Origin of the sequence: Comamonas sp. lk, assembly GCF_900564145.1 — a bacterium.
GTDB lineage: Bacteria > Pseudomonadota > Gammaproteobacteria > Burkholderiales > Burkholderiaceae_C > Comamonas.
The window spans coordinates 226,606-282,223 of the sequence record NZ_UOOB01000001.1 but is presented as its reverse complement, the minus strand read 5'-3'; the positions used below and the strand labels follow the sequence as shown (position 1 = coordinate 282,223).

Genomic DNA, 55,618 nt, shown 5'->3' with positions numbered 1-55,618 from the left:
CGGGTCGGCCGCCATCAATCATGGCAAACACAATGTCCAGCCCCGTCTGCTCAATCATGCTGCCAATGCACTGCTGCGCCCAGTCCGGCTGGTGCTGGTGGCCGCAGAACTGGGTGAGCAGCCGGCCCTTGAATCCCGCGCTTCTGACGCCATCCGCATAGGCGGCCCGGCCGCGCAGTCCGGGCGGTACTTTTTCGCCGGAAAAATGCCCTACAGCGCCCGTCTTGCTCCATTGGCTGGCCAGCACACCGGCCAGAAATGCCGACTGCTCCTGCAAGACCTCGTAACGCGCCACATTGGCTGCGCTCCAGCTGCCCTGGGTGACCACAAACGCCTGTGACGGCCAGCGCTGGGCCAGGATCTTCACCGGACCGTCGCCCTGGCCGCCGTGGGCCAGTATCAGCGCATAGCGGCCGCCGCACAGCACGGCCATTTCCTGGGCCCGCTGCTCGGCCGATTGTCCGGCTACCCAAAGCACATCCACATCAAAGCCAGCGGCTTGCGCCTTGCGCGCGCCCTGCAGGCCGGACTCATTGAAACTGCCCTGGCCTTCAGGGCCGAACAGCACCACCGCGTAGCGGTTTTTGCGAGGAGAGATTGAGCTTGTCGTCATGCTTGTCTGCTTAAAGTTTGGCACCGGTTTTCTTCGCCACATCGGCCCATGCCAGATGCTGGTCGGCAATCAGCCGGGTGAAGGCCGCCGCCTCCATGTCGCGGGTCACAAAGCCCTGGGCTTGCAGCGCCTGGACAAAGGCCGGACGGGCCGCGATCTGGCGCACGGCTTCGGTGATTTTTTCGCCCAGCTCTCTGGGCAGGCCTGCCGGCGCCGAGATACCGACAAAGTTTTCGGACACCAGCTGCGCCAGCCCCAACTCTGTCACGCTGGGAACGCCGGGCGCCTGGGCCACGCGGCGTGGCGAGGTCAGCGCCAGCAGCTTGAGCCGCCCCTGCTGGTGCAGCGCTATGTTCTGCGGCAGCGCATCCACGGCCAACTTGATATGTCCGCTCAGCAGATCGGCACGCATAGGGCCTGCGCCGCGATAAGGCACATGCTCCATGGAGAGCTTGAGCGTCTGCGCAAACTGCTCGCCTATCAAATGCCCTACCGAAGCTGCTCCGCCGCTGCCGAAAGCCACGGGCGCCGGCTGCTCCTTGATCCAGGCCGACAGTTCGGCCAGGGTCTTGACCGGCACCGAAGGATGAACTGCAAACACCGTGGGAACTGCGCCGATATAGGCCAGATGTTCGAAGCTGCGCAAAGCGTCATAGCCGGGCTTTTGCAGCAGCGAAGGCGCAATGGACAGGGCCGCCGAATTGGAGACCAGCAAGGTGTAGCCATCGCCGGGACTGTGGGCCACGATCTGCGCACCAATCGACGAGCCAGCGCCTGGCTTGTTGTCTATGACCACCGCCTGACCCAGCTTCTCGGCCAACAAAGGCGCCAGTATCCGCGCCACGATATCGCTGGAGCCTCCGGGTGGGAAGGTCACCACCAGTCTGATGGGTCTGGACGGCCAGGCCGATACCGGCGTGGCATGGGCTGACAGGGCCGTGCCGCACAGTGCGGCGGCAGAGGCACCGGCCAGTCCCCGTATGAATGATCTGCGATCTGCATCGCGCATGGCATCGCCCTCCGAGCTGCTTGTGGTCTGAAGCGAGCTCTGCAGCGCACGCCGTAATGCTTTGCAATGTAGACAGGCGGCCGTGAAAAACAAACCAGTTATTTCTCATTAGCTAGAACCGAACTTATCTATGCAGCGCCAGACCGCCTGCGCAGACTGGCCGGCGCTTTACATGCCGCTGGTAAATGTAGACAGGCGCAACAAGCGGCAATAGTGCTGGCTTTGCGCAAGCAAGCGCGTTGCAATCGGCCCTCTGCAGTCCGCAGCACGGATGCACAGCGAAAGGACATCTGTAGAACCCCCAACCGGAGAATTCGATATGAAAAAACATCTTTTTCGCCACTACCAGGACACACCGTTTGAGGTGCTGAGCGTGGTTCTGTTTTCGGTACTGACGTTTGGCGTTGGCGGCGCGGCCCTGGCCCAGAGCACGTATCGACATGGCGCGCCAACGCACCAGGCCAGCCGCAAGATCAGCAGCGCTCCGGCCGACATGCTCAAGGCCTTTACCGCCGCCGATGGCAAGCATGAGCAACAGTTGGCCAAGCCTGTTGCTTGAAGCATTGAACGCTTGAGCCGCAAGCCGCAGCCTGGCAAATTCGCAGCCGGTTTGATCCAAGGACATGCCAAGAAATTGACGCTTCTAGCGTTCGCAAAACAAGGCGGCGAGAGGTACGCAGCAGCCTGCTCAGGTAGTTTTGCGGTGGTATTCTTTTGACGATGAACGCCACCACCGACTTGCTGCCCGAATGGGCACAGCGCCCTGTTTCCGATGAATTCCTGCAAGCGCTGACAGCGCGTTTTGGCAGCCAGTGCTCTACGTCGCTGGCCGTGCGCGAACAGCACGGCCGCGATGAAGGCTCGATTGCCGCACCGCCGCCTGCGGCCGTGGTGTTTGCCCAGAGCACGCTGGACGTGCAGGATGCCGTCAAGCTTTGCGAGCAATTCAACGTGCCGGTGATTGCCTATGGCGCCGGCTCTTCGCTGGAAGGCCATTTGCTGGCGGTAGAAGGCGGCATCACCATCGATGTGAGCCGCATGAACCAGATTCTCTCGGTCAACACCGAGGATCTGACCGTGACCGTGCAGCCGGGCATCACCCGCAAGGCTCTCAACGATGCCATCAAGGACACAGGCTTTTTCTTTCCCATCGATCCCGGTGCCGACGCCTCCGTGGGCGGCATGACTGCCACCCGCGCCAGCGGCACCAATGCCGTGCGCTACGGCACCATGCGCGAGAACGTGCTGGCACTGGAAGTGGTGACGGCCAGCGGTGAAATCATCCGCACCGGCAACCGCGCCAAAAAAAGCGCGGCCGGCTACGACCTGACGCGCTTGCTGATCGGCAGCGAAGGCACGCTGGGCATCTTCACCGAGATCACGCTGCGCCTGTACCCGCTGCCCGAGGCCGTCTCTGCCGCCATTTGCTCCTTCCCCAGCATTGAAGCGGCGGTGCACACGGTGATACAGACGATTCAAATGGGCATTCCCATCGCCCGCGTGGAGCTGGTGGACGTGAACTCGGTGCGCATGGTCAACGCCTATAGCAAACTCACGCTGCGCGAAGAACCCATGCTGCTGATGGAGTTCCACGGCTCGCCCACGGGCGTGAAAGAGCAGGCAGAGATGGTGCAAGACATTGCGGGCGAATTCGGCGGCAATGCTTTTGAATGGGCCGAGCGCCCCGAAGACCGCACCCGCCTTTTCACGGCGCGCCACAATGCCTACTTTGCCGCCGTGGCCAGCGTGCCTGGCTGCCGCTGCATCACCACCGATGCCTGCGTGCCCATCAGCCGCCTGGCCGACGCCCTGCTGCAATGCGTGACCGAGGCCGATGCCAGCGGCATCCCCTACTTCCTCGTGGGCCACGTGGGAGATGGCAACTTCCACTTCGGCTATCTGATCGACCCCGCCAATGACGCCCAGCGCCAGCAGGCCGAAGCCCTGAACCAGCAACTGGTGCAGCGGGCCATCGCCCTGGGCGGCACCTGCACGGGCGAGCACGGCATAGGCATACACAAGCAGGGCTTTCTGCTTGAAGAAGCCGGTGACGGCGCGGTGCAGATGATGCGTGCCATCAAGCAGGCGCTGGACCCCAAGAACATCCTGAATCCCGGCAAGATCTTCCAGCTTCAGTAAACATAGCTTCAACCGCATTACACATGCGCTGCACAATGCAAAAAGGGCCTGAAATTCAGGCCCTTTTTTGTTGCGGATACGCCGGCGAAATTACTTGCCGACCTTGAGCTGGCCGCCACGGCCCAGACCGCCCTTGACCTCTTGCGCCTTGTAGTTGCGCAGCGAGATCACCATGTTGTTGTAGGAGTCCATAAAGGCTGCCACGGTGGCCTTGCCTTCGGGCGAGCGCGAGAAGCCGCCCAGACCGGCCACGGCACCGCCGCCGAATGCACCCATGGCAGCACCGAAGTTGGTGGCCGTGGCATTGCCTTCGGAAATCGAGATCTGCACGCCCGAGCGGATGTCGAACATGCTCAGCGTCACCACCGAGGCCTTGCTCTGCATGGCTCCGCCAATCAGCGAACCCACATTGCCGAACAGGCCGCCCACACCAGCAGCCAGTTGGCCGGTGGCGTCGTTGTCGATGACGATGGAAGGCTCCATGTAGTAATCAGCCGCGACGCGCTGGCCTTTTTGCTGCTTGGAGCCGGCGCGGAACTCGCCCGAATTGCGTTGCTTGTCCGTGATGGCGGACATCTTGCTTTCGGTGCGGTTGTTGCCGATGGAAGTGATCACAAAGCAGTTGGACTGCTGCACGGCCAGGCGGATCAGCGGCTCGATGGTGGTGATCTTGGTGGCTGCACCAAAGCTGGCATACCAGTCCTTGCCGCGCCCGTCATCTACGGCCAGCGTGCCCAGAGGCGCATCGCAGCGCTCCAGTGCTTGGTTGGCATTCACGCTGCTGGCACCGCCGGCAGCGCCTGTGGCGGCCGTGGGAGCCGTTCCGGTGCTGATGGTGCCGCCGCCAGGCGTCACGCAGCCACCCAGAGCCAGGGCACCGGCCAGAGCGGCCAGACGCAGAGTTGTCTTCTTGGACATAAATTGCTTTCTATTGCTTCACAAAAATAAAGAGCCTAGCCGCCAGGGCATCAGCGCAGATACCAGCCCGAAGGCCCCCAGACCCAGTAGTAAGGTGCGCCGGCATACCAGCTGCTCCAGGACTTGCGGTCGTCTTCCATGATCTGGTAGCGCTGCTGGGCATTGCGCTTGGCGGCCTGGGCTTGCGGCAGCAGGCGTTTGGCATCCTTGTAGCCCTTGGCAGCCGCACGCGACAGCCAGGCTTCGGCCTCGGCGGGATCCGGGCCCATTTCCTCAAACCCCAGGAAGTACAAACGTCCCAGGGCAAATTGCGCCGGGCCATGGCCGGCATCGCCAGCCTTGCGCATCCACTCAATGGCCTGGTAGCTGTTGCGCTCCACGCCATCGCCACGCAGATAGCGCAGGCCCAGGTCATAGGCGGCACGCGGATCGGCTTCGGCACGGGCCGTCAGCGCGGCCAGGCGGCGCTCGGCTTCGACATTCACGGGCTCGCCTTTGAAGGTCTGCACATTGCGCGGCAGCTCGGAGCAGTTATTGCCCTCGCACAGGCGCACGGTGGGAGATGCCGGAGCCAGTTGCTCATGCGGCGCCTGGGCGGCGCAGGCTGTCAGCAGCACGGCAGTCAGGGAAACGCTGGTCAATGCAAAACGCATGAATCGCCTCTCAGATGTCTATGTTTTCAAAAAGTATACAGGGGTAGTTTGCGTAAATTTTACGCAAACAATGTATGTAACAAGTAATTTACTTACAAGGATGTGCGCGCTGCAGCTACAAAAACCGCGTCCGCCCGCAGCGCCGCTATGCGCATGTGGCGGCATGATTTTTTTGGCTGAATGGCTTTTATCCAGGCTTTAGCGCCCGTGACTTGATGCACCATCGGCCACTATGGCTGCTCTCCTTATTCAACGTCTGCGCGCTCTTCCCTGGCCTTTGCCGGCCTTGCTTACCTGGGCCCTGGCCTGGGCCTTGTTGCTGCTGGGTGTGCAGCTGTTTGCCTGGTGGGCGGCCTTGCTGCTGGCCTGTGCGGTCAGCACGGCTGCCAGCCTATGGGGCAGCAGCTGGTGGCGACGCCTGATGATTGCAGCGGGTTTTCCGCTGTCGTTTCTGGTGCACTCTGCCGACGCCATTCCGGCCTGGGGCTGGTTGCTGCCCCTGACGCTGCTGCTGCTGGTCTATCCGCTCAATGCCTGGCGCGATGCACCGGTGTTTCCCACGCCACGCGATGCACTGCAGGGCTTGCCCGCACATATCGAACTGGCTGAAGGCGCGCTGGTGCTGGATGCCGGTTGCGGCATGGGCGACGGCCTCATTGCGCTGCACAGCGCCTTTCCCGGGGCGCGTCTGCAGGGGCTGGAATGGAGTTGGCCGCTGGCGGCTTTGTGCGCGCTGCGCTGCCGTTTTGCCCGCGTGCGGCGCGGCGATATCTGGCTGGCCGACTGGAGCCCTTATCAGCTGGTCTATCTGTTTCAACGGCCCGAGAGCATGGGCCGCGCAGCCATGAAGGCCGCCACGGAAATGCGGCCCGGCAGCTGGCTGGTGAGTCTGGATTTTGCGCTACCCGGCGTGGAGCCCACGGTGCAGCTGCAGGGGCCGGGAAGGCATTGCGTGCGTGTGTATGCCATACCGCTGGATGGCGAAGATCAGGCCTTGCAAACCACACGCAAAGCCTGACCGTAGGCCGCCTGACCACAAGCTCGCGTTTACTTGGCGCGGCTGGCCTGGCTCACGTAAAGAGCCACGGCGGCAATGTCGGCCTCGCTCATCGTGGCCTTGAAGGAAGGCATGGCGCCAATGCCATCCTTGAGCGCACGCGCCACGCGGGCGGCATCGGGTTGCAGCTCATCGAGCACCGGACCGATGGCGCCTTCGGTGCCCGCATCCTTGAGCGTATGGCATAGGGCGCAAGCCGGCGTGGCCGTGGTGAACAGCGTTTTGCCGCGGGCCAGCTGGGCCGCTTCATCGGCCTGGGCCGCGCCGCTCATGGCGGTCAACAACAGGGCGGCGAGAGTGTAGGTGTGCTTCATCATTTTTATGGGGCGCAATCAGTCAAATACGGAACGCCCCGGCACCAGGCCCGGGGCGCATTCTTCTCAAGTCAAGTCTCAGGCGACGTTCACCGTCACGGCGTGATCGGCCCAGCTGGTGTTGTTGTAGCCGCTCTGGTTTTCGCCACGGGTTTCGGGCTGCACATTGCCCTTGTCGTCGGTGGCGCGGCTGGCCAGCACATGGTTGCCCTTGGGCAAGGCGGCCTGCAGCACGAACTGGCGCCAGGCGTAGCGACCCATATCAGGACCCACCAGGCGCGCAGCCTTCCAGGTCTTGCCGCCGTCCGTGGAGACTTCCACACCCTTGATGCCGTTCATGCCGCCAAAGGCCACGCCATGAATCTGCACCAGGCCGGGAGCCTGGGCACCGTCTTCGGGCAGAGGGCTGTTGATCCACGACTTGACGCTCATCTCCTGCACCGAAGGCTGGCTGGGGTCGCCCTTGCTGCCCGGCGGGGAGATGCGATAGCCGTGCGACATGATGTGGGCCTCGCTCTCCTTGGCGGTGAAGGCCAGCTGCTTGATGTACTTGATGTTGTTCACACCGGTATAGCCAGGCACGATGAGGCGCAGCGGGCCGCCGTGGGCCAGGGAAATCGGCTCGCCATTCATCTCCCAAGCCAGCAGCGCATCCTGCATGGCCGCCACGGGAACCGAGCGCTCCACGATCACGCTCTTGGGGTCCAGACCTGCAGGCAGCACTTCGCCGCCGGTACCGGTCATATACGCCAGACCATCGGCCACACCGCCCAGGGCCTTGACCACTTCACGCACGGGCACGCCGCTCCAGACCACGCAGCCGGCAGCACCGACCGTCCACTGCGTGCCGCTGGGCTTGCTGGGGAAAAAACCACGGCCGTTGCCCGAGCATTGCAGCACCATGGTGACCGTCTCCAGGCCCATGGATTTGAGCTCGCGCACCGTCAGCTGGCGGGGCTGCTTGACGCCGGCAATCTGCACCTGCCAGGCATCGCGGTCGGCCACAATCGATTCGGGCGGTGTGGGCAGGTTGTTGCGCACATACAGCTGGTTGCTGGGTGTGATCACGCTGGTGCCGAAAGCGGAGCGCTTGGTCTCTATCGTCGTGCTGCTGTGCACGATGACGGCATCCGCATTCTTGAAGCTGGCAAAGCCGGGCAGCGGCTTGGCGGCCGGAGTTGCCGCAGGGGCGGCCTGGGCCAGTGCCTGGCTTTGAAAGCTGGCCAGACCCACGGCGGCCAGCGCGCTGGCGCTGCCTGTCAGCAGGCGGCGGCGCGGCAAGGAAGTGGAAGTTTGTGGCATGGAATGTCTCCTCTTTATCGTGGTGAAGGAACGGGGCAAAAACCGGGATTCAGCTGCTGGTCTGGCCCAGCACCCGTGAGGCCACAGCCAGGGCTTGCTTCTTCTGGGCAATCAGTACCAGGGGACGGCCTTCGCGTGAGCGCACCACCTGCCAATAGGTATTGGCCCACCAGCCCTGTCCGTCAGGGAGGTGCAGGGGTTGGTCAAAGGCCAAGACGGTGACGATGCCGCCTTTTTCAAAAAAAGTGGTCAGGTGGTAGGCCCGCGCACCGTCGATATCGCAGGGTCGCATCAGCTGGGTGAAGCCCGGCAGCTTTTGCTGTGTGGGCCAATCCAGGTGGCGGGCAATCTCGGCCTCGGCCATGAAGTTGCCGCGCAGCGTGCGCTCGTAGTACTCATGCTCTATGGCCGAGCGCACCATCTCGGGCGGGCGCAGCGTCAGCACGCTGCCCAGGGCGGTGCTGGACACGATGACCGCAGCCAGCAGGATTTGCAGACCACGACGCGCATACCAGGGCGTGTGGCGCAGCAGATGGGCAGGCGGCTCGTCGGGCGCAAAAGCCAGCGCCAGCTCGGCCCGCGCACGCAGGTCAAAAGCCGTGTCGTCAGGGCGATCGTTGAAGTTCATGGAGTGCGCTTTCGCAGCGGTATCACGCTGGCGGCAGAAGTCGGGGTGGTGACGGTACGTGCAGGCTCTTGCAAAGCGGTCTTGAGCGCTTCCCGCGCCCGCGCCAGGCGCGAGAGCACGGTACCGGGAGCAATATCCAGCGCCTCGGCCATCTGGGCCGTGGCCATGTCGTCAAAGTAGTAAAGCACCAGCACTTCGCGGTGAATCGGAGCGATGCGGGCCAGGGCCTTGACCACATCCAGCTGCACGTCCAGCGCTTCGTGGTGGTTGACGGCTTCCTCGCTCAAGGCCTCCTGGCCCTGGGCCTGATGCTGCGCTGGATCAAAGTGGCGAAACGCATGGCGGCGCATGATCTGGAACAGCCAGGCCCGCGCCATGGAGGGGTCGCGCAGCTGGCTGCGAAAGCGCCAGGCGCTGGTAAAGCAGTCCTGCACCACATCCTCGGCAATGGCGCGCGAGCCCGTCAGCGCCCAGGCACTGCGCAGCAGAAAGCGATAGTGATCACGCACCCATTGGTTGTAGCGTGACTCGGCGGAGGAGATCATGAAGCTAAAGAGCGCATGGCAGCCGATTTCATTCCATGCTTGCGCAAAGATTTTTTTCGCTTGGCATTTTTGCTATTAATTGCAAAGCGGCATACGCATACAAATCAAGCTATTCAGCAATGAACAGACCTGAAATCGAATCCAATAAAGCGCCAGCAGCTACAGACTTTGCGCGTGCATGCCAAAAAAGCGCGCCGGCGGCATGCCCACGGTGCGGCGCACCATGGCGCTGAAGGCACTGGGGCTGTAATCGAGTTCTGCGGCAATGCGCTGAATCGGCCAGTTGCGCGCCGCCAGGCTCACCGCATGGGCCAGCACCACCTGCTGGCGCCAGTGGGTGAAAGTGCATTCCAGCTCCTGCTTGAACAAGCGCGCCACGGTGCGCGGGCTGGCCCCGGTATCGCGGGCCCAGTCCTCCAGCGTCACATAGCGCGTAGGATCGGCTAGCACGGCCTCGCACAGCAGGCGCAGGCGCTTGTCCTTGGGCAGGTTCACGCCCAGCTGCACGGCGCTGGCACGGCGCAGCTCGTCCAGCAGCAAGGCGCTCAGATGGTGTTCACGCGCCCTGTCCTGCTCGGACAGGTTCAGGCTGTCATCGGGCAGCGTGGGCAATTCGCGCGCCACGGCACGCAACAGGGCCGAGGCATTGAGCACCCGGCACTGGCGCCAGGCCGCTTCTTCCTGCGGCCCTACGTCGGGGCCGCAGCGCCCATCGGTCTGGTAGAAGTACATGGTGCGCAGATCGGCGCTGTCCACCATGGTCACCGCATGTTCTATGCCGGGCGGCACCCACAGCGCCCGCGAAGGCGGCACGATGAACGTGCCTTGCGCCACCGTGAGCCGGATGGTGCCTGTGCTGGAAATCGCCAGCTGCCCCCAGGGATGGCTATGGGGCTTGACCTGGGTATCCATCTCCAGCCAACGGCACTTGGCACGCACCGGCCTTTGCGCCGTGGGCACATAGAGGTGGGGCGTGATGGTATCGACATAGGCCGTGGCCTTGCCGGCCCGCAGCGGCTCAGTGGAGATGCTTGGCATGTTCACGATAGTAATTGGCAGACTATCGCATACAAGACGACACCTGTCTGCCTAAGATGCGTCATATGAACCGCCCCGCCTCCACAACACTTCAAAACCAGGCGCCAGACACGGTGCGCAGCGATGTGCGCACCATCAGCCTCATCGGTCTGGCCCATGGCTCCTCGCACTTTTTTCACCTGCTGCTGCCGCCGCTGTTTCCCTGGCTGATCAAGGATTTCGGCTACAGCTATGCCGAGCTGAGCGTGCTGGTTTCGCTGTTCTTCATCGTCTCGGGCACGGGTCAGGCCCTGGCCGGTTTTGCGGTGGACCGCTTTGGTGCCCGCCCCATTCTGTTTGCCGCGCTCACCAGCTTTGCCGTGGCCGGGCTGATTGCCAGCACCGCCACCGGCTACTCCATGCTGCTGGCGGCGTCCTTTTTTGCGGGCCTGGGCAATGCGCCCTTCCACCCGGTGGACTTCACCATTCTCAACAAGCGCGTGTCGCAGCAGCGCATAGGCCATGCGTTCTCGGTGCACGGCCTGTCGGGCAACATAGGCTGGGCCCTCGCGCCGCTGTTCATGGCCGGTATCACCACCGCCACCGGCTCCTGGCGCACGGCCTGCTTTTGCGGCGCCCTGTGGGCCGTGGCGGTGCTGGTCATCATGGTGCTCAACCGCGATGCGCTCGATGACCGTGCCGCCCCTGCGGACGCAGCTGCCGCACCCAAGACGGCTGCCAGCGCTGCCGCCGTGGCCCAGGAGCACCCCATGGCCTTCATGAAGCTGCCATCGGTGTGGCTGTGCTTCTCCTTCTTCTTCTGGAGCACCTGCGCCCTGAGCGCCATCCAAAGCTTTGCCAGCCCCGCCATGCAGGCCATGTACGGCCTGCCGCTGAGCGTGACGGCGCTGATCGTGACCGGCTACATGTTGTGCGGCGCCGCAGGCATGGTGGTGGGCGGCTTTCTGGTGGGCCGCGTGCAAAGGCTGGAGAAGGTGATCTCCATCTGCATGCTGGGCTCGGCCCTGCTGCTGCTCATCGTGGGCACCGGCTGGCTGCCCGGCATGGTAGCCGTGGTCGTGGCCTCCCTCGCCGGTCTGGGCACCGGCCTGGCCGGCCCCTCGCGCGACATGCTGATCAAGCGCGCTGCGCCTCCCGGCGCCACGGGCCGCGTGTACGGCACGGTGTACTCGGGTCTGGATCTGGGCTTTTGCCTGGCCGCCCCCGTGTTCGGCTACATGCTGGACCACCAGATGAACAACACCGTGTTCTACGGCTCGGCGATTGCGCTGGCTCTGTCCGTGGTGTCTGCCGTCATCGTGGGCGACGGCGTGAGCAAGAAAAGCAAGATCGCCATGGCCGCGGCCTGACGGCCTTGGCGGATTTCCGAAAGCCCTGCGTGCCCAGCCCGCAGGGCTTTTTTCATGGCGTCGCAATTTCCAGTGTTTACCCTGATTCATCCAGCCGCCGACGCATGAGCGCGGCTGCTAAGCTGCAACAGGTCAAGGCAACACACAGCCCTTGCAAAGACTGGCTTGTGCACTATCAAAAGCAAAGCACATCAAGCCACCCCCTCTACCCTGACAGGAGACATATTCCTTATGCGTTGGAATTCGAATCGCGCTGCCTCGGCAGCTGGCACCCTCTTTCGCGCCACCCCTCTGGCACTGGCTCTGGCCTTTGGTGCAGCCCATGCCGCGCCCCAGGGCGAGATGCTCAAGCTGGCGCAAAAAGAGCAGCAACCGCTGCTCGATACGCTGCGCGATCTGGTGCATATCGAATCCGGTAGCAAGGATGTGGAAGGCGTCAAGAAGATTGCCGAATACATTGCCGGCAAGCTGCGCGCCCAGGGCGGCAAGGTGGAAGTCATCACGCCCACGGACGTGTACCGCCTGGACGACACACCCGAGAAGATCGGCCCCATGGTGCACGCCGAATTCAAGGGCAAGGGCAGCAGCCGCATCATGCTGATCGCCCACATGGACACGGTGTATCTACCCGGCATGATCAAGGATCAGCCCTTCCGCATCGACGGCGACAAGGCCTACGGCCTGGGCATTGCCGACGACAAGCAAGGCGTGGCGCTGATTCTGCACACCATGCCCTTGCTCAAGGCCCTGGGCATCGATGACTTCGGCACGCTGACCGTGCTGATCAACGGCGACGAGGAAATCAGCTCGCCCGGCGCACGCAGCACCATCACCCGCCTGGGTGCTGAGCAGGACGCCGTGTTCTCGTTCGAAGGCGGCGGCACCGACGGCAGCCTGCGCCTGGCAACCAGCGGCATTGGATCGGCCTATCTGAAAGTGCTGGGCAAATCGTCGCACGCCGGCGCCAAACCCGAGGACGGCGTGAATTCGCTGTACGAGCTGTCGCACCAGATCCTGCAGATGAAGGATTTGTCCAAGCCCGAACAAGGCCTCAAGCTCAACTGGACAGTGTCCAAGGCCGGTACCAACCGCAATGTGATTCCCGCAGAATCGACCGCTCAGGCCGATGCCCGCGCCCTGCGCGTGGAAGACTTCACGGCGCTGGAAAAAGCCATGCGCGACAAGATAGGCAACAAGCTGCTGCCCGCCAGCAAGGTAGAGCTGAAGTTCGAAGTGCGCCGCCCACCGCTGGAAGCCAATGACACGGCCCGCAAGCTGGCCAAGCATGCCCAGGGCATTTACGACAAGGAGCTGCAGCTGCCCATGAAGGTCATGGACAGGGCCACCGGCGGCGGCACGGATGCCGCGTTTGCAGCGCTCAAGACCAAGGGCGGCGTAATCGAAGGCTTTGGCCTCTCGGGCTATGGCGCCCACTCCAACGATGCCGAGTACGTGCAGATCAACACCATTGCACCGCGCCTGTACCTGGCCGCACGCATGATTCAGGACTTCTCGCGCGGGCAAGTGAAGTAATACAGATTTGATAGCGGCTTGCGCCAGTCTTTTCTGAACTGCAGACCGATTTCAATCTGAGATCCATAAGGAGCTGGTGCTGCCAGCTCCTTTTTTTATGGGCCTCTCTGTCACCTAATCAACAGACCCAGGCGCGCCGAGTCCCTACATTGATGAGCACCACAATGAAGGAGACAAGCCGTGACTTCCACTTGCCTGAACATACCCAGCGTGCAGCATCTGGTCAGCCCCGAAGAATGGCAGCTGCGCGTGGACCTGGCCGCCTGCTACCGGCTGGTGGCGCAATACGGCTGGAGCGATCTGGTCTTCACCCACATCAGCGCCCGCCTGCCCGGCCCCGAACACCACTTTCTGATCAACCCCTATGGGCTGATGTTTGACGAAATCACCGCCTCGTCCCTGATCAAGGTGGACATGGATTGCACCAAGCTGATGGAGTCCGCGTTTCCCGTGAACCCGGCCGGCTTCGTCATCCACAGCGCCGTGCATGCCGTACGCCCCGATGTGCAATGCGTGCTGCACACCCACACGCGGGCCGGCGTGGGCGTGGCGGCGCAGAAAAACGGTGTGCTGCCCATCAGCCAGCAAAGCACTTTTGTCCTGGCCTCTCTGGCCTATCACGACTACGAGGGCGTGGCTTTTCGCGAAGCCGAGGCACCGCGCCTGCAGGCCGATATGGGCACGGCCAACTTTCTCATGCTGCGCAACCACGGTCTGCTGACTTGCGGTGCCACGATTGCCGATGCTTTTCTGTCCATGTATGTGTTCGAGTCCGCCTGCCAGATCCAGCTGGCCGCCCAGTCCGGCGGCAGCGAGCTGACGCAGGTGAATCCGCAAATCATTGAAGGCGTGGCCCATGCCATGCAGGTGCAGACCGGCGGCCTGGGCGGGCAGTTTGCCTGGCCGGCGCTGCTGCGCAAACTCGATCGCATCGACCCCGGTTATAGGAGCTGAAGCGGCCCGCGCAGATGCAAAAAAGGCATCCAGTGGGATGCCTTTTTTGCGACCTCAGCGGCGGCGTATACGGTAGAGACAGTGTTCGGCCAGTGCATGGTCCGCTGGCAAGGCCGGGTGCATAAAGGTCTGGGCATCGGCCTGCATTCCCAGGCGCTGCATCACGGCCTGAGACCGCAGGTTCTGCACCGCCGTGAACGAAACCACCTCGTCGAGCTGCAGCACATTCCAGGCAAAATCCAGCGCGGCTTTCGCCCCTTCGGTCGCCAGACCTCGGCCCCAGAACGGCCTGGCCAGCCGCCAGCCGATTTCCACGCAAGGCGAAAAAGGCAGATCCGCCGTCGGAATATGCAGGCCTATCATTCCCGCCATGCGGCCCGTAGCGATGTCTTGGGCAGCCCAAAAGCCCCAGCCACGCTCGGCAATCAAGGCCTGACAGCGGGTGGCCAAGGCATCGCTGGACTGTCTGTCCAACGTGGCGGGAAAGTAGCGCATGACCTCGGGGTCGGCATTGAGCTGCGCGAATGCCTGGAAGTCCTGCGGCTCCCACTGCCGCAGCACCAGCCGTGGCGTGGTCAAACGTTCAGGCTTGGCCACGCAGCTTTTCGATGAGACCGTTGAGCTCGTCCAGCGAGCCGAACTGGATGGCGATTTCGCCCAGCTCCTGCGTCTTGCCGTGGCGACGCACCGTCTTCTTGATGCGCACTTCCACCTCGGCCGTCAGCAGATCGGACAGCTCTTCCTCGACGCGTTTGACGTCACGGGATTTGCCGTCTTTCTTGACGTTCTGGCGCGTCAGGCTGAACTCGGCACCGATCTTCTTGACCAGCGATTCGGCCTCGCGCACCGACATTTTCTTGGCCGCAATCTGGTTGCCGGCCGTGATCTGCGTAGCGCGGTCCAGCGTCAGCAGGGCACGCGCATGGCCCATGTCGATATCGCCGGCCATCAGCATGGTCTGCACGGGCTCGGCCAGATTCAGCAGGCGCAGCAGATTGGTGGCGGCGCTGCGCGAACGGCCCACGGCCTGAGCCGCCTGCTCGTGCGTGAGGCCAAATTCCTTGACCAGACGCGACAGGCCTTGCGCTTCTTCCAGCGGGTTGAGGTCTTCGCGCTGAATGTTCTCGATCAGCGCCATGGCGGCAGCGGCTTCGTCCGGCACTTCGCGCACCAGCACCGGCACCTCGGCCAGACCGGCCAGACGGGCAGCACGGAAACGGCGTTCGCCGGCAATGATTTCGTACTTGCCCGCGTTGCTGCCCTTGACCAGCTGGCGCACCAGAATCGGCTGCATGATGCCCTGGGCCTTGATGCTCTCGGCCAGCTCGTACAGCGCGCCTTCATCCATGCGCGTGCGCGGCTGGTATTGGCCGGCCACCATCACCTCCAGCGACAAAACGCTGGGCAGGCTGGCCTGCGCCTTGGCACCGGTATCGTCCTTTTCACTGACCTTGGGGCCTAGCAAGGCCTCCAGGCCGCGTCCCAAGCCCTTGGGCTTCTTTGTCACCATTGCTTGATCTTTCCTTAAAGGGTGTGCAGCAGCGCATGGCCGCTGTCCCAGAGTCCTAATCCGCTGGCCGTGTTGAGATGACCTGCTGCGCCCGCATTCACCATGCGGCTGCCCCAGCCCTGGGCCATGGTCTGGGCACGCTCCAGAGAGCAATGCGGGTCGTTCTCGCTGGCCACCAGTATCGACGGGAAGGGCAGTGTTTGCAGCAGCACAGGCGACCAGCCCGGCACGGCCGCACGCAGGCTGTCCTGCTCGGTGTCGCCGGGGGCCACCAGCAACACGCCACGCACCCGGGTCTTGGCGGCGTGGGAATGCGCGGCCCACCAGGCCACCAGAACGCAGCCCAGGCTATGGGCCACCAAGGTCACGGGGCGAGGTGCGTCCAGCACGGTTTCCTGCAGGCGAATGCTCCAGTCACCGCGCAGCGGATGCTGCCAGTTGTGCTGCTCCAGGCGCTGGTAGCCGTAGCGCTGCTGCCACAGGCTTTGCCAGTGGCCGTCATCGGAGTTCTGCCAGCCGGGCAGCAGCCAGACATCCTGAGGATTCAATGCATCAGATGTCATAGCTGACTGCGCTTGATGGATAAGAGAGTGAGGCCAGTTTCACGTGAAACATTCACATCTTCTTGATGCGGCGCACCATTTCCTCGGCAAACTCGATGAAGGCCTTGCTGCCCTTGGCCGAAGCATCGAACACCACACCGGGCAGACCATAGCTGGGCGCTTCGGCCAGACGCACGTTGCGGGGAATGACGGTATCGAACACCTTGTCGCCAAAGTGCTCCTTGAGCTGATCGCTGACCTGCTGCTGCAGCGTGGTGCGCGGATCGAACATCACGCGCAGCAGACCGATGATCTGCAGATCGGGGTTCATGTTGGCATGCACCTGCTTGATGGTGTTGACCAAGTCGGTCAGGCCTTCCAGCGCAAAGTATTCGCACTGCATGGGCACGATCACGCCATGGGCCGAGCACAGGCCGTTGAGCGTCAGCATGGACAGCGAGGGCGGGCAGTCGATGAGCACAAAGTCATAGTCGGCCTCGGCCGCCTGGAGTGCGCTCTTGAGCCGCTCGTTGCGTCGCTCCAGCGAGACCAGCTCGATCTCGGCACCCGAGAGTTCGCGGTTGGCACCCAGCACGTCATAGCCTACCTGCTCGGACTTGAGCGCCACTTCTTGAATAGAGGCATTCTCCAGCAGCACGTCGTACACCGTCAGCTCCAGCGCGCGCTTGTCCACGCCCGAGCCCATGGTGGCATTGCCTTGCGGGTCCAGGTCGATCAGCAGCACGCGCTGGCCCACCTTGGCCAGACCGGCTGCAAGATTCACCGTGGTCGTGGTCTTGCCTACTCCACCCTTTTGATTGGCAACGCAGAAAATTTTGGCCATGGATTTCACTTTTTAGTTGGAGGCCAGCTTGAGGCCAAAACCGATCAAAAACACACCGGCTGTTTTTTCCAGCCACTTCACCACCACAGGATTGGCACGCAGGCGATCTGCCAGCAGCCGGGTCAGCGTCACGACGATGGCGCTGTAAATGAAAGTGATGACGGCTACGGTGGCAGCCATCACGCCAAAGGTCAGCAGGCCTTGATGACGGGCGGGGTCCACAAACATGGGGAAGAAAGCCATATAAAAAACAATGGCCTTGGGGTTCATCAAGGTGATCAAGGCGCCTTGACGAAAATATTGGCGCGGCTGGATCTGTATCGGGGGGGCGTCACCGGGCTTGGCGGTGAGCAATCGGTAGCCCAGCCAGGCCAGGTATGCGGCGCCAATCCACTGCACGGCATGAAAAGCGGCGGGATAGGCGGCCAGCACGGCGGCGACTCCGGCCACCGCCAGCCACATCAGCACCTGGTCTGCGGCAATGACTCCGAAGCAGGCCGCCATGCCGGCGCGCACCCCGCCTTTGCCTGTGGAGGTGATCAGAGCCAGATTTCCCGGCCCAGGAATCAGCAAAAAAACGGTGACTGCCGCAACAAACGCACCGTAATCAGAGATGCCAAACATTCAAACCCTGCGCGATGGAAAACATGGAGTTTATGCGAGGGCCGTTACCTGCGCACCCCCTGCACGGAGATGCGGCCGATAAACGTTTGTAAAAAGTCAGGCCGCAGCGCGCAGCCAGACCACGCAGCGCTCCACATCCAGACCCGGTACCTGCAAAGGTTCCACGTGGAACACGTTCACGTCGGCAGGCAGGGCCGCCATCTCTTCTTCGGGGTGCTTGCCCTTCATGGCAAACCAGATGCCATCGGCCGCCAGTGCCTTGCGCGACCAGGTGGTGAAGTCCAGCAGCGAGGCAAAGGCCCGGCAGCTGATCACGGGGTACAGCGTCTTGAGGTTCTCGACCCGGTCATGAATGCCGTGCAGATTGGGCAAGCGCAGCGATGCCGCCACCTGTTGAATGAAGGCGGCTTTCTTGCCCACGGTGTCCACGCAGCTCACATCGATCTGCGGGCAGCAGATGGCGAACACCACACCGGGCAGGCCGCCGCCAGAGCCCACATCCAGCAAGGGCAGACGCTGGCCCTCTTCCACCGGCAGCGTCTTCACATGGCGCAGCAGCGCAGGCACGGCGGCCAGACTGTCGAGCAGATGGTGGGTCAGCATCTCCTGCGGATCGCGTACCGACGTCAGGTTGTAGACCTTGTTCCACTTTTGCAGCAGATCGAGAAAGTTCATCAGTAGATCGATCTGCGTCTGTGTCAGCTCCAGTTGCAGGCTGGCAACGCCGGCTTCCAGTTGGGTGCGCAATGCCTGGCTCATGCAGCGGCCTCTTCATTCTTTGCAGCAAAGCCCTTGAAACCGCCTTTTTTGAGGTGGACCATGAGCAGGGAGATGGCAGCAGGCGTCACGCCCGAAATACGCGAAGCCTGACCCAGGGTCTCGGGCCTGTGCTTTTGCAGCGTCTGGCGCACTTCAAAGGACAGGGCTGCAACCTGCATGTAATCAAAGTCCAGCGGCAGGCGCAGCTTCTCGAAATGCGAAGCCCGTTCGACTTCGTCTTTCTGGCGGTCGATATAGCCGGAGTACTTGGCCGTAATTTCCACCTGCTCGATCACAGAGGCACTGAGGCAGCCCAGCACTTCCGGCTGCACATCGGCCGACACATACTTGCCTTCATTCAGGCTCATGAGCTTGTCATAGTCCACACCGGGGCGGCGCAGCAGATCGAACAGGTTGTATTCCCGCTCCATGGCTTTGCCCAGCACGCGCTCGGACTCTTGGGCCGAAACAATGCGTGGGTTCACCCAAGTAGATTTGAGGCGCTCTGTTTCACGTGAAACAGCATCGCGCTTGCGGCTGAAAGCTTCCCAGCGATCGTCGCCGACCAGACCCATCTTGCGCCCCTCTTCCGTCAGGCGCATATCGGCATTGTCTTCACGCAGCTGCAGACGGAACTCGGCACGGCTGGTGAACATGCGGTAGGGCTCGGTCACGCCCTTGGTGATCAGATCGTCCACCAGCACCCCCAGATAGGCTTCGTCACGCCCGGGCGTCCATGGACCTTCGCCTCGGCACTGCAGCGCCGCATTCAGACCGGCAAACAGACCTTGGGCTGCGGCTTCTTCATAGCCCGTCGTGCCATTGATCTGACCGGCAAAGAACAGGCCCTGGATCTGCTTGGTCTCGAAACTGCTCTTGAGCGAGCGTGGATCAAAGTAGTCGTACTCGATGGCGTAGCCGGGGCGCAGGATGTGGGCATTCTCCAGCCCCTTCATGGAGCGCACCAGATCGTACTGAATATCGAATGGCAGGCTGGTCGAGATCCCGTTGGGATAGAACTCGTTAGTGGTCAGGCCTTCGGGCTCCAGAAAAATCTGATGGCTTTCCTTGTCGGCAAAACGGTTGATCTTGTCTTCGACGCTGGGGCAGTAACGCGGGCCCACGCCTTCGATCTTGCCGGTGAACATGGGGCTGCGGTCAAAGCCGCTGCGGATGATCTCATGCGTGCGCGCATTGGTATGCGTGATCCAGCAAGGCATTTGCTTGGGGTGCATGGCCGCATTTCCCATGAAGCTGAACACGGGCACTTCGCCCTCGTTCACGCCACCTGGCATGCCGTCGCCCGGCTGCTCGTCACACTGGCTGAAGTCGATGGAACGGCCGTCAATGCGCGGAGGCGTACCGGTCTTCAAGCGCCCTTGGGGCAGCTTCAACTCCTTCAAACGAGCCGACAGGGACACGGCAGGAGGATCGCCGGCACGGCCTGCAGCGTAGTTGTTCAGTCCGACGTGGATCTTGCCATCCAGAAAAGTGCCGGCCGTCAGCACCACGGTACGGCTGCGGAACTGTATGCCCACCTGGGTGACGGCACCGACCACGCGGTCGCCCTCCACCATCAAATCATCTACCGCCTGCTGGAACAGCCAGAGATTGGGCTGGTTCTCCAGCATCTCGCGAATGGCTGCCTTGTACAGAATGCGGTCGGCCTGGGCCCGGGTGGCGCGCACCGCCGGGCCTTTGGAGCTGTTGAGAATGCGGAACTGAATGCCGCCCTTGTCCGTGGCCAGCGCCATGGCGCCGCCCAAGGCATCGAGTTCCTTGACCAGATGGCCTTTGCCAATACCGCCGATGCTGGGGTTGCAGCTCATCTGCCCCAGGGTTTCGATATTGTGGGTAAGCAGCAGCGTTTTGCTGCCCATGCGCGCAGCCGCCAACGCGGCCTCGGTGCCGGCATGGCCGCCACCGACCACGATCACATCAAATTCCTGTGGGTACAACATGTTCTTGCTCCGGGCCACGCCCGGCCCTTGGACCCCGCAACGAAGCGCCCATGCTTCGGCTCTCATGGCGGACGAACATCCTTCGTACAGATGCCCAGCCCAGCGGGGAGCCCGCAATTTTCCCACCAATGGACCAACAATGCCCTGCCAGGGGTCTGCAGCCCTGTTTCACGTGAAACAGCCGCTGAAACCCTTGACCTAGCACTTGCCCTGATACGGCATTTGAAGCAGGAAAAATGCGTACTGCCTGTGCTGCAATGGCTGGCATGCAAATACTGATTTTTGCGGGCAGTACCCGCCAGGACTCGTACAACCGCAAACTGGCCAAGGCCGCAGCGGAGATGGCAACGCAACTGGGCGCGCAAGTGAGCCTGCTGGAATTGTCGGACTTCGATATTCCCATGTACAACGCCGACCTGGAGGCACAGGGCACTCCCGCCGACGTGATCCGCCTCAAGCAGATCCTACACCGCCATGCGGCCTGGATCATTTGCTGCCCCGAGTACAACGGCAGCTATCCCGCCCTGCTCAAGAACGCCATCGACTGGGCCTCCAGCCCGATCAAAGGCGATGCGCAATGGTCGGATGGCGTGCTGCCTTTTCGCGATACCGTGGTCGGCATGGCCAGTGCCTCGCCCGGAGGCCTGGGCGGCCTGCGCGCCCAATCGCACCTGGCCCCTCTGCTACTCAATCTGCAGTGCTGGCTGGCCCCGCGCAGCCATGCGGTAGCACATGCGGCCGATGCATTTGACGCACAAGCACAGCTGACCCGAAGCCAGGATATCTCCGGCATGCAAGCCCTGATTGAACAAGTGCTGTGGGCCGCAGACCGGCTGCAGACTACGGCCTCCTGAACCAGGCATGCAGACGACATGCTTACGGTTTAGCATGGAGGCTTGTCTTTTCAACTGAAAGAAAGCCACTCGACATGAAGCTTTACTACAGCCCTGGCGCCTGTTCCCTGTCTCCGCATATCGTGTTGCACGAAACAGGTCTGCCGCATGAAGCCATTCTCGCCAGCACCAAGAGCCACCAGTTGCAGGATGGTACGGACTACTACAGCATCAATCCGCTGGGCTATGTGCCCTTTCTGGTGCTCGACAACGGAGACACGCTGCACGAAGGTCCGGCCATCGTCCAGTACCTGGCCGATCAGGCTCCAGAGAAGAATCTGGCACCCGCCAACGGCACCATGGCCCGCTACCACCTGCAAGAGTGGCTCAACTTCATCGGCACCGAGCTGCACAAGGGCTTCGCCCCCCTGTTCAATCCAGCTACGCCCGATGACTTCAAGCCTGTGGTGCGCGCCAACGTGCTCAAACGCCTGACCTGGGTGGATGAGCAACTGGGCAACAAGGAATTCCTGATGGGCGACCAGTTCAGCGTGGCCGATGCCTATCTATTCACCGTCACCGGTTGGGCCCAGTTTGTGGGTCTGGACATCTCAGGCCTGCAACACCTCCTCGCTTACCGCGAACGCGTGCTGGCCCGCCCTGCGGTGCAGGCCGCGATGAGGGCAGAAGGCCTGCTCAAGTAAGCTTTTTCAAGCGCGCGCAAACTGAAAAGCCCGGCGAACAACACCGGGCTTTTTGTCTTCTGGAGCTCTGCATGACCTCGTTGTTCGACCCCATTACCGCCGGAACCATGACCTTGCCCAACCGCATAGCCATGGCACCGCTGACACGCAACCGCGCCCCCAATGCCGTGCCTACGGCGATGATGAGCACCTATTACGCCCAGCGTGCCACGGCGGGTCTGTTGATCAGCGAAGGCACGGCCGTCAGCGCCCAGGGCCAGGGCTATGCCGATGTACCCGGCCTGTATGCCGAGCAGCAGCTCAAGGCATGGAAGCAGGTCACCGATGCCGTGCACCAGCAGAACGGGCGCATCGTCACCCAGCTGTGGCATGTGGGCCGCGTCTCGCACACCCTGGTACAGCCCGACAACCAGGCGCCTGTAGGCCCCACGGATGTGGCTGCAAAATCCAAAACCTATGTGATCAACCGCGAAACCGGTGAAGCCGGTTTTGTGCCCACCTCAGTGCCGCGTGCGCTGCAACAGCAAGAGCTGCCAGGCATTGTTCGCAGCTTTGCCCAGGCCGCCGTCGCGGCCGTGGAAAGCGCAGGTTTTGACGGCGTGGAACTGCACGGAGCCAACGGCTATCTGCTGGACCAGTTTCTGCGCGGCAGCATGGAAAACCGCGCTCGCCTGATGCTGGAATGCACACGTGCCGTCGCCGATGCCATAGGCAGCGGCAAGGTCGGTATCCGCATTTCTCCGGTCACACCCGCCAACGATATTGATGATGTCCATCCGCAAGCCCTGTTCGAGTACCTGGTGCGCCAGCTGGCACCCTTGGGCCTGGCCTATATCCATGTGATCGAAGGCGCTACCGGCGGCCCGCGCGTGATTGACGAGCGCCCCTTCGACTACGCGGCCCTCAAGGCCGCCTACCGTGATGCCGGCGGCCAGGGTGCATGGATGGTGAACAACGGCTATGACCGCCAGCTGGCCATGCAGGCCGTGGAGAGCGGCTACGCCGACATGGTGGCCTTTGGCAAAGCCTTTATTTCCAACCCCGATCTGGTACACCGCCTGCGCGAGAACCTACCTCTCAACGCCTGGAACAGCAGCCGCTTTTACGGCGGCGGAGCAGACGGCTATACCGACTATCCCGCAGCAGCCTGAGGCAAAATTTTTTAGCTAAAAAAGGCTGGTAAGGCCTGAAAACAAAGCGCTATCAGCTTCTATTCGTATAGCTATACGTTCATTAAAAAATGCCCGGTGCATCACTGCATCCGGGCATTTTTCATGGTGCTTGGTTCAGCTCAGAACTGCTCGAGCCAAGGCTGCTCCTTCTGGGCTGTCAGGCTGCGATCGGCCAGCGAAGCAGGTGCCAGCCCCGGACGCGGTGCGGGCATGGAGCCACGCGCCGAACGCAGGGGTGCAAGCTCGGAACCTGCGGCCACACGGAACTGGCTGACCAGTTGCGCCAATCGCGAAGCCTGCTCGCGCAGCGACTGGGCAGCGGCAGCAGACTCCTCCACCAGCGCGGCATTTTGCTGCGTCATGCGTTCGATATCGCCCACGGCCTGATGGACCTGACCGATGCCCATGGACTGCTCGCTGGCAGCCGCGGAAATCTCGCCAATGATGTCGCCCACGCGCTGCACGCTCTCCACCATTTCCTTCATGGTCTTGCCGGCGTCTTCCACCTCGCGCACGCCGCCGTCCACGGCCTGTCCGCTGGTGTGGATCAGGCCCTTGATCTCATTGGCCGCCTGTGCCGAACGCTGGGCCAGGCTGCGCACTTCGGCGGCCACCACGGCAAAGCCTCGGCCTTGCTCACCGGCGCGGGCCGCTTCCACGGCAGCATTCAAGGCCAGGATATTGGTCTGAAAGGCGATGGAATCAATCAGCCCGATGATGTCGCCGATCTTGCGGCTGGAGCTGGAAATCTGCTGCATGCTCACCACGGCCCGGCCCACGATCTGACCGCCCTGCTGTGCCGTACCCGATGCCGACGAGGCCAGCTGATTGGCCAGCTGGGAAGACGCTGCCGTCTGCTGCACCGTGGCCGTCAACTGGGACAGCGAAGCCACGGTTTCCTGCACATTGCTGGCCGTCTGCTCGGTGCGGGCCGACAGGTCCTGATTGCCGGTGGCAATCTCCTGGCTGGCGGTTGCGATATTGCTGCTGGCATCGCGCACCTGAATCACCATGGTGCTCAAGCCCTGCTGCATCTGATCGAGGGCACGCAGCAGATCGGACAGCTCGTCCTTGCCCGTCACCGCCACTTTTTGCGACAGATCGCCATTGGCAATCGTCAAAGCCATCTGGCGCGCACTCACCAGCGGCGCGCAGATCGACTGCATGTTCAGCAGCGTCAGCGGAATCACCACCAACAGAGTCAGCAACACGGCTCCGATGAACAGCCAGCGCGTCTGCCTAGCAACCTCCTGCTCGCCGGCAGCCTGCACGTCCGACAGCTGATGCAGCATCTGATCGAGCTGGGCCAGCAGCTTTTCAGCTTCCATCACTTCGGCCAGCGCCTTGGCACTGGTACGGTTGGCGATGGTGGCCGAGTCATAGCCTCCGGCCTCCAGCTGACGGGCCACCGGCTCGAACGCTTTGCGGTAGTTGTCGATGCGGGTAATGATGCTTTCGGCAAGCACATCGTCCTGAGCATCCCGGTCGCTCGTAAAGCGGCCCAGCGTGGTCTTGGTCTGCTCGATCAAGCCCGCCCAGCGCTCATACGCCTTGCGCACTTCCTCGGGGCGCTCGTACTGGATGATCATGTCCTTCTCGGAGGCGCGCACGCTACCCAGCTCGCTGCGCAACTGGGCCATGTGTCCCATCTTCACATAGGGGCCACTCATGAAATCCTGGCTCAGGCTCTGGATGCGGAACATGCCCAGCATGCCGGCGCCGCCCAGCAGACCCAGTAAAACCATCACCACGCCAATGGCGCCCAGCATGCGCGTGCGTATGGTGAAGCCGCGCATCATTCCCAACATATTCATCAAAGCTCCCTCTTGTCTTGGCTCGTATCGGCCGCGACCTGTCTTTTACACTAGAAACACAAATTGTTTCAGCTTGTCAGAAACTAGGGAAATGTTCATATCGGGAACTGCGTACTCTGAGCGGCAGGCCACTGCCACACGGGCAATGTCTGAGTGCGAGAAAGCTTTGTTGCGTCAGATCAACCTCGCTGGCAACAGCGTCTTGTACCCGGCTTGACCTTGCCATGATGTCAAAGTTGATGATTCAGGCCATGGAGTCCACCAGCCCGGTGGCTTACCGTTCAAAGGAGCTATGTATGCAACAAGTTTTTGAAGTTCAAGGCATGACCTGCGGCCACTGCGAGCGCTCTGTGACCAACGCCATCCAGGGCGTGGACGCACAGGCCCAGATCAAGATCGACCGCAGCGCCAACCGCGTGGAAGTGGACAGCAGCGCCAGCCGCGAAGCCCTGTCGGCCGCCATTGCCGAAGAAGGCTACAAAGTCGCCTAAGCACCTGACAGCCCCCCAGCGCCAGCGGCACAGCAAGCCCTGAAAAAGGCCGCTGGCGCGCTTTTTGAGGACAACCCATGCCAAGCCCCCACCCTACTGCTAAAAGCGCTCAGAACTGGCCTGTGGTGATAGGCGAGGCTGCACGCCGCGCCGGAGTATCAGCCCGCATGGTGCGCCATTACGAAGCCCAAGGGCTGCTGCGCCCCGTGTATCGCACGGACAGCGGCTACCGCCAGTACAGCGAGGCCGATGTACATACCCTGCGCTTTATTCGCCGCGGCCGCGATCTGGGCTTTTCCATGGAAGAGATCGGCACCCTGCTCGGCCTGTGGCACAACCAGGGCCGCGCCAGCAGCCAGGTCAAGACCATTGCGCAGAAACATATTGCGGCACTGACCGAGCGCATTGCCGCCATGCAATCCATGCAGCGCACGCTGCAAACCCTGGTGCACTGCTGCCATGGGGATGACAGGCCCGACTGCCCCATCCTCGACGATCTGGCCAGCGCAGACACCGCATCCTCCCCGACTCCAAGGCGGTCGGCGCCTCGAAACAACGCTGCCGCATAGACCAGGGCTTCAACAGCCCTGGTGGCGCTGGCTGGCACGCAGGTGATTGTGCTGAACAACACAAGTACTGCAGAATGTTCTGTTTGACGGGCTCACCTTCGCAGCCCGCACTGCCATTGCCCTGCAATGGAGGAGACACAGAGCATGAGCACCAGAGATATCTTCGTCGTCAGCACCGCCCGTACCGCCATAGGCACGTTTGGTGGCGGACTCAAGGACGTACCCAACACCCAACTGGCCACCACCGTGGTCAAGGCGGCCATAGAGCGCGCCGGCATTGCGGCCGACACCGTAGGCCATGTGGTCATGGGCAATGTGATTCCCACCGACACCAAGGACGCTTACCTGTCGCGCGTGGCGGCCGTCGATGCGGGCTGCCCCATCGAAACGCCGGCCTTCAACGTCAACCGCCTGTGCGGCTCCGGCCTGCAGGCCATTGTCTCGGCCGCCCAGGCGATTGCCCTGGGTGACTGCGAAGTGGCGATCGGTGCCGGCTCCGAATCCATGAGCCGCGGCCCTTACTTCGACATGGCTTCGCGCTGGGGCGCACGCATGGGCGATACCAAGAGCATCGACTACATGCTGGGCATCCTGCACGACCCCTGGCAAAAACTGCATATGGGCATCACGGCCGAGAACGTGGCTGAGCGCTACCAGATCAGCCGCACCATGCAGGACGAGCTGGCCGTGCTGAGCCAGCAACGTGCAGCAGCCGCCATTGAAGCCGGCCGCTTCAAGGAGCAGATCGTGGCCGTGGAAATCGCCACCCGCAAGGGCGTGGTGCGGTTCGACACCGACGAGCATGTGCGTGCCAGCACCACGCTGGAGACCCTGGCCGGCATGAAGCCCGCCTTCAAGAAAGAAGGCGGTACCGTCACCGCCGGCAATGCCTCCGGCATCAACGACGGCGCCGCTGCCGTGCTGATGATGAGCGAGCAGGCCCTGAAGTCCGCCGGTGCCAAGCCCCTGGCCCGCCTGGTGGGTTATGCCCACGCCGGTGTGGAGCCTGCCTACATGGGTATTGGCCCTGTGCCCGCCACCCAGAAGGTGCTGGCCCGTACCGGCCTGAAGATCCAGGACATGGACGTGATCGAAGCCAACGAAGCCTTTGCGGCCCAGGCCTGCGCTGTGATCCAGGAGCTGGGCATGGATCCGGCCAAGGTCAACCCCAATGGCTCGGGCATCTCCCTGGGCCACCCCGTGGGTGCGACCGGCGCCATCATCACCACCAAGGCGATTGCCGAGCTGCACCGCACGGGCGGCCGCTACGCGCTGGTGACCATGTGCATTGGCGGCGGCCAGGGCATTGCCGCGATTTTCGAGCGCGTGTAAGTCTCTAGTCGACTCAGCAAAAAGGCCTGCCGAAGTGATCCGGCAGGCCTTTGTTGTTTATTGATTTGATAGCTGCCAGCGCTTTATAAACAAACGATTCAAGACAAGAATCATTTGAAATCGAGAAAAATCAAACGCATAAAGCTATTGAATCAATAGCATCTAGATCGCCATCAAAACGGTGCTTCTTCGGGAGCCGAATCCACCGGTGCCGTGGCAGGACCAGTCACCGTGCCCTTGCCAGCTGGGCGACCCTGGGCCAGACGCACAGGCAAGGTTTCAGCGGCGGGTAAAGCCGTTTGCAGGGAAGCCGGTAACCCATCGCCCAGCCCCGTGCGGCCTTCGCCGCCCAGAGCCTCGATCAGATCGGGAATCAGGCGCGACAACTCGCCCGTGGCAATGGTCACATCGGTATCAAAGCCGCCATCGTCTTGCGACTGGCCATCCATCACGGCATCGAGCAGCGCAATCTTCTTGATCTGCAGACCTTCGGACAGCACAAAGCTCACGCGGTCGTCCCAGGTCATGGCCAGCTTGGTCGGCAGCTTGCCGTGCTCTATGTGCTGGCGCACCTCGTCGATATCCAGCGGGTGGCGTGCATAGCGCACCACGGCCTTGGATTCGTCTGCCGCCTTGAGCTCGCATTCACGATCCACGGTAAAGCCTGCAGGTGGCTCCTGCGTCATCAGCCAGTGCGCCATGGCAGCCTGCGGACTGGTCTGTGTATCCACCAGCGCCAGAGAAAATCCGCTGAGGCCTTCAACCAGCAAGGTCACGACTTCATCGGCACGGCCCTGGGCGCTGGTATCGAGCACCAGCGTGCGGGCCTGCGGATCAATCCACACCCACATGCTGCCCTGCTTGGTAAACGCCATGGGCAGCAGATCCAGCTTGGCTTCGTCCTTGAGCTCTTTTTTCTCTTTCTTGCCGGGCTTACGGCCCTCGGTGGCCTCGATGTGCGCGGCCTTTTCATTGACCTTGCGGTTGAGCACGCTGGCCGGCAGCATTTTGGATTCGCTCATGAAGCGCATCACCCATTGGCCGGCCACCGATTCGGCCAGCGGCCCATGCTGCTCGCCACGCGGCGGCGCCCAGCCTACCGAGCGCTCCTGGGTTGCGCCGCATTCGGCAAACACCGTCTTTTGCAGCGCATCTTCCAGCGCCTGCAGATCGCCCTGCCAGCTTTCGGCAATGCGATAAACAATCATGTTTTTGAACATCAAAAACCTTCAATCAAACTTGTGCAGAAATTCCGGCTGCATCCGGTCACAACCCGGGCAGCCCACCTATGCATTGTGCCCAAGCAAGCGCTTGTTGCAGCAGGGCAAACTTCTTATTACTTTACAGAGCGGCTGCAAAACCTCACGCAGCAGAAACATGAGCAGCTCACACTTGCCCCATCCGCTGCCGAACGCCAATTGATGCGCAAGAACTAGCGGCCAGTGCTTGCACTTCTTCTGAAAGGAAATTGATATGACCCGCTTTCGCCAGACTCTCACCGGTGCCGCCGTTGCCACGGCCCTGCTCGCATCTCTGAGCCTGCCCAGCTTTGCCCAGACGGCAGCACCCGCAGCCGACAAAGCTGCCGCCACCCAGACCGCACATGAACAAGGCAAGCATCGCAGCGACAAGCGTGGCGATCGCCAGGAGCAGATGCAAAAGCGCATGGCCCAATTCAAGGCGGATCTGAAGCTCACTGCCGCTCAGGAAGCAGCCTGGACAACGTATGCCAGCACCATGAAACCCGCTGGCGAGCGCCCTGCCCGCATGGACCGCGAAGCCTTTGCCAAGCTGACCACGCCCCAACGTATCGACAAGATGCGTGAACTGCGTGCCCAGCGCAATGCCGAAATGGACCGCCGCGCAGAAGCCACCAAGGCGTTTTACGCCCAGCTCAACGCAGACCAGCAAAAGACCTTTGATGCAGCCAGCCTGCGCATGCACAAGGACCACGGCCCGCGTCACCATGGCCATCATGGTGGCAAGCCCGGACAGGAACGCCCGGCACCCGCACCAGCTGCAGCTAAATAAGCAAGCCGGCAGCGCCCAGGCGCTCGCCCTGCTCTCAAAAGCCTCTGGCCTCCAAGGCCGGGGGCTTTTTTCATGGCCCGTGCGACAGCTCACCGCACCTTGGCTGACTTCAGAGCCCCCTGCTTGCTGACAGCCAAACTGGGCACAGCTTCCTAAATTCATATCCACAGCAGTTGCAATAGCCAGCACCAGGCAAGCTATCTGCACTCCATCCCGATTGATGCAACGTTGGAGGGAGTTCATATGAATAAGCCAAAAAAGACAGCAGGCCACCACATCATCCTGATGCTTGGCGCCTTCGGCTGCACAGCTTTTGCACAAACAGCCCCGGCGCAGCAAACCAGCGTTTACCTGCAGTATGGTCAGGCCGAGCAGGCCGCCAAAAGCTGGACTCTGGGGCTCACCCTGCCCTGGCGCAGCTGGAGCTGGCAACTGGGCTCAGGACTGGTCACAGGCCACTGGGATCTATGGGTCAGCCGCTGGTCTGCTCCCTATCAGGGCGAGGACAAAGCCACCTGGATTCTGGGAGCCCAACCCGTGCTGCGCTGGCGTCCATCCATGGGCCAATCTCCCTGGTTTGCCGAAGCCGGGCTGGGCGTCAGCCTGGCAAGCAACCGCCGCTATATCAGCGATCACACCACGTTCTCCACACGCTACAACTTTGCGACCCACATCGGCGTGGGCTATCTGTTTGGTGAACAGCTGAAAAACGAAATCAGCTTGCGGCTGGCGCACTACTCCAACGCCGGTATCCGACAGCCCAATCCAGGAGAAAACTTTTTGCAACTGCGCTACGCACGCAGCTTTTGAAACCGGCATCGCCACCGTCCTGCTCCAGCCACCTTCGGGTGGCTTTTTTGTGTCCCCAGAAGATCAAGCAGCCTGTGTATAAACATGGTGATAAAAATTGGCTTATTTCAATGTTTTCCACAGAAAGAAAAGGCATCTCAAAGTTGTACCCAAAACAGCGACAGCAGCAGCAGGGGTTCGGTCACAGACTTTCACTCATTCTAATGGATTGATTTATAAGTGTTTTTTAATCTTATTCACACTTAAGTAGAGTACTTACTATTACTACTAATTAAAAAAATTAGGAATAGAAATAACAACCACAGGCATTTTTTCACAGGGCAGCCATGGCTTAGGAAAAAAAAACGCCTTCCGGTTTGACGGAAAACGCTTGATCGGTGATCACATCCGATCCATGCCATGTGTCCAATCGCAGTGGTCTGAGTCATTAACTATCAAAACAATAGCTAAAAATCTATATATATCAACGTTTAAAGGCGTTTAACAAACAAAAACTCAATTCGTATAAAACTGTGGATATCTGCGTATGAAAATTCATGTTTTCCACAGACAAGCCGGTTTCAGCAAAACTATTCATGGATGTAAGACAGCAGGAACAGCCCTCTGTACACATGCTTATTCTTGGAAAACGGGTTTGATTTTTATAGGTTTTCAAGAGTTATCAACAGAAAAACCTGTGCTCTATTACTACGACTATTTTTTTATAAGACTTTTAAAGAACAACTAGAGTCCAACGCCGTTCAGCATGAAAACAGCCGCTCTTCAGCAATCGATATCGCGCTTCAAACACGCTGCCGCGAGAGCAATTGCGGAAATCAAGGGCTTTATCGAAATACACGCGCCGCATCTGAAAAATTTGACGTAAGATGCGCTCCCTGCACTAAAGCAGCTGGGGATAAATCTCTTTGGCAAAGCCTTTGAATAGGAAGTTATCCACAGAATGTTCTGCACAGCGGTGGGTAAGTCCCCTGGGCTTGAAAAACGCTTGTTTTGGCGATCCAAGTGATCTCCAGCATGGGCTACTTGTGTTCAAAAAAATTCAATGATCTTTGTAGATGATTGTTTTTATTGAATTTTTATGTGAAGACTCAGTGGGTCGGTACAAGATTGCAGTCTTTACCCAGGCTAAAAAAGTCGCCCATGTCATTGATGAATGACTGAATTTCGTCCATGTCCGATTCAGTTCTTCATCACCGGTGGAAAGCCCGATGGCGATTTCAGCTGGAGATTTTTGAAGCGCAAGACATCAGGCGCTGTGTAGCGAGACCAGCACCAAGCATTGGAAGCGCTCGATGTCTGGGGCAGTTTTGTTAGAAAACTTACACCCTGCAGAGGCAACAGGGCTCGTTGTTCATGAACCGACAACATCTTCTGATTTGGGCAAAGCCCTGGACCTGGAGCCCCCATCACGATCTCGCGATCGGCTTCGAAATAGTGAGCAAAAGCGCTTGGTGCATCTGCATGCACGCAAGGCATGCGGGAAAAGGCGAGCAGGAGCTGACTAAAGCCCGCCTCAGGCTTGCTGCTGCCGTTTTGTCCCCTGCACGAAACACGGCATGAAAACGCAGGCTGAGGCCGGCAAGCCTCTTGTCTCATGCCCGCAAGCCGATCTTCCCTGAACCGGCCTGCTGTGCAAGTGCTTATCGCACGGGCTGACGCTGCAAGGTAAAAGGCGGCAAGCCGTTGATCAGCTGCTGGCCATAGCTGGTGCCGGTCAGCCGCTTGTCGTAGCAGTAGACATGGGCACGATCTTCCTCGGTACGGATGGCGCGGCCCACCCATTGGGCCAGGCGAATGGCGGTGGCAGGCACCACCAGTTCGTTGAAGGGATTGCGGCCGCTGCTGCGCAGCCACTCGGCTCGCGCTTCACCCACCGGGTCGTCGGGCGGGGCAAAAGGCAGCTTGGTGATGAACAGGGATTCGCACAAAGCACCGGGCAGATCCAGGCCCTCACCAAACGACTGCATGCCAAAGATGATGGAAGGCTCGCCCAGTTCCACGGCATCGCGGTGGCGAGCCAGCAACGTGGGGCGGGGCAGGGCGGTCTGTACCAGCACCTGGTTGCGCATATGGGTCGATAGTGCCTCCACCGCCTGGCGCATTTGCTCACGTGAGGTGAACAGGACCAGCGCGCCGGCCTGTACGCGGCTCAGATCGGTCAGCAGGGCCTCCACCATCTCCTCGGTAAAGCGGGCCGCTTCACGCGGGTCTGAGACCGTTTCCCGGGCCACGAGCGTGCCTTGGCGGGCATAGTCAAAGGGGCTGGGCACTTCCAGCGTGGTGACGGCCGCGTCGTTCGCAAGGCCGGCCTCGCGCAAAAAGAAATCGAAATGCCCGCAACTGGTCAGCGTGGCCGATGTGAGCACCGCACCGCGCACCTGGGACCAGAGATGCTGGCGCAGGGTGGAGCCGGGCTGTATCGGGCTGGCATGGGCCTTGACGACGATGTATTCGCCATCCGTCTCCAGCGTGAACCACTTGGCATTGGGCACAGGCTTGCTGTCTGCCTCGTCCTGCGATTGCTGCAGCAGCAACTGGGTGGTGTTGAAGATGGCTTCCAGGCGAGGCGCCAGGGCGCCGACCTGGGCGTAAATGGTGGATAGTCGACGTGCTTCCTCGGGCTTGTCCTTGATCTCTGCCCGCAAGGCCTTGGAGACGGCGCGCAGCGCATCCAGAAAGCCGTCGGCATGGTGGGCAATCTGGCTCAAAGGCTCCAGCAGCGGCTCTGGCAGCAGGCCGCGGTTGGCTCGTACCCTGGCAGGGCCATAGCTGTCCTTTTGCGATTTGAGGGCCTCTCCGTACTGCTCCATCACCAGCCTGGCCATCTCCTGCATCTGCTGGCGCAGCCCGCTGGCATGCTTGGGCACATCGGCCAGCTCTTCCACCTCGGCCACGGCATTGACCCGCAGGGCGCGGCTGGCCAGCTTGTCTATCCAGCCCAGGCGCGACAAGTCCATCTCGCCGGCAAACTGGTCCAGAGCCGTGGCAGGCAGATGGTGGGCTTCATCGAGCACCAGCAGGCAGTTGTCCAGCTCCGGCAGCAGCTTGGAGCCTAGCGATGAAAGCAGCAAATCATGGTTGGCCACAATGACTTGAGCGGCCACCAGATCCTTGCGTCGCTCGTAATAGACGCAATTGCTGAAGGCCGGGCAATGCTTGCCGGTGCAAGAGGCTGATTCGGCTGCAACAGGGCTCCAGGCCTCGGCTTCGGGCGGCGTTTCCAGCGCGTCCCTGTCTCCATTCCAGGCTTCGGTTGCCAGCGCATCGGCCATGGATTTGTAGAACTGCATGCGCGCCTGCAACTCGTGCTGCGGACGACTGGCGCGGGCCTGAGCCTCCTCTTCGCCAAACAGGTCGTCGGCTTCGTCATGGGTTTCGCCGGTACTGGCCAGGCGCTCCAGCTTGAGCTTGCAGACAAAGCGGCCGCGCCCCTTGGCCAGGGCGAATTTGAAAGGCTGTTCCAGCTTCTCGGCCAAGGCTGGCAAATCCTTGTTCACCAGCTGTTCCTGCAATGCCACCGTGGCTGTGGAAATCAACACCCGCGTACCGCGTGACAAAGCCATGCTGATGGCCGGAATGCTGTAGGCCAGCGATTTGCCCACACCGGTGCCGGCTTGGACGACGGCAATGGCTTTTTTGGGCTCGGGCCCATCTTCATCCACTTTTCCCAGCTGGGCCTGGCTCAGGGTCTGTGCGATCTGGGCGGCCATTTTTCGCTGCCCCTCACGATTTCGGAAACCTGGCATGGCTCCGACCACGGCATCAAAGGAATTCAAGGCCTCTTGAGCCCACTTTTTTTCATGCATTTCAGCGTTATCTGGAACGCAAAGACACTTGTCTTGGCGTTTTATAAGTATTCGTACAGTGATATGTATTAAATAATATTGTTTTTCTTATGCAATACAGCATACAAAACAGCGATCCTGTATGCCTTACTGAGGGCGATACATCTGATGCCTGCTTCGCTTCGGACTCTGCATCGCCGATGTTTGTCCACCTCTTGTTTCTTGGTTATCCATTCTAGTTGTGGATTCCAGATGCGGTAGTTGTCAAGAAAATTATCCACAGGATGGAGTGCTTGTATGTCTGTTCTTATCTTGTAGATATCTCTGTTGATTTCTTTGTTGAAAGTATTGTTAAATTTTTATGAACAAAAAGATTTTTATAAAACAGAGTTGGCTGTGAATTGTCTGTGTTGACTTCAGTTTTCCAGTGCTGTGGGTAAGCTTGTTCCAGAGAAATCACTCTGCTGCACTGCACTATCACATGTCATTTATCCACAGATTTTTTATCTTTGTTTGCTGCGCGGTTGCAGCTGAAAGTTGTGCACGCTTTCCTCGTTGAGGGTCGTTTGTATGAGCCTAGCGGTAAGAAAGTGCCTAACTGCGTTCTACGAAGCCCACTCTATCGAGATGTCCACCGAATGGATAACTTTGAAAAATCAAAATTGATAGCTTTATTCAAATGTATTTATTGAACAAAAGTCATTTTTTATGGTTTTTCTATAGGCATGAGCTTTTGGAGCGTAGTGGACTCTGAATGCTGCAAAAAATACTCTTGTACGAAAAAATACAGAGAATTCTCTGAGCCCCGAAGATTGATGCACTAAAGTGCACCCACTTTTCTGTGACTTGCTTAAAAACAAGGCATTCCACCGGATTTGATGGAAAAGCAGCCTAGCTGTACGAATGCACAGTGGCTGCGGCATGCGAGAGGCTTGATGGGCAAAGCGCTTACCAAACGGTAATCAAGGCGTCACCCACACATGAGTGCCGGTTTTTTAGGATTTCTGCCATCACGGAGTGGTGAGCGCCTAGCCATGCAGCGCTTCACTTTCAAGTCAGAACAAAGGGTCAAGAGATGAAGAAAAGCCTTGCAGCATTTGCACGAGCTGCGCATATGCCGGAGCGCGCTCAGTTCAGATTGGCAATCGGTGTGGCGGCCATGGCGGTTGCCGCTCTGCTTGCAGCTTGTGATTCATCGAATGCCAAGGAAGACTCGCCCAAGCCTGCAGCCGCCCTGCCCAAGGGCGTGCTGCAAGTCAGGCCCGAGTCCATGAAGATGCTGGAGATTGCCGTGGTGGCCGATCCCACCGGAGCGCAAACGGCCTGGGCTCCGGCACATGTGGCTTTTGCGGAAGATCGCGTGGCCTCGGTTTCCGTTCCCGTGACGGCACGTGTGGTCAGCGTCAATGCGCACGTGGGAGATATGGTCAAGGCCGGCGATGTGCTGGCCACCCTGGTCAGCCCTGATGCGCTGCGCACACGCTATGAAGTGGCCGCAGCCAAGACCGCGCACGATGTGGCGGTGGTCGAATCCCAGCGCCAGCAAAACATGGTCGACAAAGGGGTGGGTGTGGAAGTGGATCTGCGTGCTGCGCAGGCCAAGCTGCGCGAGACATCACAAGAGCTTTCTCGCGCGCAGGGTACAGCTGCATTGCTGGGCTCCGGTGGTGCTGATCGCATTGATCTGCGTGCTCCTCGTGCTGGCATTGTCGCGGAGCGAAAAGCCATCGTAGGCTCCTCGGTAGAGCCCGGTTCCGCGCTGTTCATGGTGGGCGATCCTCAGTCCATGAACGTGGTGGCCGAAGTGTTTGAAACAGACCTGCCCGGCATTCGCCTGGGCAGTTCGGTGACGGTGGAAATACCACAGTTGCCCAAGCCGATCAAAGGAACCGTGCGCCACCTGGGGGCCACGCTGGACAAGGAATCCCGCCGTGCCGCCGTGGTGGTGGAGCTGAGCGAGCAGAACTCCGCATTGCGCCCCGGCATGCAGGCCCGTGTGGGCGTGCAACTGTCCAATCAGCATGAGATGCTGATTCCCGTCTCGGCGGTGCTGATCAAGGACGAAAGCCGCAGCGTGGTGTTTGTGCAGCTCGACGGCAACCGATTCGAGGCCCGAACGGTCAACCTGGGTCGTCCATTTCGGGGCATGGTGCCTGTGATCTCCGGCCTCAAGGTGGGCGAGAAAATTGTGGTGCGTGGCGGTCTGCTGCTGGATGGCGCTGCGGCGCAGTTGCTGTAATCGCGGCAGGAGTTTTCACACATGCTGCGTTCATTCATTTCGTTTGTCGTTCATCGACGCCTGCTGGCTGTTTGTGCCACCCTGGCCATTGCCATTTATGGCGTGTACTCCTATCTGCAAACCGCCATCGAGGCCTACCCCGATGTGACCAATGTGCAGGTCGGCGTGATTGCCCAGGCGCCGGGTCTGGCCCCGGAGGAAGTCGAGCGCCAGATCACCCAGCCGCTGGAGCGCGAACTCAACGGCACGCCGGGACTGGTTTCGCTGCGTTCGGAGAGTTACTTTGGTCTGGCCATGGTCAACTTGGTCTTCAACGACGAGGCCAATAGCTTCAACGCCCGTGCCGAAGTTTCTCAGCGGCTGCCGCAAGCCAATCTGCCGGACGGTGTGACGCCTGAAATGGCGCCCGATTACACGCCGCTGGGCAAGATCTTCTACTACCGTTTGCAAAGCGACAAGCACACGCTGGCGCAGTTGCGTACCGAGCAGGAATGGCATGTGGTGCGGGTCTTGAAGCAGGTGCAGGGCGTGGCCGATGTGGTGAGCATTGGCGGCTTCGTCAAGGAATTCCATGTGGAAGTGGACCCCGACAAGCTCTACAGCCTGGGCCTGTCTCTGGATGATGTGAGCAATGCCTTGTCCAAGTCCAACCGCAACGTCGGTGGCGGACTCATGCGCCGCGGCGAGCAGTCGCTGATCATTCGCGGCATTGGCTTGCTGCGCACGCCGCAGGAAATTCAGGAAGTCGTGGTGGCCATGCGTGGCAGCGCGCCCGTCACGATTGGCGACGTGGCCCGTGTCTCGCAGTCGCATACACCGCGCCAGGGCTCGGTGGGCATGGATGACCAGAACGATGTGGTGCAAGGCATTGTGCTGCTCAAGCGCGGTGCCAATCCCTCGCTGGTGCTGGACGATATCCACGCCAAGGTGGAAGAGCTCAACCAGGGTGGCTTGCCCGACGGCATGCAGATGGTGACCAACTATGACCGTTCGGATCTGGTGGGCCATACCCTCAAGACGGTGCAGCACAATCTGCTGTTTGGTGCCACGCTGATCGTGGCGCTGCTGTGGCTGTTTCTGCGCAGTCTGCGCGGCTCGCTGATTGTGGCCACCGTCATTCCGCTGTCCTTGCTGGTGGCCTTCATCGGCCTGCACTGGCTGGGCATGCCGGCGAACCTGATCTCTATGGGCGCGATTGACTTCGGCATCATGGTCGATGGCGCTGTGGTGCTGGCCGAGAACATCATCCGCAATGCTCGCCATCGCAGGCCGCAGACTGCCAACGACATGCGCCACATCATCGTGGATTCGGCAGTCGCCGTGGCCAAGCCCACGCTGTTTGCCATGGCGATCGTGATTGCCGCGCTGATTCCGGTTTTCTCGCTGCAAAGCATCGAAGGCCGCATCTTCCGTCCCTTGGCCATGACCTATAGCTTCGCGCTGTTGGGCGCGCTGGTATTTGCTATGGGTCTGGTGCCCGCTTTGTGCGCGCTGTTTCTCAAGCCGCAGCATGTGATCGTGGATGAGCCCAAGGTGTTCGACCGCATGCAGCATGGCTACCAGCATTGGATAGGCAAGGTGCTGTCTGCGGCCAGCCGCCGCTCCATGGTGTTGATCACCTTTGTCAGCGTGCTGGTGGTGGCCGGTGTTTCGGCCAAATGGCTGGGTACCGAATTCCTGCCGGAGCTCGATGAAGGCGATGCCTATGTGCTGGTGCAGATGCCGGCCTCCATCTCTCTGGAAAAAGGCCAGGAAGTGCTGCGCGAAGTGCGCATGCGGCTCAAAGTCTTTCCCGAAGTGATCACGGTCACCACGGAGCAGGGGCGACCCGAATCGGGCACCGATAACGAAACCCTGAATCTTGCCAAGGCCCTGGTGCGACTCAAGCCCCATGGCGAATGGCGCAAAGGGCTGAACAAGCCGGCTTTGATCGAGGAAATGCGGGCGACTCTGGGTGAAATTCCCGGTGTGGCATTCAACTTCGCCCAGCCGATTCGCGATAGCGTGGAAGAGTCCACTTCCGGTGCGCGTGGTCAGGTGGTTTTGAAGCTGTTCGGCCCCGACATTCCTACGCTGCGCTCCATACTCAAGCAGACGGTATCTCTGGTCAAACCCATTGAAGGTGTGGTGGACCTGGATCTGTACCGTGATGCGCCCGCGCCTCAGGTGCATGTGGAGTTTGATCGCCAGGCTCTGGCACGCCAGGGCATTGCCATGGAGACGGCGCAAAAGACGCTGGAAGTGGCCCTGGCCGGCAATGTAGCCACCACGCTGTGGGAGGGCGAGTTCCCCGTGCCGGTGCGTGTGCGTCTGCCTTATGTGGACCGCATGGATGAAGAGCGCATTCGCAACATCGCCATTCCTTTGCCCGATGGCGGCTCCGTGCCCCTGCATTCGGTAGGTGCGGTCAGCATCAAGATCGGCAACTCCTCCATTTTCCGTGAAGGCAATGCGCGCTACATGGCGCTCAAATTCAACGTGGAAGGGCGCGATATAGGCTCGGTGGTCAAGGACACGCTGGCCACCTTCAAGGAGCATGTAAAGCTGCCTGACGGCTACCAGGCCATCTGGGGTGGCGAGTGGGAAAACCAGCAACGGGCGGCTTCGCGCCTGAAGATCGTGGTGCCCCTGTCTCTGCTCATTGTTTATGCCCTACTGTTCGGTGCGCTGGGGCAGGCGCGTAGCGCCGGCATCATCTTGCTGTGCGCGCCTTTCACCATGGTGGGCGGTATTGCGGCCTTGCATCTGGCGCATATCGAGCTGTCCATCAGCGCGGCGATTGGCTTTATTGCGCTGCTGGGCCAGGTGGCTCTGGCGGGGCTGCTGGTGATTTCTTCCGTGGAGGAATTTCGCCGCCAGGGCATGCCCATGATGCAGGCCTTGGTCGAGGGCACGGCAGAGCGCATGCGCTCCATCATCTTGGTGGCTTTGCTGGCGCTGCTGGGCCTGCTGCCCATGGCCTTGTCCACGGGCGTTGGCAGCGAGACACAGCGCCCATTTGCCTCGGTGATTGTCGGCGGCATGGTGATTTTGCCTCTGGTGGCGCTGGTGCTGCTGCCGGTGCTGTATGCCCTGCTGGGTCCCAAGAACATGATGACGCAGGAAGAACGCGATGAAAGCGCACAAAATGAATAAATGGCTGACCATGGGACTGGTGGCTGCGTCATTCTCCGGCGCGGTCTGGAGCCAGGCTCAGCCCTCTGCATTGTCGGCATTGCCTGCAGCAAGCGGTGTGGCGGCTCCGGCACAGGCCGTCAGTCTGGAAGAATATCTGCGCCTGGTGGTGCAAAACCAGCGTGGCCTGGCTGCAGACCGCCTGCAGCTTGATCTGGCCAAGGCCGACAGTCGCACGGCATCGGCTTTCCCCAACCCCTCCGTGCACTACAGCAACAAGCGTGGCGAGCGTGAATGGGGTGTGGAGCAGCCCTTGCCCATTTTTGGCCAGCGCGGCATGCGCATCGAAAACGCGCGCAAGGGCGAGGTGACGGCCGCCGCCAATGTCGATCTGGCTGCTGCCGGCAGCATGAACGATGCCGCCCATGTGTTCAACGAGCTGCTGGTGGCCCAGCAGCGGTTGGCGGTATGGCAGCATGCGCAGGAAGAGCTGAACAAAGCGGCCTTCATCGTCACAGGGCAGATTGAAGCCGGAACGCGCAGCCGCTATGACGGGGCGCGTCTGAGCCTGCAGCAAGCCCAGATGTCCATGCAGGTAAGCAAGGCACAGGCGGCGCTGCGAGACTCTGCATCGCGCGTGGCTGCGCTGGCCGATCTGCCCCAGTGGCAGGCCCGCGTGGTGGGCAGTCTGAAGGCCGATGCCACCCATGCGCCAGCCGCGTATGGCAGCTTGTGGGATCAGGCGCAGACGCGTTTGCCCATGGTGCGCGCGGCGCAGGCGGCGCTGGATCAGGCCAGACAGAAAATCCGGCTGGAAGAGCGCGAGGCCTTGCCCACGCCCACAGTCGGTGTGGCCCGCATACGCAACAGCCTCGATGGCAGCTTCAATCAAGTCGGCATCCAGGTGGAAATTCCGCTGTTTGATCGCAAAAAAGGCGTCATAGACCGCGCCAAGGTGGAGGCGGATCAGGCGGAGCTGCGGCGCGATGCCGCCTTGCTGGCTGCGCAGTCCGAGCTGCAGCGTGCGCTGGAGCAGCTGCGTATCCGTCGCAGCGCGGTGCTGGACTATGAAAAAGTGGGACTGGCCCAGATTTCGCCCCTGCACCAGATGGCGCAGGACGGCTACAAGCTGGGCAAGGGCACCATTCTGGAGCTGGTGGATGCCCTGGCATCGATTACCGAGCACCGCCTGGAGCACCTGGAGTTGGTCAAGGACATGCTGGACGCTGAGTGGGAAGTGCGTGTGGCCAGCGGCGATCTGCCGCAAGTGCGGCCTTGATTGGCCAGAGGGGAGGTTTGCGTGGAACTGCCAGAACCTGCCGATCCACCCGCATCCTCCATCACATTTACTTGCGCTGCGGATGCGGCTGCATCCCCGTATAGTGTCTGTTTGCAACCGGCAACCGACAGACATCGCATGTACCGCTACCTCATCATCGAAGACGATGCGCTCAATGCGCGGTACATCGCTGAAGGCTTGCGCCAGCAAGGCGCTTACGTGAACGTTTGCGGCGACGGGGTGCAAGGCATTGCCCAGGCCGTGGGCGAGAGTTGGGACGTGATCATTCTCGATCGCATGCTGCCCAATGGCTTTGACGGCCTGCAGATTCTGCAGACGCTGCGCTCCATGGGAAAACAGACGCCTGTCCTGGTGCTCAGTGCACTGTCTGCTACCGATGAGAGAGTGCGAGGGCTGAAGGCCGGCTGTGATGACTACCTGACCAAGCCGTTTGCGTTTTCCGAGCTTTCGGCACGGCTGGAAGCTCTGGTGCGCCGCGCGCAAATTCCGGCACCTACGCGCGAGATGCGGGTGGCCGACCTGCGCATCAATTTGCTCAGCCGAAGTGCGGAGCGCGCAGGCCAGCCCCTGATGCTGCAGCCACGCGAATTCAGGCTGCTGGCATTTCTCATGCAGCATGCCCACCAGATCGTCACGCGAACCATGTTGCTGGAATCGGTGTGGGACTATCGCTTTGATCCGCAAACCAATGTGATCGACGTGCACATCAGCCGTCTGCGCAGCAAGGTGGACAAAGGTTTTGAACCGGCACTCATTCACACCATTCGTGGCGTGGGTTACAGCCTTTCGGACAAGCCCCACGAACTGCCCGAGGTGGTTTGATGCGCCTCGTCAAACCGTGGAGCTCCCTGGCCTTCAGGTTGGCGCTCAGCTATGGCGCGCTCATGGTGCTGACCATGGCGATTGTGCTGTCGGTTTTTTATGTGCAGACGGTGGGCGTGGTGCGCATCAAGTTCGACAAACAGGCCGAGAACCATCTGCGTCGCCTGACCGAGCATCTGGCCAAATATGGCCAGGATGCGCTGGAGACTGAAGTTCGCCAGACCCTGCTCGATGGCGTGAACACCGACACGGAAATCTTGATTCTGATGGACCCTGAGGGCACGCCCATCATGGCCAATGCGCAGGTGTTTCCGCCACGTCGCCTGACCGCCATGGGGGTGCGCGAGCTGACCGTCAAGCGCAACGGGCGCCTGATCGTCGGCCGGGTGGCTGTCTCCGAACTTTCCAATGGCAATCTGCTGGCCGTGGGCAGTGATATGCAGGTGCAGCGCAATCTGGAGGAGCTGTTCGGCCAGGCCAGCCTGATGGCCGCGATTGCGGCCTGCATCATGGCCGTCATCGGTGCGCTGATCTTCAGGCGCGTGGTGGAAGAGCGAGCCGCCGACATTCGCAGCACCATGTCGCGTGTCGCTGCCGGTGATTTGAGGCAGCGCATTCCGGTGACGGGCAACGATGACGAGTTCACCTTGCTCAACCGCGACATCAACACCATGCTGGATCGGCTGGAGCAGCTGATGGAGGGCATACGTCACGTCTCCAACACGATTGCGCACAACCTCAGAACGCCGCTGACCCGCATTCTGTTGCGTTTGAGAAATGCGCAGCAGGCGGGCCAGGTCGATCAGTCTGCGGTGCTGGAAAAAGTGGCCGAAGAAGTGGCGGAACTGGGCATTGTGTTTGAGAAACTGCTGCAGATCGCCGAGGTGGAAAGTGGTGCCAGTCGTCAGAACTTTGCGCCCATGGATATCAAGGCCCTGCTGGTGGATGTGGTGGATTTCTACGAGCCTCTGGTCGAGGATGCGGGAGGGGTGTTGCATCTCGATGTGCATGGCGAACCCATGGCCTTGGGCGATGCCGATCTGATCGCCAGTGCCGTGGCCAACTTGGTGGATAACGCCATCAAATACGGCTCGGCTCCGGGCAGCGAGCATGGTGCCGATTTGCGCTTGCACGCCGGTGTGGCGGCCGAGCATGGCAGCGAAGGCGGTGCGCCGGGCGTGGAGATCACCGTGCAGGACCAGGGCCCTGGTGTGGACGAAAAAACACTGGAGAAAATGACTACCCGCTTCTTCCGTGCCGACTCCGAAAGAGAGGGCTATGGGCTGGGTCTGGCCAGCGTGCTGGCCATCGTGCAGCTGCACGGGGGCAAGCTCAGTTTTCACAACCGTCAACCCGGATTGCAGGCGCGCATCTGGTTGCCCGCCATGGCGCGGACCTGAAAGCCTCTGAGGCTTTTACTGCTCAGGAAAGCGCCCTGTTCCCGTAGGCGCAGAAGCCGGGCTTGGGGCCTTTCTTGGGGTGCAGGCGGCAGGTTTCCGGCCGCTTGTCATACACCGTGCATCGGCGGGTCTTCTTGTCGAGAAAATTGCAATCTCCGCCGGCGCGGCGCGCCATGGTGAAGATATTGTGCTTGGGGTTGTAGTGGTCTATCAGCTTGGCTTTTAGCAGGCGCTTGGCGATCAGCTTGGGCTCCACGTTTTCCACTTCAAACGGGTCCACCAGCTCGAGGCGCACCAGATCCGGCAGCTGAACTTCCAGCGGCATGGTGCAGCAATTGGCGGCGCAGCTGTCGCACATGCCGGCTTTGTATTTGCTCCAGGTTTCGAGCCGATCCACGTCGACGATACGGATGGAGGATTTCATGGTGTTTGCGCTGCAAGGGGCGAAGAAAGAGGGCGCACTATACGGCCCGCACCGCGCTTGGATGGTAGAGCCCGCAAACGCCCCTGATGTCTTGTCAGGTCTATCGGCGGGCCTCAGTCCGGGCCGCTCAGCAACTCCTCATGCCAGTCAAAATATCCAGTCAAATAACGGTTTTGCGCTTATTCTCAAAGCGCAAGCAGCTATTGATTCAAGAGTATCCCGCCATGAATTCCTCCTCTTCAAGTGTCCAGACCCGGGCCACAGCCATAGGCTTGCTGGCGGTGCTGTGCTGGAGTTGTACCGTGGGGCTGATGCGTGCCATTGCCGAACCCCTGGGGGCCGTAGGCGGCGCAGCCTGTCTTTATTCGATGGCCGCCGTGTGTATCGCGCTGACGCGTGGTATTCAAGGGCCTAGGCAATGGCGTTCCATGCATCCCGTGTATTTCTGGGGCTGCGGCGCTTTGTTCGTGGTGTACGAAATCTGTCTGTCGGTGGCCGTGGGCCTGGCAGACGACCGATCCCAGGCCATGGAGATAGGACTGATCAACTATCTTTGGCCCAGTCTGACCATTGTGCTGGCCGTGTTGTGCAAGCAGCAAAGCGCGCGCTGGTGGCTATGGCCCGGCGTGGCCCTATGCCTGTGGGGCTTGGCGCGCGTGCTGGCTGGAGACGCCTTCAGTGCGCGCTCCATGTGGTCTCATGTGCAGGGCAATCCCGTGGCTTATGGCATGGCGTTTGCGGCGGCGTTGCTATGGCCTGCCTACAGCCTGCTGGCGCGACGTTTTGGCGGCGGCTTCAACGCGGTGGGCTTGTTTGTTTTGTGGACGGCACTGGCGCTCTGGATCAAGTGGCTGATGCTCGATGTCGACAAGACCATGGACTGGTCTGTGATCACGGGCGTGCAGGTCTTTCTGGTCGGGGCTCTGACGGCGCTGGGCTATAGCTGCTGGGAGCATGGAATCCAGCACGGCAAGCTGGCCATCATGGCCGCCGCCTCGTATTTCACGCCCGTGCTCTCGGCCCTCATGGCTAGTGCGCTGCTGCAGGTGCTGCCGGGCTGGAGTTTCTGGCAGGGCGTGGCCCTGGTGACGCTGGGCTCGCTGATCTGCTGGATGGCAACCCGACGCATGGGCTAGCCCGCCCGGCTTCACTCTTCTTCAAAACCTTTGCCGCGCAGCACCTTGCTGGCAATTTCGGCGCTAAAGCCGCGAGAGGCCAGAAAGCGCATCTGCTTCATATGCTCTTGCGGCGTTTGCGGCTGGCTGCCAAAGCGCTGCAGCCAGAGCGCATGGGCGCGCTGCAGCTCGGTATCGCGCAGCTGCTCGGCGGCGCTGCGCAGGGTGTCGTCATCGAGCCCCTTGGTTCTGAGCTCCTGCACCAGGCGCGCCGAGCCATAGCGGCGCGCCTTGCTGTGGATCACAGACTCCACCACCCGCTGCACGCTGATGAAGCCGCGCTTTTCCAGCTCATCCAGAATGGCGTTCAGGTCATCGCCTTCCTCCACATACCCGATCAGCTTGCGCTGCAATTCCAGCCGTGAGTGTTCGCGTTGCGACAGCAACTTGAGTGCGCGACCCTTGAGCGAGAGCTTGGCAAAGCCCATGTCAGCAGTTCTCCAGAAACAAAAAGGCGCAGGACGAACCTGCGCAAAGATGGCAACCTGTAGGGCGGCAAGACCCAGATTTCAAAACTGGCGCGCTCCGTTTCAGAGGCGCCATTGCCGTGCGCAGCGCGTTTTATTCCGCGATCACGCCGTCTTTGTCGACCTTGCCCTTGCCGTTCTTGGCGGGCTTGGCTTCGGGCACATCGCTGTTGCCTGCGCCGGGCAGCAGAGCAATGCCCAGGCTGTCGCGCACCTTGTTTTCGATTTCGAAAGCCAGGGCGGGGTTTTCACGCAGGAATTCACGTGAGTTGTCGCGGCCCTGGCCGATTTTTTCGCCGTTGTAGGCATACCAGGCACCGGATTTTTCGAGGATCTTGGCGGTCACGCCCATGTCCAGAATTTCACCTTCGCGGCTGATGCCTTCGCCAAACAGGATGTCGAACTCGGCGGTCTTGAATGGAGGCGAAACCTTGTTCTTGACAACCTTGACCTTGGTTTCGTTGCCGATGGCTTCGTCGCCTTTTTTGATGGTGCCGGTGCGGCGGATATCCAGGCGCACCGAGGCGTAGAACTTCAGCGCATTGCCGCCGGTGGTGGTTTCGGGCGAACCGAACATCACGCCGATCTTCATGCGGATCTGGTTGATGAAGATGACCATGCAGTTGGTCTTCTTGATGGTGGCGGTCAGCTTGCGCAGGGCCTGGCTCATCAGACGCGCTTGCAGGCCGGGCAGGGCATCGCCCATTTCGCCTTCGATTTCGGCCTTGGGGGTCAGGGCGGCCACCGAGTCGATGACGATCAGATCCACGGCGCCGGAGCGCACCAGGCTGTCCACCACTTCCAGTGCCTGCTCGCCGGTGTCGGGCTGGCTGATCAGCAGCTCATTGAGGTTCACCCCCAGCTTCTGAGCATAGCCGGTGTCCAGTGCGTGTTCGGCGTCGATGAAGGCGCAGGTGCCGGCCAGCTTTTGCATCTCGGCAATCACCTGCAGCGTCAGCGTGGTCTTGCCCGAGGACTCGGGGCCGTAGATTTCGATCACGCGGCCGCGGGGCAGGCCGCCTACGCCCAGAGCAATGTCCAGACCCAGAGAGCCGGTGGAAACCACCTGGATGTCCTGGATGGCTTCGCCTTCGCCCAGCTTCATGATGGTGCCCTTGCCGAACTGCTTTTCGATCTGGGCGAGTGCGGCTGCCAGTGCTTTGGCTTTTTCGCTGTTGGCGTCTGCGGACTTGGCTGTGGCGTTCATATCTAGCTCCTGGGTCGGTGGTGCGGCGGTCTGGGGTCAGCTCTGTATTGGCTTCAGAACTGGATGCTTGAACAGTAGTTTATGGGCTTGTACTTGCCATGTGTTGAAATATTTAGTCAGTTTGCCTTACTATTAATCAATGACCGAAATCGCCCCCGTGACCCCTGCCGACGATGCCTGGCGGCAAACCCATCTGGGTCGCTTGCTGGGCCATGCCATGCGCCGGTTCGATGCGCGCGTGCTGCAGCTCATGGCGCGCGATCTGGAGGTGCCGCTGGCGCTGTCCAATCTGGCGGCGCGCGACAAGGTGGGCGCTGCCCATATCCACATCACAAGGCATTTGTCGCTGGCCGGAGACCGGCTTACCGATCTGGCCGAGAAGGCCGGCATGAGCAAACAGGCCATGGCCGACCTGGTGGCCCAGTGCGAGGCCTGGGGTCTGGTGACGCGCGAAATCGACGCGCGCGATGCGCGCGCAAAGCGGGTGCGCTTCACGCAAAGCGGGCTGGCATGGCTCAAAGCCTTTCACGATGCCGTCGCGCAGGCACAGGCCGAATTTAGGGAGGCCGTGGGCGAGGATGTGGCCACGGTGGTGGCTCTGGGTCTGGAAGCCTATGCCGAAGGCTATTGAAGCGCTGCCGTTGAGTCTGCAGACGGCGGGCCGCTCTCTACAATGGCAGCAAAGGCGCCGCAGATTTGCAGACTGCCTGCCCTGCGGCAGCCATACATAACCAGGAGACAACCCCATGCGCATACTGATTGCTGAAGACGACCAGGTGCTGGCCGATGGCTTGCTGCGCACGCTGCGCAGCTCGGGTGCCGTGGTCAGCCATGTGGCCAGCGGCAGCGAGGCCGATGCCGCCTTGCTCACCAACAGCGAGTTTGATTTGCTGATTCTGGATCTGGGTCTGCCCAAGATGCATGGGCTGGAGGTGCTCAAGCGCCTGCGCGGCCGCGGCGATGCGCTGCCGGTGCTGATTCTCACGGCGGCCGATTCGATCGAAGAGCGCGTGCAAGGCCTGGACTACGGCGCCGACGACTACATGGCCAAGCCGTTTGCTCTGTCCGAGCTGGAAGCGCGCGTGCGGGCGCTGACGCGTCGCGGCATGGGCGGCGCCAGCTCCACCATCAAGCATGGGCCGCTGGTATACGACCAGGCCGGCCGTGTGGCCACGATTGACGGCAAGATGATTGAGCTGTCGGCCCGCGAACTCGGTCTGCTGGAAGTGCTGCTGCAGCGCGCCGGTCGCCTGGTCAGCAAGGACCAGCTGGTGGACCGCCTGTGCGAGTGGGGCGAGGAGGTGAGCAACAACGCCATCGAGGTCTATATCCACCGCTTGCGCAAGAAGATCGAGAAGGGGCCGATTCGCATCGCCACCGTGCGCGGCCTGGGCTATTGCCTTGAAAAAATATCTTCCCCCTGAGCGGCTGCGCCGCTTCCCCCAGGGGACGGCAGCCTTTGCTGCGGGGCGGCCCTTGCTGGCTGCCTCTGACCTTACGTAGCGCTTGTCCATGAAGATCTTTCAGCGTGAGCAGCGATCCCTGTTTGGCGAAATCCTGGACTGGATGCTCACGCCATTGCTGCTGCTGTGGCCCATCAGCCTGGCGCTGACCTGGCTGGTGGCCCAGGGCCTGGCCAACAAGCCTTTCGATCGGGCGCTGGAGTACAACGCCCAGGCCCTGGCTCAGCTGGTCATCGTGCAGCGCGGCAAGGTGCAGTTCAATCTGCCGCAGTCGGCCACCGAGATTCTGCGTGCCGATGATTCCGATACGGTGTTTTTCCAGGTGCTGGGTGCCAAGGGCGAGCATCTGGCCGGTGAGCGCGATTTGCCCAGACCGCCGGAAACGGAAGAGGCACCGGCCACCGGCACGGTGCTGCTTCGCGACGAGGAGTACAAGGGCATTGATTTGCGCGTGGCCTATATCTGGGTGCGCATGCCGCTGCCCGGGGAGCAGCACGCTCTGGTGCAGGTGGCCGAGACCCGCGAAAAGCGCAGCGTGCTGGCCACGGAAATCATCAAGGGCGTGATGCTGCCGCAGTTCGTCAGCCTGCCGCTGGCGGCGCTGCTGGTGTGGCTGGCGCTGGCGCGCGGCATCAAGCCGCTGCACCGGCTGGAAGAGCGCATACGGGCCCGCAAGCCCGAGGATCTCTCGCCCATCAACCACAAGGATGTGCCGCTGGAGGTGGTGCCGCTGGTCGATTCCGTCAACGATTTGCTGGAGCGACTCGACGACTCCATCGCTACCCAGAAACGTTTTTTGGCCGATGCCGCCCATCAGCTCAAGACGCCGCTGGCAGGGCTGCGCATGCAGGCCGATCTGGCCCAGCGCGAAGGCACAAGCCCTGAGGAAATCAAGCGCTCGCTGATGCAGATCGGCCGCTCCAGCATTCGTGCCACGCACACCGTCAACCAGCTGCTGGCGCTGGCGCGGGCGGAAAGCGCCGTGCCCGCCATGCAGCCCTGCAATCTGGTGGAGCTGGCCGCCGAAGTGGTGCTGGACTGCCTGCCGCGCGCCATGGACAAGCACCTAGACCTGGGCTATGAAGGCGCAGAGGCTGGCACGCCAGGCGTCTGGCTCAACGGCAATCCCACGCTGCTGATGGAGCTGATACGCAATCTGGTGGACAACGCCATCAACTACACACCCTCCAGCAGCAGCGCACCCGGCGTGGTCACCGTGCGCGTGCTGGCAGACCACTTTGCCCGGGTGCTGCTGCTGCAGGTCGAGGATTCTGGTCCCGGCGTGCCGCAAACCGAGCGCGAACTGGTCTTTCAGCCTTTTTACCGCGTGCTGGGTACCGAGGCCGACGGCTCGGGCCTGGGTCTGCCCATCGTCCAGGAGATTGCGCGCCAACATGGTGCACAAGTGCTGCTGGAAGACGCCAATCCGGGGCAAAACCCCTGCGGCGCCCGGTTTACGGTGCGATTTATTGCGCAGCGCATATCGGAAACTGCGTACTAGGCAAATACTTGCTTACCCTAAAATGAATTTTTATAGGACTTGCCCGTAGGGTGTGCGCACCCCGGAGGCAAGCTTTTGGTATTTCATTGGATCCGGGAGCCTTTCTGATGCAACGTCGTCATTTCATTCACACCGCTGCTGCAGCCGCCGTGGTTTCCTCTTTGCCTGGTCTGGCTATGGCCCAGGATACTTCGCGCGCTCTGCGCATCGTCGTGCCTTTCCCCGCCGGTGGCGCTACCGACATGGTTCCCCGCAACATGCAGGACGTGCTGCCCAAGCTGCTGGGCGGCCAGGCCGTGGTGATCGAGAACAAGGCCGGTGCAGGCGGCTCCATCGGCATGGCTGAAGTGGCCCGTGCCACCGACGGCGTGACCTTCGGCATCGCCACCCTGTCCACCCACGGCGTCAACCCTGCCGTGTTCAAGAAGCTGCCTTACGACGCCACCAAGGACTTTGTGGGCGTGACGGAAATCGTCAAGGCTCCGGGCGTGATCGTGATCAACCCCAAGCTCATCCCCGTCAAGACCTTTGCCGAATTCGTGGCCTACCTCAAGGCCAACCCCGGCAAGGTGTCCTATGCCACGCCTGGCAACGGCACCATCGGCCACATGTGGGGCGTGCAGTTCCTCAAGAGCACAGGCACCGAGATGAACCACATCCCTTACCGTGGTGCCGGCCCTGCCATCAACGACGTGCTGGGCGGTCAGGTGCCCGTGTACTTCGACCAGGTTGCGGCCTCTCTGCCCCACATCAAGGCAGGCAAGATGCGCGCCCTGGCCGTGTCCTGGCACGAGCGCCTGGACGTGCTGCCCGATGTGCCTACCTACGCCCAGACCGGTCATCCCGACCTCAACGATCCTTCCTGGTTCGGCCTGGTGGCCCCCAAGAACACGCCTGCCGCACAAGTGGAACGCGTGCAAAAAGCCATCGTCGCCGCGCTGCAGGACCCCGCAGTTCAGCAACGCATGGCCGCGCAAGGTCTGTACCCTTCGGGCACCTCTAGCGCTGCTTTCACCAAGCAGATCGCTAGCGAAGTGGCCAAGATGAAGAAGGTGGCTGCTGCCGCCAATATTCAGATCGACTAAAAGTGATAGCTGCTAGCCCATTTATTGATTGGGCTAGCAGTCGATTTCATTGAAAAAGGCCTGCATTGCAGGCCTTTTTCTTGGTGGCTCGCTTGGGCTTTACTTGGGGCAGGAGCGCAAGGCCTTGGCTTCCAGATTTTTGCCCAGCAAGGCCGTCACTTCCTGCTTGAAGCTGGCCGTGGCCTTGGGCAGACGCAACGCATAGGTGGTCAGCTCGGCGCGCTCCTGCACCACACGGGCGGTGCGCACGCCCTGGCGCGCAAACGTGGCCAGCTGGCGCTGTGCGGCCTCTTCGCTGGAGAAACGCCCTAGGGACAGGCCGGGCTCCAGAGCGCCGCCGGCACGGTCAAATTCGATGTCCATCAGGCGCAGTTCGACGCGCTTGCGGTCTAGAAACTCGGCATCGGGAAACTTGCCCATGTACACCATCCAGCGACCGCCCTGATGGCTGGGTATCAGCTCCCACTGGCTCTTGGGCTTGGCGGTCAGGGCGCGGCGGATATGGCCGACCTGGCGCTCGTCAAGATTGCTGGCCAGATAGCAGCTCTCGGCCTCCTTGGTGTCTGCTTTGGCTTCGGGCCTGGGCTCGGTTTTTGGCTCGGTCTTGGGGGGCTTTGAATCCTCTTGAGGTTCTTCTTGCGGCTTGCTTTCAGCTTCTGTGACCGGCTTGACTTCAGGGAGCAGGGCTGGAGCCGGGACTTCACCGGGCGGCAGCACGCGCAGGGCGTCGGGTTGAATCTGCTGCTGCAGGCGCTGGGGTTCGGATTGAGTTGCCGGCTGTGCGCCCAGCGCAGCCAAGTGGCCGTGGCTCCAGAGGTAATAGCCGGCATTGGCCAGTACCAGCAGCAAAAAAACAAGTCGCAGCATGGTTCAGGCCTGCAGCGGGCTGCTGGCCGGGCGCACGCTGATCTCGGAGCTGGTCACCGCCTGTACGCCGCTGGCGGTGCGTACCAGAAAGCCGCCATCGGCAGCCACGCCCTGGGCCAGACCGGTGCTGCCGTCGCTGAGCACCACTTCGCGTCCGGCCAGCAGATCGCGCTGGGCAAAGCGCGACAGCAGGGGCTCGAAACCGCTCTGGGCAAAGCTTTGCACCTGGGCCACCAGATTGGGCAAGATGCAGGCCAGGGCCGTGGGCGCATCCAGCGCGGCATCGAACTCCTGCAGGCAGGCCGGCGTGGTGCGCATGCCGTCGCCGGGTCGGGGGCGGATATTGATGCCTATGCCGATCACCACATAGCGCGGTGCGTGCACATCGTGCTGATGGCTGCCCACAAAGCTGGCCGTTTCGATGAGGATGCCGGCCAGCTTGCGGTCGCCTTCCAGCCACAAATCATTGGGCCATTTGATGCCGATTCTGGGAATGCTGCTGCCCGCGGCCGGCAGCTGGGGCTGCAGGCTCTCGGCCACGCTCAGGCCAACGGCCAGAGACAGGCCAGACCAGTCCCTGGGCGTCAGGGGCAGGCCCAGAGAGAACATCAGCGAATCGCCCACGCCGCTAACCCATTGGCGGCCCAGGCGGCCTCGACCGGCCGTCTGCTGCTCTGCAATCAAGAGAACGGGATCGGTCTGGCCGTCGCGCGCACGGCGCATGAGTTCGGTGTTGCTGGAGTCCACGCTGGGCAGAATTTCCACGCTGAAGCCTGGCAGCTGGGGGGCAATGTGCTGCCACAGGGCTTCGGCATTCCAGTGAATGGGCTGAGTCATTTCAGTTGTCCATAAAGTGGCCTGCATCAACGCAGGCGGCTAAAACAAGCATGCCCCAGTTCAGAGTTGCCCGGCAAGGGCGGCCCCGCAGCGAAGGCACCGTCCCCCTGCGTGAAGCAGAGAGGGGCATCAAGGGACGCTATTGATCCCCAGGCATGGGCGGGCGCCAGCCGCGCTTGGGCGCGAGCATGGTGCCCCGGCAGTTGGATGCTCCGCACCAGCAGACATATTCGGCCTTGAGCTTGGGCGTGTAGCGCTCTTCCACCATCAGGCCGTAGTCGTAGTTCAGCTCTTCGCCGGCTGCGATATTGCGCAGCGCCACGATGAAGATGCGGCCGTCTTGCTCGTCGGTATAGCAATTGGGTCCGCAGCTGTGATTGATCCAGCGCGAGGAATTTCCCTGGTGCGTGGCGTCGATCACATGGTCTTCGTCCACATGGAAATAAAACGTGTGGTTGGGCTGGCTGGGGTCGTGCGGGTGGCGATCCTGTGCCTCCTGCCAGCCAATCACTTCACCCACGTACTCAATAATCGTCTCGCCCTCGGCAATATCCTGCACGGCGAAAACGCCTTTGCCATGCACGCCGGAGCGTCGAGTCTGGATGCGACGGCCCCCAGAAGGGGCCAGGGATGTGCGGGGCATGATTTCTCTGATACTTTGAATATGCACACATGTGCGCGTACGCGCGCGTGAGAAGCGGATTGTATGAGCCTGAGCGCCACACCGGAGCGCAGGCGGTTAAAGACGACGAGAACAAACAATGACTAAAACCCTGGTGATTGCAGAAAAGCCTTCTGTTGCACAGGACATCGTCCGTGCACTGACCCCTGTGGCAGGCAAGTTCGAGAAACACGATGACTACTTTGAATCGGACAGCTATGTGGTGACCAGTGCGGTCGGCCATCTGGTGGAGATTCAGGCGCCCGAGGAATTCGACGTCAAGCGTGGCAAATGGAGCTTTGCCAACCTGCCGGTGATTCCCCCGCGCTTTGACTTGAAGCCCGTGGACAAGACCAAGACGCGTCTGAACGCCGTGGTCAAGCAGGCCAAGCGCAAGGATGTGACCGAACTCATCAACGCCTGTGACGCGGGCCGCGAAGGGGAATTGATCTTTCGTTTGATCGAGCAATACGCAGGCGGCGCCAAGGGCGGTCTGGGCAAGCCCGTCAAACGCCTGTGGCTGCAGTCCATGACGCCGCAAGCCATCCGTGACGGCTTCAACAATCTGCGCAGCGACGCGCAGATGCAAGGCCTGGCCAGTGCCGCGCGCAGCCGCTCCGAGGCCGACTGGCTGGTGGGCATCAACGGCACGCGTGCCATGACGGCCTTCAACTCGCGTGACGGCGGCTTCTTCCTGACCACGGTGGGCCGGGTGCAGACACCCACGTTGTCGCTGGTGGTGGAGCGCGAAGAAAAGATTCGCAAATTCATCGTCCGTGATTACTGGGAAGTGCACGGCACGTTCGACGCCCAAGCCGGCCAGTACCTGGGCAAGTGGTTTGACACGCAGTGGAGGAAGAGCGAAGACCCCGAGGCCCGGGCCGACCGTCTGTGGAACAAGGCCCAGGCCGAAGCCATTGCCGCCGCCGTCAAGGGCAAGCCCGCCACGGTGACGGAAGAGAGCAAGCCCACCACGCAAGCCTCGCCCCTGCTGTTCGATCTGACCAGCCTGCAGCGCGAGGCCAACGGCAAGTTCGGTTTCTCGGCCAAGACCACGCTGTCCCTGGCCCAAAGCCTGTACGAACGCCACAAGGCGCTGACCTATCCGCGTACCGATTCTCGCGCCCTGCCCGAGGATTACCTGCCCGTGGCCAAGCAGACTTTCGACATGCTGGCCACCAGCGGCATGCGCCATCTGGCGCCGTTTGCCCAGCAGGCCATCAACGATAACTACATTCGCCCGAGCAAGCGTATTTTCGACAACAGCAAGGTGTCGGATCACTTTGCCATCATCCCCACGCTGCAGGCGCCATCGGGCCTGTCCGAGGCCGAGCAAAAGCTGTACGACCTGGTCGTGCGCCGCTTCATGGCCGTGTTCTTCCCCAGCGCTGAGTACCAGGTCACCACCCGCATCAGCAAGGTGGATCAATACAGCTTCAAGACCGAAGGCAAGGTGCTGGTCAAACCGGGCTGGCTGGCGATTTACGGCAAGGAAGCCGCCAACGAGGTGGAAGACGCCAAGGAAGGCGACAAGGGCCAGCCTCTGGTCGCGGTGAAGCCCGGCGAGCAGCCGCGCACCGACCATGCCGATGTGAAGGGCCTGAAAACCAAGCCGCCCGCACGCTACTCCGAAGCCACGCTGCTAGGCGCCATGGAAAGCGCCGGCAAGCAGATCGACGACGAAGAGCTGCGCGAAGCCATGCAGGAAAAAGGCCTGGGCACGCCTGCCACGCGCGCGGCCATCATCGAAGGTTTGCTGACCGAGAAATACATGTTGCGCGAAGGCCGCGAGCTGATTCCCACGGCCAAGGCCTTTCAGCTGATGACGCTGCTGCGCGGCCTGCAGGTTGAGGAGCTGTGCCGCGCCGATCTGACCGGTGAGTGGGAGTTCAAGCTCTCGCAAATGGAAAAAGGCCAGCTCTCGCGCGAAGCCTTTATGCAGCAGATTCAGGCCATGACCGAAAAGCTGGTCAAGAAAGCCAAGGAATACGACCGCGACACCATTCCCGGTGACTACGCCACGCTGCAAACGCCATGTCCCAACTGCGGCGGCGTGGTCAAGGAAAACTACCGTCGCTACGCTTGCACGGGTGCCAATGGCTCCAGCGAAGGCTGCGGCTTCTCGTTCACCAAATCGCCTGCCGGCCGCACCTTTGAAACCGCTGAGGCCGAGGCCTTGCTGCGCGACCGCCGCATCGGCCCGCTGGAAGGCTTCCGCTCCAAGGCCGGCTGGCCGTTCACGGCCGAAGTGACCATCGTTCGCGACGAGGAGAACGGCAACTATAAGTTCGAGTTCGACTTTGGCGACGACAAGGAAGAAGAGTCCGGCGAAATCGTGGACTTCTCCGGTCAGCAGTCTCTGGGCCCATGCCCCAAGTGCGGCTCGTCCGTGTTTGAGCATGGCGCCAACTATGTCTGCGGCAAGGCCGTGCCTACGCAGGAGCAGCCCACACCGAGCTGCGACTTCAAGAGCGGCCAGATCATTTTGCAGCAGCCCATAGAGCGCGAGCAGATGATCAAGCTGCTCTCCACCGGCAAGACCGATCTGCTGGAGAAGTTCGTCTCCAACCGCACCCGCCGCAACTTCAAGGCCTTCCTGGTCTGGGATGCGGCTGCGGGCAAGGTTAACTTCGAGTTCGAGCAGCGCGAAAGCAAGTACCCGGCTCGCAAGACCGCCGGTGCTGCTGCTACCAAGATTGCAGCTGCTGGCGCAAGCAAGACGGGCGCTGCAGCCAAAAAAGCGGCTGCAAAAACCACCAAGGCGGCGAGCAAGACGGCTGCCAAGACTCCAGCCGTCAAAAAGCCCCGCACCGTAAGCGCCACGCTCAAGCCCAGTGCCGAGCTGGCTGCGGTGATCGGCGGCGAGGCGACATCGCGCCCCGAAGTAATCAAGAAGCTGTGGGACTACATCAAGGCCAACGGCTTGCAGGACGCCAAGGACAAGCGCGCCATCAACGCCGATGCCAAGCTCAAGCCCGTGTTCGGCAAGGATCAGGTCAGCATGTTCGAACTCGCCGGCATCGTCGGCAAGCATGTGAGCTGATCAGCCTACCGGTGCGATCAAGCCCCGTGCAGCCGTCTGAGCTGCACGGGGCTTTTTTGTGCCCGGCTGTGCCGCTCGATGCTGCCCATGCCTGCCCGCTGCTTTTTCTGGGTGACCTTTGCGACACAGGCGCTACTCGGCAATCAGCTATAAATCTTGTTATGCAACTGAACGACGATC

52 protein-coding genes (2 of these 52 running past the window's edge) are annotated in these 55,618 nt (G+C 61.2%); 27 read left to right on the top strand and 25 right to left on the bottom strand.

Annotation, left to right across the window (positions count from 1 at the left end; genetic code table 11):
• Positions 1–613, bottom strand: partial view of a BMP family ABC transporter substrate-binding protein gene (locus EAO39_RS01265; RefSeq protein ID WP_120965496.1) — the 5' portion only. It extends 350 nt beyond the left edge of the window; the window shows 613 of its 963 coding nt (coding positions 1–613); its start codon is at positions 611–613; the stop codon falls past the left edge of the window.
• Between the two features lie 10 nt (positions 614–623).
• A complete protein-coding gene (locus EAO39_RS01260; RefSeq protein ID WP_120970555.1) occupies positions 624–1,622 on the bottom strand; it encodes a tripartite tricarboxylate transporter substrate binding protein in 999 nt (332 codons plus the stop codon).
• 319 nt (positions 1,623–1,941) lie between these two features.
• Between EAO39_RS01260 and EAO39_RS01255 the strand changes: the two genes are divergently transcribed.
• Both EAO39_RS01255 and EAO39_RS01250 read left to right on the top strand, forming a co-directional pair.
• The gene (locus EAO39_RS01255; RefSeq protein ID WP_120965495.1) at positions 1,942–2,181 is read left to right on the top strand and encodes a hypothetical protein; all 240 of its coding nucleotides are present in this window, start codon (positions 1,942–1,944) and stop codon (positions 2,179–2,181) included.
• Between the two features lie 161 nt (positions 2,182–2,342).
• Positions 2,343–3,761, top strand: a complete 1,419-nt coding sequence (locus EAO39_RS01250) for an FAD-linked oxidase C-terminal domain-containing protein (RefSeq protein ID WP_120965493.1) — start codon at positions 2,343–2,345, stop codon at positions 3,759–3,761.
• Between the two features lie 90 nt (positions 3,762–3,851).
• Here EAO39_RS01250 and EAO39_RS01245 read toward each other — a convergent pair whose 3' ends face one another.
• Together EAO39_RS01245 and EAO39_RS01240 are read right to left on the bottom strand one after the other, a co-directional pair.
• Complete coding sequence (locus EAO39_RS01245) at positions 3,852–4,679, bottom strand: hypothetical protein (RefSeq protein ID WP_120965491.1); 828 nt, start codon at positions 4,677–4,679, stop codon at positions 3,852–3,854.
• Between the two features lie 50 nt (positions 4,680–4,729).
• Positions 4,730–5,332 carry a tetratricopeptide repeat protein gene (locus tag EAO39_RS01240; protein ID WP_120965489.1) on the bottom strand — a complete coding sequence of 201 codons (603 nt, stop codon included), beginning with the start codon at positions 5,330–5,332 and terminating at the stop codon, positions 4,730–4,732.
• Between the two features lie 232 nt (positions 5,333–5,564).
• On the opposite strand from EAO39_RS01240, the gene EAO39_RS01235 reads away from it, so the two are divergent.
• Positions 5,565–6,350, top strand: a complete 786-nt coding sequence (locus EAO39_RS01235) for a class I SAM-dependent methyltransferase (RefSeq protein WP_120965487.1) — start codon at positions 5,565–5,567, stop codon at positions 6,348–6,350.
• 29 nt (positions 6,351–6,379) lie between these two features.
• Here EAO39_RS01235 and EAO39_RS01230 read toward each other — a convergent pair whose 3' ends face one another.
• The 5 genes from EAO39_RS01230 to EAO39_RS01210 all read right to left on the bottom strand — a co-directional run bounded on the left by EAO39_RS01230 (position 6,380) and on the right by EAO39_RS01210 (position 10,216).
• Positions 6,380–6,706 carry a cytochrome c gene (locus EAO39_RS01230; RefSeq protein ID WP_120965485.1) on the bottom strand — a complete coding sequence of 109 codons (327 nt, stop codon included), beginning with the start codon at positions 6,704–6,706 and terminating at the stop codon, positions 6,380–6,382.
• Between the two features lie 75 nt (positions 6,707–6,781).
• Positions 6,782–8,005: a sulfite oxidase gene (locus EAO39_RS01225; protein WP_120965483.1), complete on the bottom strand. Its 1,224-nt coding sequence runs from the start codon at positions 8,003–8,005 to the stop codon at positions 6,782–6,784.
• A gap of 49 nt (positions 8,006–8,054) precedes the next feature.
• Positions 8,055–8,633 carry a hypothetical protein gene (locus EAO39_RS01220; protein WP_120965481.1) on the bottom strand — a complete coding sequence of 193 codons (579 nt, stop codon included), beginning with the start codon at positions 8,631–8,633 and terminating at the stop codon, positions 8,055–8,057.
• Positions 8,630–9,178 carry an RNA polymerase sigma factor gene (locus EAO39_RS01215; RefSeq protein WP_120965479.1) on the bottom strand — a complete coding sequence of 183 codons (549 nt, stop codon included), beginning with the start codon at positions 9,176–9,178 and terminating at the stop codon, positions 8,630–8,632. The genes EAO39_RS01220 and EAO39_RS01215 overlap by 4 nt, the downstream gene beginning before the upstream one ends.
• 159 nt (positions 9,179–9,337) lie before the next feature.
• Positions 9,338–10,216: a helix-turn-helix transcriptional regulator gene (locus EAO39_RS01210; RefSeq protein ID WP_120965477.1), complete on the bottom strand. Its 879-nt coding sequence runs from the start codon at positions 10,214–10,216 to the stop codon at positions 9,338–9,340.
• Between the two features lie 65 nt (positions 10,217–10,281).
• Between EAO39_RS01210 and EAO39_RS01205 the strand changes: the two genes are divergently transcribed.
• The 3 genes from EAO39_RS01205 to EAO39_RS01195 all read left to right on the top strand — a co-directional run bounded on the left by EAO39_RS01205 (position 10,282) and on the right by EAO39_RS01195 (position 14,052).
• Complete coding sequence (locus EAO39_RS01205) at positions 10,282–11,565, top strand: MFS transporter (protein WP_120965475.1); 1,284 nt, start codon at positions 10,282–10,284, stop codon at positions 11,563–11,565.
• Positions 11,566–11,796: 231 nt separating this feature from the next.
• On the top strand, positions 11,797–13,098 hold the full coding sequence (locus tag EAO39_RS01200; RefSeq protein ID WP_120965473.1) for a M20/M25/M40 family metallo-hydrolase: 1,302 nt from the start codon (positions 11,797–11,799) through the stop codon (positions 13,096–13,098).
• 180 nt (positions 13,099–13,278) lie between these two features.
• Positions 13,279–14,052, top strand: a complete 774-nt coding sequence (locus EAO39_RS01195) for a class II aldolase/adducin family protein (protein ID WP_120965471.1) — start codon at positions 13,279–13,281, stop codon at positions 14,050–14,052.
• Between the two features lie 54 nt (positions 14,053–14,106).
• Here the strand turns inward: EAO39_RS01195 and EAO39_RS01190 are convergent, their stop codons facing one another.
• The 7 genes from EAO39_RS01190 to mnmG form a co-directional block, all read right to left on the bottom strand.
• Complete coding sequence (locus tag EAO39_RS01190; protein WP_120965469.1) at positions 14,107–14,649, bottom strand: GNAT family N-acetyltransferase; 543 nt, start codon at positions 14,647–14,649, stop codon at positions 14,107–14,109.
• Positions 14,636–15,562 carry a ParB/RepB/Spo0J family partition protein gene (locus EAO39_RS01185; RefSeq protein WP_120965467.1) on the bottom strand — a complete coding sequence of 309 codons (927 nt, stop codon included), beginning with the start codon at positions 15,560–15,562 and terminating at the stop codon, positions 14,636–14,638. Before EAO39_RS01185 ends, EAO39_RS01190 begins: the two co-directional genes overlap by 14 nt.
• A gap of 14 nt (positions 15,563–15,576) precedes the next feature.
• Positions 15,577–16,125: an alpha/beta hydrolase gene (locus tag EAO39_RS01180; RefSeq protein WP_120965464.1), complete on the bottom strand. Its 549-nt coding sequence runs from the start codon at positions 16,123–16,125 to the stop codon at positions 15,577–15,579.
• 52 nt (positions 16,126–16,177) lie between these two features.
• The gene (locus EAO39_RS01175; RefSeq protein ID WP_120965462.1) at positions 16,178–16,948 is read right to left on the bottom strand and encodes an AAA family ATPase; all 771 of its coding nucleotides are present in this window, start codon (positions 16,946–16,948) and stop codon (positions 16,178–16,180) included.
• Positions 16,949–16,960: 12 nt separating this feature from the next.
• Positions 16,961–17,572 carry a LysE family translocator gene (locus EAO39_RS01170; protein ID WP_120965460.1) on the bottom strand — a complete coding sequence of 204 codons (612 nt, stop codon included), beginning with the start codon at positions 17,570–17,572 and terminating at the stop codon, positions 16,961–16,963.
• A 96-nt stretch (positions 17,573–17,668) separates the two neighbouring features.
• Positions 17,669–18,331, bottom strand: coding sequence for a 16S rRNA (guanine(527)-N(7))-methyltransferase RsmG (rsmG, locus tag EAO39_RS01165; protein ID WP_120965458.1), 663 nt, complete (start codon positions 18,329–18,331; stop codon positions 17,669–17,671).
• The gene (mnmG, locus tag EAO39_RS01160) at positions 18,328–20,292 is read right to left on the bottom strand and encodes a tRNA uridine-5-carboxymethylaminomethyl(34) synthesis enzyme MnmG (RefSeq protein ID WP_120965456.1); all 1,965 of its coding nucleotides are present in this window, start codon (positions 20,290–20,292) and stop codon (positions 18,328–18,330) included. The genes rsmG and mnmG overlap by 4 nt, the downstream gene beginning before the upstream one ends.
• Positions 20,293–20,549: 257 nt before the next feature.
• Here mnmG and EAO39_RS01155 point away from each other — a divergent pair, with 257 nt between their 5' ends.
• From EAO39_RS01155 to EAO39_RS01145, 3 genes are all read left to right on the top strand, one after another.
• Positions 20,550–21,146, top strand: coding sequence for an NAD(P)H-dependent oxidoreductase (locus EAO39_RS01155; protein ID WP_120965454.1), 597 nt, complete (start codon positions 20,550–20,552; stop codon positions 21,144–21,146).
• A gap of 74 nt (positions 21,147–21,220) precedes the next feature.
• The gene (gstA, locus tag EAO39_RS01150; RefSeq protein WP_120965451.1) at positions 21,221–21,829 is read left to right on the top strand and encodes a glutathione transferase GstA; all 609 of its coding nucleotides are present in this window, start codon (positions 21,221–21,223) and stop codon (positions 21,827–21,829) included.
• Between the two features lie 71 nt (positions 21,830–21,900).
• Positions 21,901–22,980: an alkene reductase gene (locus tag EAO39_RS01145; protein ID WP_120965449.1), complete on the top strand. Its 1,080-nt coding sequence runs from the start codon at positions 21,901–21,903 to the stop codon at positions 22,978–22,980.
• A 140-nt stretch (positions 22,981–23,120) separates the two neighbouring features.
• Here EAO39_RS01145 and EAO39_RS01140 read toward each other — a convergent pair whose 3' ends face one another.
• Positions 23,121–24,815 carry a methyl-accepting chemotaxis protein gene (locus EAO39_RS01140; protein ID WP_120965447.1) on the bottom strand — a complete coding sequence of 565 codons (1,695 nt, stop codon included), beginning with the start codon at positions 24,813–24,815 and terminating at the stop codon, positions 23,121–23,123.
• Positions 24,816–25,111: 296 nt separating this feature from the next.
• Between EAO39_RS01140 and EAO39_RS01135 the strand changes: the two genes are divergently transcribed.
• The 3 genes from EAO39_RS01135 to EAO39_RS01125 all read left to right on the top strand — a co-directional run bounded on the left by EAO39_RS01135 (position 25,112) and on the right by EAO39_RS01125 (position 27,207).
• The gene (locus EAO39_RS01135; RefSeq protein WP_120970553.1) at positions 25,112–25,306 is read left to right on the top strand and encodes a cation transporter; all 195 of its coding nucleotides are present in this window, start codon (positions 25,112–25,114) and stop codon (positions 25,304–25,306) included.
• 77 nt (positions 25,307–25,383) lie between these two features.
• Positions 25,384–25,875 (top strand): Cu(I)-responsive transcriptional regulator, encoded by a 492-nt coding sequence (cueR, locus tag EAO39_RS01130; protein ID WP_120965445.1) that lies wholly within the window; start codon positions 25,384–25,386, stop codon positions 25,873–25,875.
• 144 nt (positions 25,876–26,019) lie between these two features.
• Positions 26,020–27,207 (top strand): acetyl-CoA C-acyltransferase family protein, encoded by a 1,188-nt coding sequence (locus EAO39_RS01125; RefSeq protein WP_120965443.1) that lies wholly within the window; start codon positions 26,020–26,022, stop codon positions 27,205–27,207.
• Between the two features lie 173 nt (positions 27,208–27,380).
• Here the strand turns inward: EAO39_RS01125 and EAO39_RS01120 are convergent, their stop codons facing one another.
• On the bottom strand, positions 27,381–28,427 hold the full coding sequence (locus tag EAO39_RS01120; RefSeq protein WP_120965441.1) for a recombination-associated protein RdgC: 1,047 nt from the start codon (positions 28,425–28,427) through the stop codon (positions 27,381–27,383).
• Between the two features lie 253 nt (positions 28,428–28,680).
• Between EAO39_RS01120 and EAO39_RS01115 the strand changes: the two genes are divergently transcribed.
• From EAO39_RS01115 to EAO39_RS22420, 3 genes are all read left to right on the top strand, one after another.
• Entirely contained in the window at positions 28,681–29,238 is a 558-nt protein-coding gene (locus tag EAO39_RS01115; protein WP_120965439.1) for a Spy/CpxP family protein refolding chaperone, read from the top strand.
• A gap of 285 nt (positions 29,239–29,523) precedes the next feature.
• Entirely contained in the window at positions 29,524–30,048 is a 525-nt protein-coding gene (locus EAO39_RS01110; RefSeq protein ID WP_240467063.1) for an acyloxyacyl hydrolase, read from the top strand.
• A 526-nt stretch (positions 30,049–30,574) separates the two neighbouring features.
• The gene (locus EAO39_RS22420; protein WP_162989465.1) at positions 30,575–30,775 is read left to right on the top strand and encodes a hypothetical protein; all 201 of its coding nucleotides are present in this window, start codon (positions 30,575–30,577) and stop codon (positions 30,773–30,775) included.
• 913 nt (positions 30,776–31,688) lie between these two features.
• Here the strand turns inward: EAO39_RS22420 and dinG are convergent.
• Positions 31,689–33,854, bottom strand: a complete 2,166-nt coding sequence (gene dinG / locus EAO39_RS01105; protein WP_120965435.1) for an ATP-dependent DNA helicase DinG — start codon at positions 33,852–33,854, stop codon at positions 31,689–31,691.
• A 1,093-nt stretch (positions 33,855–34,947) separates the two neighbouring features.
• Here dinG and EAO39_RS01100 point away from each other — a divergent pair.
• The 5 genes from EAO39_RS01100 to EAO39_RS01080 all read left to right on the top strand — a co-directional run bounded on the left by EAO39_RS01100 (position 34,948) and on the right by EAO39_RS01080 (position 42,708).
• Positions 34,948–36,072 carry an efflux RND transporter periplasmic adaptor subunit gene (locus EAO39_RS01100; protein WP_240466870.1) on the top strand — a complete coding sequence of 375 codons (1,125 nt, stop codon included), beginning with the start codon at positions 34,948–34,950 and terminating at the stop codon, positions 36,070–36,072.
• Between the two features lie 21 nt (positions 36,073–36,093).
• Positions 36,094–39,207 (top strand): CusA/CzcA family heavy metal efflux RND transporter, encoded by a 3,114-nt coding sequence (locus tag EAO39_RS01095; RefSeq protein WP_120965431.1) that lies wholly within the window; start codon positions 36,094–36,096, stop codon positions 39,205–39,207.
• Positions 39,185–40,465 (top strand): TolC family protein, encoded by a 1,281-nt coding sequence (locus tag EAO39_RS01090; RefSeq protein ID WP_120965429.1) that lies wholly within the window; start codon positions 39,185–39,187, stop codon positions 40,463–40,465. Before EAO39_RS01095 ends, EAO39_RS01090 begins: the two co-directional genes overlap by 23 nt.
• Positions 40,466–40,603: 138 nt before the next feature.
• Positions 40,604–41,308, top strand: coding sequence for a response regulator transcription factor (locus EAO39_RS01085; protein WP_120965427.1), 705 nt, complete (start codon positions 40,604–40,606; stop codon positions 41,306–41,308).
• On the top strand, positions 41,308–42,708 hold the full coding sequence (locus tag EAO39_RS01080) for a HAMP domain-containing sensor histidine kinase (RefSeq protein ID WP_120965425.1): 1,401 nt from the start codon (positions 41,308–41,310) through the stop codon (positions 42,706–42,708). Before EAO39_RS01085 ends, EAO39_RS01080 begins: the two co-directional genes overlap by 1 nt.
• 22 nt (positions 42,709–42,730) lie before the next feature.
• On the opposite strand, the gene EAO39_RS01075 is transcribed toward EAO39_RS01080, so the two are convergent.
• Entirely contained in the window at positions 42,731–43,132 is a 402-nt protein-coding gene (locus EAO39_RS01075; RefSeq protein WP_120965423.1) for a YkgJ family cysteine cluster protein, read from the bottom strand.
• 224 nt (positions 43,133–43,356) lie between these two features.
• Here EAO39_RS01075 and yddG point away from each other — a divergent pair, with 224 nt between their 5' ends.
• Positions 43,357–44,268 carry an aromatic amino acid DMT transporter YddG gene (yddG, locus tag EAO39_RS01070; protein ID WP_120965421.1) on the top strand — a complete coding sequence of 304 codons (912 nt, stop codon included), beginning with the start codon at positions 43,357–43,359 and terminating at the stop codon, positions 44,266–44,268.
• 11 nt (positions 44,269–44,279) lie between these two features.
• On the opposite strand, the gene recX is transcribed toward yddG, so the two are convergent.
• Both recX and recA read right to left on the bottom strand, forming a co-directional pair.
• Positions 44,280–44,735: a recombination regulator RecX gene (recX, locus tag EAO39_RS01065; protein ID WP_120965419.1), complete on the bottom strand. Its 456-nt coding sequence runs from the start codon at positions 44,733–44,735 to the stop codon at positions 44,280–44,282.
• Positions 44,736–44,868: 133 nt separating this feature from the next.
• A complete protein-coding gene (recA, locus tag EAO39_RS01060; RefSeq protein ID WP_120965417.1) occupies positions 44,869–45,981 on the bottom strand; it encodes a recombinase RecA in 1,113 nt (370 codons plus the stop codon).
• Positions 45,982–46,120: 139 nt separating this feature from the next.
• On the opposite strand from recA, the gene EAO39_RS01055 reads away from it, so the two are divergent.
• The 4 genes from EAO39_RS01055 to EAO39_RS01040 all read left to right on the top strand — a co-directional run bounded on the left by EAO39_RS01055 (position 46,121) and on the right by EAO39_RS01040 (position 50,030).
• On the top strand, positions 46,121–46,612 hold the full coding sequence (locus EAO39_RS01055; RefSeq protein WP_120965415.1) for a MarR family transcriptional regulator: 492 nt from the start codon (positions 46,121–46,123) through the stop codon (positions 46,610–46,612).
• 115 nt (positions 46,613–46,727) lie between these two features.
• Entirely contained in the window at positions 46,728–47,405 is a 678-nt protein-coding gene (locus EAO39_RS01050) for a response regulator transcription factor (RefSeq protein WP_120965413.1), read from the top strand.
• 88 nt (positions 47,406–47,493) lie between these two features.
• Complete coding sequence (locus EAO39_RS01045) at positions 47,494–48,945, top strand: sensor histidine kinase (protein WP_120965410.1); 1,452 nt, start codon at positions 47,494–47,496, stop codon at positions 48,943–48,945.
• Between the two features lie 107 nt (positions 48,946–49,052).
• Positions 49,053–50,030, top strand: coding sequence for a tripartite tricarboxylate transporter substrate-binding protein (locus EAO39_RS01040; protein WP_120970551.1), 978 nt, complete (start codon positions 49,053–49,055; stop codon positions 50,028–50,030).
• A gap of 99 nt (positions 50,031–50,129) precedes the next feature.
• On the opposite strand, the gene EAO39_RS01035 is transcribed toward EAO39_RS01040, so the two are convergent.
• From EAO39_RS01035 to EAO39_RS01025, 3 genes are all read right to left on the bottom strand, one after another.
• Positions 50,130–50,897 (bottom strand): SPOR domain-containing protein, encoded by a 768-nt coding sequence (locus EAO39_RS01035; RefSeq protein WP_120965408.1) that lies wholly within the window; start codon positions 50,895–50,897, stop codon positions 50,130–50,132.
• Between the two features lie 3 nt (positions 50,898–50,900).
• On the bottom strand, positions 50,901–51,734 hold the full coding sequence (locus EAO39_RS01030; RefSeq protein ID WP_120965406.1) for a biotin--[acetyl-CoA-carboxylase] ligase: 834 nt from the start codon (positions 51,732–51,734) through the stop codon (positions 50,901–50,903).
• A 139-nt stretch (positions 51,735–51,873) separates the two neighbouring features.
• The gene (locus EAO39_RS01025; RefSeq protein WP_120965404.1) at positions 51,874–52,377 is read right to left on the bottom strand and encodes an SET domain-containing protein-lysine N-methyltransferase; all 504 of its coding nucleotides are present in this window, start codon (positions 52,375–52,377) and stop codon (positions 51,874–51,876) included.
• 118 nt (positions 52,378–52,495) lie between these two features.
• Here EAO39_RS01025 and EAO39_RS01020 point away from each other — a divergent pair, with 118 nt between their 5' ends.
• Both EAO39_RS01020 and EAO39_RS01015 read left to right on the top strand, forming a co-directional pair.
• Positions 52,496–55,438: a DNA topoisomerase III gene (locus tag EAO39_RS01020; RefSeq protein WP_120965402.1), complete on the top strand. Its 2,943-nt coding sequence runs from the start codon at positions 52,496–52,498 to the stop codon at positions 55,436–55,438.
• A gap of 161 nt (positions 55,439–55,599) precedes the next feature.
• On the top strand, positions 55,600–55,618 hold the 5' end (the start) of the coding sequence (locus EAO39_RS01015) for a tyrosine-protein phosphatase (RefSeq protein ID WP_120965400.1). It continues 773 nt past the right edge of the window; the window shows 19 of its 792 coding nt (coding positions 1–19); the start codon lies at positions 55,600–55,602; its stop codon lies beyond the right edge, outside the window.

Bases quoted from the DNA above. Each gene is read 5' to 3' on its own strand.
- EAO39_RS01230 (WP_120965485.1), bottom strand. From the start codon at position 6,706: ATGATGAAGCACACCTACACTCTCGCCGCCCTGTTGTTGACCGCCATG.
- EAO39_RS01205 (WP_120965475.1), top strand. From the start codon at position 10,282: ATGAACCGCCCCGCCTCCACAACACTTCAAAACCAGGCGCCAGACACG.
- EAO39_RS22420 (WP_162989465.1), top strand. From the start codon at position 30,575: ATGAAAATTCATGTTTTCCACAGACAAGCCGGTTTCAGCAAAACTATT.
- EAO39_RS01155 (WP_120965454.1), top strand. From the start codon at position 20,550: ATGGCTGGCATGCAAATACTGATTTTTGCGGGCAGTACCCGCCAGGAC.
- EAO39_RS01250 (WP_120965493.1), top strand. From the start codon at position 2,343: ATGAACGCCACCACCGACTTGCTGCCCGAATGGGCACAGCGCCCTGTT.
- dinG (WP_120965435.1), bottom strand. From the start codon at position 33,854: ATGCATGAAAAAAAGTGGGCTCAAGAGGCCTTGAATTCCTTTGATGCC.
- EAO39_RS01085 (WP_120965427.1), top strand. From the start codon at position 40,604: ATGTACCGCTACCTCATCATCGAAGACGATGCGCTCAATGCGCGGTAC.
- EAO39_RS01225 (WP_120965483.1), bottom strand. From the start codon at position 8,005: ATGCCACAAACTTCCACTTCCTTGCCGCGCCGCCGCCTGCTGACAGGC.
- EAO39_RS01120 (WP_120965441.1), bottom strand. From the start codon at position 28,427: ATGTTCAAAAACATGATTGTTTATCGCATTGCCGAAAGCTGGCAGGGC.
- EAO39_RS01110 (WP_240467063.1), top strand. From the start codon at position 29,524: ATGCTTGGCGCCTTCGGCTGCACAGCTTTTGCACAAACAGCCCCGGCG.
- EAO39_RS01170 (WP_120965460.1), bottom strand. From the start codon at position 17,572: ATGTTTGGCATCTCTGATTACGGTGCGTTTGTTGCGGCAGTCACCGTT.
- EAO39_RS01260 (WP_120970555.1), bottom strand. From the start codon at position 1,622: ATGCGCGATGCAGATCGCAGATCATTCATACGGGGACTGGCCGGTGCC.
- mnmG (WP_120965456.1), bottom strand. From the start codon at position 20,292: ATGTTGTACCCACAGGAATTTGATGTGATCGTGGTCGGTGGCGGCCAT.
- EAO39_RS01240 (WP_120965489.1), bottom strand. From the start codon at position 5,332: ATGCGTTTTGCATTGACCAGCGTTTCCCTGACTGCCGTGCTGCTGACA.
- EAO39_RS01050 (WP_120965413.1), top strand. From the start codon at position 46,728: ATGCGCATACTGATTGCTGAAGACGACCAGGTGCTGGCCGATGGCTTG.
- EAO39_RS01200 (WP_120965473.1), top strand. From the start codon at position 11,797: ATGCGTTGGAATTCGAATCGCGCTGCCTCGGCAGCTGGCACCCTCTTT.
- EAO39_RS01030 (WP_120965406.1), bottom strand. From the start codon at position 51,734: ATGACTCAGCCCATTCACTGGAATGCCGAAGCCCTGTGGCAGCACATT.
- EAO39_RS01100 (WP_240466870.1), top strand. From the start codon at position 34,948: ATGCCGGAGCGCGCTCAGTTCAGATTGGCAATCGGTGTGGCGGCCATG.
- yddG (WP_120965421.1), top strand. From the start codon at position 43,357: ATGAATTCCTCCTCTTCAAGTGTCCAGACCCGGGCCACAGCCATAGGC.
- EAO39_RS01255 (WP_120965495.1), top strand. From the start codon at position 1,942: ATGAAAAAACATCTTTTTCGCCACTACCAGGACACACCGTTTGAGGTG.
- EAO39_RS01220 (WP_120965481.1), bottom strand. From the start codon at position 8,633: ATGAACTTCAACGATCGCCCTGACGACACGGCTTTTGACCTGCGTGCG.
- recA (WP_120965417.1), bottom strand. From the start codon at position 45,981: ATGAACGCCACAGCCAAGTCCGCAGACGCCAACAGCGAAAAAGCCAAA.
- EAO39_RS01025 (WP_120965404.1), bottom strand. From the start codon at position 52,377: ATGCCCCGCACATCCCTGGCCCCTTCTGGGGGCCGTCGCATCCAGACT.
- gstA (WP_120965451.1), top strand. From the start codon at position 21,221: ATGAAGCTTTACTACAGCCCTGGCGCCTGTTCCCTGTCTCCGCATATC.
- EAO39_RS01115 (WP_120965439.1), top strand. From the start codon at position 28,681: ATGACCCGCTTTCGCCAGACTCTCACCGGTGCCGCCGTTGCCACGGCC.
- EAO39_RS01055 (WP_120965415.1), top strand. From the start codon at position 46,121: ATGACCGAAATCGCCCCCGTGACCCCTGCCGACGATGCCTGGCGGCAA.
- EAO39_RS01210 (WP_120965477.1), bottom strand. From the start codon at position 10,216: ATGCCAAGCATCTCCACTGAGCCGCTGCGGGCCGGCAAGGCCACGGCC.
- EAO39_RS01075 (WP_120965423.1), bottom strand. From the start codon at position 43,132: ATGAAATCCTCCATCCGTATCGTCGACGTGGATCGGCTCGAAACCTGG.
- EAO39_RS01095 (WP_120965431.1), top strand. From the start codon at position 36,094: ATGCTGCGTTCATTCATTTCGTTTGTCGTTCATCGACGCCTGCTGGCT.
- EAO39_RS01125 (WP_120965443.1), top strand. From the start codon at position 26,020: ATGAGCACCAGAGATATCTTCGTCGTCAGCACCGCCCGTACCGCCATA.
- EAO39_RS01045 (WP_120965410.1), top strand. From the start codon at position 47,494: ATGAAGATCTTTCAGCGTGAGCAGCGATCCCTGTTTGGCGAAATCCTG.
- EAO39_RS01020 (WP_120965402.1), top strand. From the start codon at position 52,496: ATGACTAAAACCCTGGTGATTGCAGAAAAGCCTTCTGTTGCACAGGAC.
- EAO39_RS01215 (WP_120965479.1), bottom strand. From the start codon at position 9,178: ATGATCTCCTCCGCCGAGTCACGCTACAACCAATGGGTGCGTGATCAC.
- EAO39_RS01035 (WP_120965408.1), bottom strand. From the start codon at position 50,897: ATGCTGCGACTTGTTTTTTTGCTGCTGGTACTGGCCAATGCCGGCTAT.
- EAO39_RS01040 (WP_120970551.1), top strand. From the start codon at position 49,053: ATGCAACGTCGTCATTTCATTCACACCGCTGCTGCAGCCGCCGTGGTT.
- EAO39_RS01175 (WP_120965462.1), bottom strand. From the start codon at position 16,948: ATGGCCAAAATTTTCTGCGTTGCCAATCAAAAGGGTGGAGTAGGCAAG.
- EAO39_RS01140 (WP_120965447.1), bottom strand. From the start codon at position 24,815: ATGAATATGTTGGGAATGATGCGCGGCTTCACCATACGCACGCGCATG.
- EAO39_RS01090 (WP_120965429.1), top strand. From the start codon at position 39,185: ATGAAAGCGCACAAAATGAATAAATGGCTGACCATGGGACTGGTGGCT.
- recX (WP_120965419.1), bottom strand. From the start codon at position 44,735: ATGGGCTTTGCCAAGCTCTCGCTCAAGGGTCGCGCACTCAAGTTGCTG.
- EAO39_RS01235 (WP_120965487.1), top strand. From the start codon at position 5,565: ATGGCTGCTCTCCTTATTCAACGTCTGCGCGCTCTTCCCTGGCCTTTG.
- EAO39_RS01185 (WP_120965467.1), bottom strand. From the start codon at position 15,562: ATGGTGACAAAGAAGCCCAAGGGCTTGGGACGCGGCCTGGAGGCCTTG.
- EAO39_RS01135 (WP_120970553.1), top strand. From the start codon at position 25,112: ATGCAACAAGTTTTTGAAGTTCAAGGCATGACCTGCGGCCACTGCGAG.
- EAO39_RS01245 (WP_120965491.1), bottom strand. From the start codon at position 4,679: ATGTCCAAGAAGACAACTCTGCGTCTGGCCGCTCTGGCCGGTGCCCTG.
- EAO39_RS01145 (WP_120965449.1), top strand. From the start codon at position 21,901: ATGACCTCGTTGTTCGACCCCATTACCGCCGGAACCATGACCTTGCCC.
- rsmG (WP_120965458.1), bottom strand. From the start codon at position 18,331: ATGAGCCAGGCATTGCGCACCCAACTGGAAGCCGGCGTTGCCAGCCTG.
- cueR (WP_120965445.1), top strand. From the start codon at position 25,384: ATGCCAAGCCCCCACCCTACTGCTAAAAGCGCTCAGAACTGGCCTGTG.
- EAO39_RS01080 (WP_120965425.1), top strand. From the start codon at position 41,308: ATGCGCCTCGTCAAACCGTGGAGCTCCCTGGCCTTCAGGTTGGCGCTC.
- EAO39_RS01180 (WP_120965464.1), bottom strand. From the start codon at position 16,125: ATGACATCTGATGCATTGAATCCTCAGGATGTCTGGCTGCTGCCCGGC.